Annotated in this window: 52 protein-coding genes, 1 tRNA gene and 1 pseudogene (1 of these 54 only partly in view); 32 read left to right on the forward strand and 22 right to left on the reverse strand. The window is 71.7% G+C overall.

Features of this window, described 5'->3' with window-relative positions; translation table 11 throughout:
* Positions 1–1,071, reverse strand: a 1,071-nt coding sequence (locus tag ACIRGB_RS16255) for an ATP-binding protein (protein ID WP_403864480.1), incomplete at its 3' end; no start/stop codon positions are given.
* Between the two features lie 339 nt (positions 1,072–1,410).
* On the opposite strand from ACIRGB_RS16255, the gene ACIRGB_RS16260 reads away from it, so the two are divergent.
* The 3 genes from ACIRGB_RS16260 to ACIRGB_RS16270 all read left to right on the forward strand — a co-directional run bounded on the left by ACIRGB_RS16260 (position 1,411) and on the right by ACIRGB_RS16270 (position 5,067).
* Positions 1,411–2,094 (forward strand): LuxR C-terminal-related transcriptional regulator, encoded by a 684-nt coding sequence (locus ACIRGB_RS16260; RefSeq protein ID WP_403864483.1) that lies wholly within the window; start codon positions 1,411–1,413, stop codon positions 2,092–2,094.
* Between the two features lie 196 nt (positions 2,095–2,290).
* Positions 2,291–2,968 (forward strand): DUF4255 domain-containing protein, encoded by a 678-nt coding sequence (locus ACIRGB_RS16265; protein ID WP_403864486.1) that lies wholly within the window; start codon positions 2,291–2,293, stop codon positions 2,966–2,968.
* A 5-nt stretch (positions 2,969–2,973) separates the two neighbouring features.
* On the forward strand, positions 2,974–5,067 hold the full coding sequence (locus ACIRGB_RS16270; protein ID WP_403864893.1) for an ATP-binding protein: 2,094 nt from the start codon (positions 2,974–2,976) through the stop codon (positions 5,065–5,067).
* A gap of 21 nt (positions 5,068–5,088) precedes the next feature.
* Here the strand turns inward: ACIRGB_RS16270 and ACIRGB_RS16275 are convergent, their stop codons facing one another.
* The 5 genes from ACIRGB_RS16275 to ACIRGB_RS16295 all read right to left on the reverse strand — a co-directional run bounded on the left by ACIRGB_RS16275 (position 5,089) and on the right by ACIRGB_RS16295 (position 13,359).
* Positions 5,089–6,549 carry an RICIN domain-containing protein gene (locus ACIRGB_RS16275; protein WP_403864489.1) on the reverse strand — a complete coding sequence of 487 codons (1,461 nt, stop codon included), beginning with the start codon at positions 6,547–6,549 and terminating at the stop codon, positions 5,089–5,091.
* 98 nt (positions 6,550–6,647) lie between these two features.
* Positions 6,648–8,087 carry an RICIN domain-containing protein gene (locus tag ACIRGB_RS16280; protein WP_403864492.1) on the reverse strand — a complete coding sequence of 480 codons (1,440 nt, stop codon included), beginning with the start codon at positions 8,085–8,087 and terminating at the stop codon, positions 6,648–6,650.
* A 75-nt stretch (positions 8,088–8,162) separates the two neighbouring features.
* Positions 8,163–9,602, reverse strand: a complete 1,440-nt coding sequence (locus tag ACIRGB_RS16285) for a hydrolase (RefSeq protein ID WP_403864495.1) — start codon at positions 9,600–9,602, stop codon at positions 8,163–8,165.
* A gap of 90 nt (positions 9,603–9,692) precedes the next feature.
* Positions 9,693–10,424, reverse strand: coding sequence for a DUF4157 domain-containing protein (locus ACIRGB_RS16290; protein ID WP_403864498.1), 732 nt, complete (start codon positions 10,422–10,424; stop codon positions 9,693–9,695).
* A gap of 127 nt (positions 10,425–10,551) precedes the next feature.
* A complete protein-coding gene (locus tag ACIRGB_RS16295) occupies positions 10,552–13,359 on the reverse strand; it encodes a hypothetical protein (RefSeq protein ID WP_403864501.1) in 2,808 nt (935 codons plus the stop codon).
* Between the two features lie 457 nt (positions 13,360–13,816).
* Here ACIRGB_RS16295 and ACIRGB_RS16300 point away from each other — a divergent pair, with 457 nt between their 5' ends.
* The 13 genes from ACIRGB_RS16300 to ACIRGB_RS16360 all read left to right on the forward strand — a co-directional run bounded on the left by ACIRGB_RS16300 (position 13,817) and on the right by ACIRGB_RS16360 (position 30,128).
* Entirely contained in the window at positions 13,817–15,421 is a 1,605-nt protein-coding gene (locus ACIRGB_RS16300) for a phage tail sheath subtilisin-like domain-containing protein (protein WP_403864504.1), read from the forward strand.
* Between the two features lie 52 nt (positions 15,422–15,473).
* Positions 15,474–15,923: a phage tail protein gene (locus tag ACIRGB_RS16305; protein ID WP_007450914.1), complete on the forward strand. Its 450-nt coding sequence runs from the start codon at positions 15,474–15,476 to the stop codon at positions 15,921–15,923.
* Entirely contained in the window at positions 15,923–16,456 is a 534-nt protein-coding gene (locus ACIRGB_RS16310; RefSeq protein ID WP_403864507.1) for a hypothetical protein, read from the forward strand. Before ACIRGB_RS16305 ends, ACIRGB_RS16310 begins: the two co-directional genes overlap by 1 nt.
* Positions 16,453–16,611, forward strand: a complete 159-nt coding sequence (locus tag ACIRGB_RS16315; RefSeq protein ID WP_007450918.1) for a DUF6760 family protein — start codon at positions 16,453–16,455, stop codon at positions 16,609–16,611. Before ACIRGB_RS16310 ends, ACIRGB_RS16315 begins: the two co-directional genes overlap by 4 nt.
* 183 nt (positions 16,612–16,794) lie before the next feature.
* Entirely contained in the window at positions 16,795–20,736 is a 3,942-nt protein-coding gene (locus tag ACIRGB_RS16320; RefSeq protein WP_403864510.1) for a hypothetical protein, read from the forward strand.
* Positions 20,737–20,826: 90 nt separating this feature from the next.
* Positions 20,827–21,249, forward strand: a complete 423-nt coding sequence (locus ACIRGB_RS16325; protein ID WP_003974727.1) for a phage tail protein — start codon at positions 20,827–20,829, stop codon at positions 21,247–21,249.
* A 28-nt stretch (positions 21,250–21,277) separates the two neighbouring features.
* On the forward strand, positions 21,278–22,000 hold the full coding sequence (locus tag ACIRGB_RS16330; RefSeq protein ID WP_403864514.1) for a LysM peptidoglycan-binding domain-containing protein: 723 nt from the start codon (positions 21,278–21,280) through the stop codon (positions 21,998–22,000).
* Positions 22,000–23,940 carry a VgrG-related protein gene (locus ACIRGB_RS16335; protein WP_403864517.1) on the forward strand — a complete coding sequence of 647 codons (1,941 nt, stop codon included), beginning with the start codon at positions 22,000–22,002 and terminating at the stop codon, positions 23,938–23,940. The genes ACIRGB_RS16330 and ACIRGB_RS16335 overlap by 1 nt, the downstream gene beginning before the upstream one ends.
* A gap of 31 nt (positions 23,941–23,971) precedes the next feature.
* A complete protein-coding gene (locus ACIRGB_RS16340) occupies positions 23,972–24,424 on the forward strand; it encodes a GPW/gp25 family protein (RefSeq protein WP_003974730.1) in 453 nt (150 codons plus the stop codon).
* The gene (locus tag ACIRGB_RS16345) at positions 24,424–26,382 is read left to right on the forward strand and encodes a putative baseplate assembly protein (protein ID WP_403864520.1); all 1,959 of its coding nucleotides are present in this window, start codon (positions 24,424–24,426) and stop codon (positions 26,380–26,382) included. The genes ACIRGB_RS16340 and ACIRGB_RS16345 overlap by 1 nt, the downstream gene beginning before the upstream one ends.
* A 59-nt stretch (positions 26,383–26,441) precedes the next feature.
* On the forward strand, positions 26,442–26,951 hold the full coding sequence (locus ACIRGB_RS16350) for a phage tail protein (protein ID WP_403864896.1): 510 nt from the start codon (positions 26,442–26,444) through the stop codon (positions 26,949–26,951).
* Positions 26,948–28,372: an NADase-type glycan-binding domain-containing protein gene (locus ACIRGB_RS16355; protein ID WP_403864523.1), complete on the forward strand. Its 1,425-nt coding sequence runs from the start codon at positions 26,948–26,950 to the stop codon at positions 28,370–28,372. The genes ACIRGB_RS16350 and ACIRGB_RS16355 overlap by 4 nt, the downstream gene beginning before the upstream one ends.
* A 106-nt stretch (positions 28,373–28,478) precedes the next feature.
* On the forward strand, positions 28,479–30,128 hold the full coding sequence (locus ACIRGB_RS16360) for an alpha/beta hydrolase (protein WP_403864526.1): 1,650 nt from the start codon (positions 28,479–28,481) through the stop codon (positions 30,126–30,128).
* 59 nt (positions 30,129–30,187) lie between these two features.
* On the opposite strand, the gene ACIRGB_RS16365 is transcribed toward ACIRGB_RS16360, so the two are convergent.
* A tRNA-Thr gene (locus ACIRGB_RS16365) sits at positions 30,188–30,261 on the reverse strand.
* A 218-nt stretch (positions 30,262–30,479) separates the two neighbouring features.
* Here ACIRGB_RS16365 and msiK point away from each other — a divergent pair.
* The 3 genes from msiK to ACIRGB_RS16380 all read left to right on the forward strand — a co-directional run bounded on the left by msiK (position 30,480) and on the right by ACIRGB_RS16380 (position 33,076).
* Positions 30,480–31,616: a diacetylchitobiose ABC transporter ATP-binding protein MsiK gene (gene msiK, locus ACIRGB_RS16370; protein WP_403864529.1), complete on the forward strand. Its 1,137-nt coding sequence runs from the start codon at positions 30,480–30,482 to the stop codon at positions 31,614–31,616.
* A 224-nt stretch (positions 31,617–31,840) separates the two neighbouring features.
* Complete coding sequence (locus tag ACIRGB_RS16375; protein WP_403864899.1) at positions 31,841–32,296, forward strand: hypothetical protein; 456 nt, start codon at positions 31,841–31,843, stop codon at positions 32,294–32,296.
* 42 nt (positions 32,297–32,338) lie between these two features.
* Complete coding sequence (locus tag ACIRGB_RS16380; protein WP_403864532.1) at positions 32,339–33,076, forward strand: NDP-sugar synthase; 738 nt, start codon at positions 32,339–32,341, stop codon at positions 33,074–33,076.
* Between the two features lie 89 nt (positions 33,077–33,165).
* On the opposite strand, the gene ACIRGB_RS16385 is transcribed toward ACIRGB_RS16380, so the two are convergent.
* The 6 genes from ACIRGB_RS16385 to ACIRGB_RS16410 form a co-directional block, all read right to left on the reverse strand.
* Complete coding sequence (locus ACIRGB_RS16385) at positions 33,166–34,893, reverse strand: DoxX family protein (RefSeq protein WP_403864535.1); 1,728 nt, start codon at positions 34,891–34,893, stop codon at positions 33,166–33,168.
* Positions 34,894–35,010: 117 nt separating this feature from the next.
* Positions 35,011–35,952, reverse strand: coding sequence for a 23S rRNA (guanosine(2251)-2'-O)-methyltransferase RlmB (gene rlmB, locus ACIRGB_RS16390; protein WP_403864538.1), 942 nt, complete (start codon positions 35,950–35,952; stop codon positions 35,011–35,013).
* A gap of 121 nt (positions 35,953–36,073) precedes the next feature.
* Positions 36,074–37,474, reverse strand: coding sequence for a cysteine--tRNA ligase (gene cysS / locus ACIRGB_RS16395; RefSeq protein ID WP_403864541.1), 1,401 nt, complete (start codon positions 37,472–37,474; stop codon positions 36,074–36,076).
* Positions 37,475–37,667: 193 nt separating this feature from the next.
* Positions 37,668–38,180: a 2-C-methyl-D-erythritol 2,4-cyclodiphosphate synthase gene (gene ispF, locus ACIRGB_RS16400; RefSeq protein WP_403864544.1), complete on the reverse strand. Its 513-nt coding sequence runs from the start codon at positions 38,178–38,180 to the stop codon at positions 37,668–37,670.
* Positions 38,170–38,970 (reverse strand): 2-C-methyl-D-erythritol 4-phosphate cytidylyltransferase, encoded by an 801-nt coding sequence (gene ispD / locus ACIRGB_RS16405; protein ID WP_403864547.1) that lies wholly within the window; start codon positions 38,968–38,970, stop codon positions 38,170–38,172. Before ispD ends, ispF begins: the two co-directional genes overlap by 11 nt.
* Before the next feature lie 305 nt (positions 38,971–39,275).
* Positions 39,276–39,758, reverse strand: coding sequence for a CarD family transcriptional regulator (locus tag ACIRGB_RS16410; RefSeq protein ID WP_003953493.1), 483 nt, complete (start codon positions 39,756–39,758; stop codon positions 39,276–39,278).
* 621 nt (positions 39,759–40,379) lie between these two features.
* Here ACIRGB_RS16410 and ACIRGB_RS16415 point away from each other — a divergent pair.
* Positions 40,380–41,111, forward strand: coding sequence for a DUF461 domain-containing protein (locus ACIRGB_RS16415; protein ID WP_403864550.1), 732 nt, complete (start codon positions 40,380–40,382; stop codon positions 41,109–41,111).
* Between the two features lie 109 nt (positions 41,112–41,220).
* Here ACIRGB_RS16415 and ACIRGB_RS16420 read toward each other — a convergent pair whose 3' ends face one another.
* Positions 41,221–41,901, reverse strand: a complete 681-nt coding sequence (locus tag ACIRGB_RS16420; protein ID WP_076975481.1) for a response regulator transcription factor — start codon at positions 41,899–41,901, stop codon at positions 41,221–41,223.
* A complete protein-coding gene (locus ACIRGB_RS16425) occupies positions 41,898–43,223 on the reverse strand; it encodes a sensor histidine kinase (RefSeq protein ID WP_403864553.1) in 1,326 nt (441 codons plus the stop codon). The genes ACIRGB_RS16420 and ACIRGB_RS16425 overlap by 4 nt, the downstream gene beginning before the upstream one ends.
* Before the next feature lie 214 nt (positions 43,224–43,437).
* Between ACIRGB_RS16425 and phoU the strand changes: the two genes are divergently transcribed.
* The 6 genes from phoU to ACIRGB_RS16455 all read left to right on the forward strand — a co-directional run bounded on the left by phoU (position 43,438) and on the right by ACIRGB_RS16455 (position 47,623).
* On the forward strand, positions 43,438–44,127 hold the full coding sequence (gene phoU / locus ACIRGB_RS16430; RefSeq protein WP_403864555.1) for a phosphate signaling complex protein PhoU: 690 nt from the start codon (positions 43,438–43,440) through the stop codon (positions 44,125–44,127).
* 169 nt (positions 44,128–44,296) lie between these two features.
* On the forward strand, positions 44,297–44,452 hold the full coding sequence (locus ACIRGB_RS16435) for a hypothetical protein (protein WP_164419559.1): 156 nt from the start codon (positions 44,297–44,299) through the stop codon (positions 44,450–44,452).
* A 104-nt stretch (positions 44,453–44,556) separates the two neighbouring features.
* A complete protein-coding gene (locus ACIRGB_RS16440; protein WP_403864558.1) occupies positions 44,557–44,805 on the forward strand; it encodes an SCO4226 family nickel-binding protein in 249 nt (82 codons plus the stop codon).
* A 197-nt stretch (positions 44,806–45,002) separates the two neighbouring features.
* Positions 45,003–45,368 carry an SCO4225 family membrane protein gene (locus ACIRGB_RS16445; RefSeq protein WP_403864561.1) on the forward strand — a complete coding sequence of 122 codons (366 nt, stop codon included), beginning with the start codon at positions 45,003–45,005 and terminating at the stop codon, positions 45,366–45,368.
* A 48-nt stretch (positions 45,369–45,416) separates the two neighbouring features.
* Entirely contained in the window at positions 45,417–46,682 is a 1,266-nt protein-coding gene (locus ACIRGB_RS16450) for a lanthionine synthetase LanC family protein (RefSeq protein ID WP_403864564.1), read from the forward strand.
* 71 nt (positions 46,683–46,753) lie between these two features.
* The gene (locus tag ACIRGB_RS16455; RefSeq protein WP_403864567.1) at positions 46,754–47,623 is read left to right on the forward strand and encodes a GyrI-like domain-containing protein; all 870 of its coding nucleotides are present in this window, start codon (positions 46,754–46,756) and stop codon (positions 47,621–47,623) included.
* A gap of 12 nt (positions 47,624–47,635) precedes the next feature.
* Here ACIRGB_RS16455 and ACIRGB_RS16460 read toward each other — a convergent pair whose 3' ends face one another.
* Complete coding sequence (locus ACIRGB_RS16460) at positions 47,636–48,016, reverse strand: VOC family protein (RefSeq protein ID WP_403864570.1); 381 nt, start codon at positions 48,014–48,016, stop codon at positions 47,636–47,638.
* 107 nt (positions 48,017–48,123) lie between these two features.
* On the opposite strand from ACIRGB_RS16460, the gene ACIRGB_RS16465 reads away from it, so the two are divergent.
* Positions 48,124–48,531: a signal peptidase I gene (locus ACIRGB_RS16465; protein WP_403864573.1), complete on the forward strand. Its 408-nt coding sequence runs from the start codon at positions 48,124–48,126 to the stop codon at positions 48,529–48,531.
* 266 nt (positions 48,532–48,797) lie between these two features.
* On the opposite strand, the pseudogene ACIRGB_RS16470 reads toward ACIRGB_RS16465, so the two are convergent.
* A pseudogene (locus ACIRGB_RS16470) lies at positions 48,798–49,204 on the reverse strand (GntR family transcriptional regulator); the annotation flags it as partial.
* Between the two features lie 18 nt (positions 49,205–49,222).
* Between ACIRGB_RS16470 and ACIRGB_RS16475 the strand changes: the two are divergent.
* Both ACIRGB_RS16475 and ACIRGB_RS16480 read left to right on the forward strand, forming a co-directional pair.
* Positions 49,223–49,315 (forward strand): hypothetical protein, encoded by a 93-nt coding sequence (locus tag ACIRGB_RS16475; protein WP_403864903.1) that lies wholly within the window; start codon positions 49,223–49,225, stop codon positions 49,313–49,315.
* Positions 49,316–49,474: 159 nt separating this feature from the next.
* Positions 49,475–49,894, forward strand: a complete 420-nt coding sequence (locus tag ACIRGB_RS16480; protein ID WP_403864576.1) for a DUF5959 family protein — start codon at positions 49,475–49,477, stop codon at positions 49,892–49,894.
* On the opposite strand, the gene ACIRGB_RS16485 is transcribed toward ACIRGB_RS16480, so the two are convergent.
* Entirely contained in the window at positions 49,851–50,291 is a 441-nt protein-coding gene (locus tag ACIRGB_RS16485) for a hypothetical protein (protein ID WP_403864906.1), read from the reverse strand. The two genes, ACIRGB_RS16480 and ACIRGB_RS16485, sit on opposite strands and share 44 nt — an antisense overlap.
* Positions 50,292–50,399: 108 nt before the next feature.
* Here ACIRGB_RS16485 and ACIRGB_RS16490 point away from each other — a divergent pair, with 108 nt between their 5' ends.
* Positions 50,400–50,696, forward strand: coding sequence for a ribosomal protein L7/L12 (locus tag ACIRGB_RS16490; RefSeq protein WP_403864578.1), 297 nt, complete (start codon positions 50,400–50,402; stop codon positions 50,694–50,696).
* 233 nt (positions 50,697–50,929) lie between these two features.
* On the opposite strand, the gene ACIRGB_RS16495 is transcribed toward ACIRGB_RS16490, so the two are convergent.
* Positions 50,930–51,163, reverse strand: a complete 234-nt coding sequence (locus ACIRGB_RS16495) for a YozE family protein (RefSeq protein ID WP_403864581.1) — start codon at positions 51,161–51,163, stop codon at positions 50,930–50,932.
* A 1,028-nt stretch (positions 51,164–52,191) separates the two neighbouring features.
* Here ACIRGB_RS16495 and ACIRGB_RS16500 point away from each other — a divergent pair.
* Positions 52,192–53,256, forward strand: coding sequence for a DUF262 domain-containing protein (locus ACIRGB_RS16500; RefSeq protein WP_403864584.1), 1,065 nt, complete (start codon positions 52,192–52,194; stop codon positions 53,254–53,256).
* A gap of 28 nt (positions 53,257–53,284) precedes the next feature.
* On the opposite strand, the gene ACIRGB_RS16505 is transcribed toward ACIRGB_RS16500, so the two are convergent.
* The 3 genes from ACIRGB_RS16505 to ACIRGB_RS16515 form a co-directional block, all read right to left on the reverse strand.
* The gene (locus ACIRGB_RS16505) at positions 53,285–53,632 is read right to left on the reverse strand and encodes a hypothetical protein (RefSeq protein ID WP_403864587.1); all 348 of its coding nucleotides are present in this window, start codon (positions 53,630–53,632) and stop codon (positions 53,285–53,287) included.
* Positions 53,633–54,618: 986 nt separating this feature from the next.
* Positions 54,619–55,344, reverse strand: coding sequence for a 5-formyltetrahydrofolate cyclo-ligase (locus tag ACIRGB_RS16510; protein ID WP_403864590.1), 726 nt, complete (start codon positions 55,342–55,344; stop codon positions 54,619–54,621).
* 19 nt (positions 55,345–55,363) lie between these two features.
* Positions 55,364–56,530 (reverse strand): helix-turn-helix transcriptional regulator, encoded by a 1,167-nt coding sequence (locus ACIRGB_RS16515; protein WP_403864593.1) that lies wholly within the window; start codon positions 56,528–56,530, stop codon positions 55,364–55,366.
* 220 nt (positions 56,531–56,750) lie between these two features.
* On the opposite strand from ACIRGB_RS16515, the gene ACIRGB_RS16520 reads away from it, so the two are divergent.
* On the forward strand, positions 56,751–56,829 hold the 5' end (the start) of the coding sequence (locus ACIRGB_RS16520) for an ATP-binding protein (protein WP_403864596.1). 425 nt of this gene lie beyond the right edge of the window; the window shows 79 of its 504 coding nt (coding positions 1–79); its start codon is at positions 56,751–56,753; its stop codon lies beyond the right edge, outside the window.

A 56,829-nucleotide genomic window follows, 5' to 3' on the forward strand; every position in this document is an offset into this window, starting at 1 on the left:
CGACGCCGCCCGCGAGGACCCGGCGCCGAACGACGACGCCGAACGGTACCCGCCTTCCAACGGCGACGCCTGCCGGTACACACCGTCCGACGGGGGCGCCTGCCCGAACACCGCGTCCGACGACGCCGCCTGCGAGGACCCGGCGCCGAACGGCGACACCTGGCGGTACGCGCCGTCCGATGCCGGTGTCCGTGGGTGCGGGAGGGCATGCCGAAGCGCGCCTCGGCCGTCCGGTGGGCCCGCGGGCCAGGCCTGTTCCAGGGCGGCGAGGCAGCGGGCCACGTCGGCCGTCGCAGGGCCCGCGCTGCGCAGCCACCAGGAGACGGCGGCCGGGTAGGACCCGGGGTACAGCGCGGCGCAACTGTCCGGCACGGGCGGGACGCCCTCGGGGTGCGGGGTGCCGCCGAGGTCGTCCAGCAGGGCGTGCAGGAGCAGCGGACTGCCCGCCCCGGCCCGCACGCACTCCTCGACCCACCGCGCCGGCGCGTCCGGGAAGGCGTCCCGGACCAGCCCGGCCGCCGCCGCGTCGCTGAGCGGGGCGAGGGTGTGGGTGCGCACCAGGGACGGCGACAGCGCCTGGGTGAGTCCGGCGGGGCGCGGTTCGACGTCGTACTGGCTGCGCTCGGTGGCGACCAGCAGTACCGGTAATCGGTCGACGTGCCGGGCCGCCTCCGTCAGCCAGCGGCGCGAGGACTCGTCGGCGAGGTGGACGTCGTCGACGGCCACCAGCACCGGGCCCTCGGCCGCGTACCCGCGCAGCAGCCGCCACAGCCGGGCCGCGCTGCTCCGGTCGTCGCCGCCCGGCGCCGTGTCCGTGAACTCCGGTACCGGGCCGAGCAGGTGGAGGACCATGGCGAAGGGCACCGACGTGTCCTCGGGCGAGCAGCGCACCCGCAGCACCCGCAGACCGCGGTCCTCGGCGTGCCGGGCGGCGGTCTCCAGCACGGCGGTGCGTCCGGTGCCGGTGGCGCCGCGCAGCAGGACGAGGCGGCCGGTGCCGGCCCGTGCGCGCTCGATCTCGACGGCCAGCAGCGCGTGGGCGTCGTCGCGTTCACGGAGCGATCCGGTCATCGGTGCCTCCTGTGGTGGATGGTGCTCCCCCGGTGTGAGACGAACGACTGCGGTGAACGGTGGTGCGAAGTGGCGCGCGTCACGGTGGCCCGCGGCCGTCTCCACGGGCCCCGCCTCCTTGCGGTACCCCGGTGACCTGCCGGGACGCCCGCTCCACGGCCGCTCGTGGCGGTCGGCGCCCTGGTCTCGTGGTGTGCCTCGTGGTGCTCCACGATTGCGAAGTCCCACCAGCCCCACAAGTGTGGAACACGCTCATCCGCTACCGGCCTGTACGGCACAGCGGGCACGTGAACAGGGGGGAAACGGTTGCTCAACTCACCCCGGAACACCACCACATCCATGACGTCCACCACGCCCACGGCCACCTCCACGGCCCACGGAACCGGCAAAGCGGTCGGCGGCATCGACCGGCGCGTCCCGGTGGCGGTGACCGCTCCGGACCCGATCAGCCGCGAGGGTGCCGTCAGCCAGCTGCGCCGGCACCCGGAGATCGACCTGCGCGAGGAGTCGGGGCCCGGCACGGTGGCCCTGCTCATCGAGGACGCGCTCGACGACGCGGCGCTCACCCGGCTGCGCCGGATCGTGCGCAGCGAGGGCGCGCGTGCGGTGCTGGTGATCGGCGCGATCCGCGAGAGCGAACTGCTCGACGTCGTCGAGTGCGGCGTCGGCGCCATCGTGTGGCGGCACGAGGCCACCGCCCACCGGCTGGTGCAGGCCGTCCTGGCCGCCTCGCGCGGCGACGGCGACCTGCCCGCGGACCTGCTGGGCCGGCTCATCAGCCAGGTGGGCACCCTGCACCGCGGCGCGGCGGGTCGCCCCGGCGCACCTTCGCTGGGCCTCGCACCCCGAGAGGTGGACGTCCTGCGGCTGGTCGCCGAGGGTCTCGACACCGGAGAGATCGCCGGCAAGTTGTCCTACTCCGAACGCACGGTCAAGAACGTCATGCACGGACTCACCACGCGGCTCCATCTGCGCAACCGCGCCCACGCCGTGGCCTATGCCCTGCGGGAAGGCTACATCTGACCGAACGGGCAATCGAAGGCGGACCCTTCGGTCCGTACGGGCAGGGCTTCCTGCCCGTACGTCGTCCCCGCCGCGCGTGCGGCCGGACGGGCCCGGAGGAACGATCGGTGACAGGCACATCGGTGGCGGCCATCGGTGACCGGCGGCAGCGGGCGGGCCGTGCGGACCCGAGTGCGGCCAGGGCAGGAGCGCGAGCGTGATCCACGAGGTGGACGAGGTCCTCAAGGCCCTCCTCAAGGGCGGGGCCTTGACGGACTCGGGCATCGACGTGGCCTTCGAGGCGCCCACCCGTGACTGGGCGGCCCGGCGCAACGCCCCCGTCGTCAACGCCTACTTGTACGACATCCGCGAAGACGTGAGCCGGCGGCACCGCGGCCATGTAGCGGTGCGCGACCAGGACGAAATCGTCGTCAAGCGCCGTCAGCCGCCCCGCTGGTTCCGGCTGTCATACCTGGTGACCGCCTGGACGAAGACCCCGCAGGACGAACACCGGCTGCTGTCCGCCGTACTGGCGACCCTGCTGCCCCGCGAGCAACTTCCCCCCTACGAACTACCCGGCGCACTCGGCGCGATGGGGCTCCCGATGCCGATGACGGTGGCCGGCGCCCAGACCGAGTCCCGTTCCCTCGCCGAGATCTGGTCCGCCCTGGGCGGCGAGCTGAAGCCGTCCCTCGACCTGGTGCTCACCGTGCCCTTCCCGGCCTTCCCCGAGTACGACGCCGGGCCCCCGGTCACCGAGGGCGCGACGGTCCGGGTCGGCGGCATCGAGGGCGACCCGCCGATGTCCGAGGGCCGCTCGCACCGGCCGCACCAGGTGGCGGCGGCCCGCGCCGCCCGCAAGGCCGTGACGGACGGCCGTAAGAAACGGCAGTGACGACAGTGACGACCGCGAACACCCAGGCCCCCGCCCACGGTCCCGCCACCGCCTCCCCCACCGGCCCACCGGCCGCCGCCCCGCCCGGCGACTCCGGCGACTGCGGCCGGGCGCTGCTCGCCCGGCTCGAAGCCCTGCGGGACCGGGTGGCCGCGCTGGTCGAGCACCGCACCGCCGACGACCCCACGGCCGACGACCCGCTGCGCGGCCTGTACCTGCCCGACGAGGCCGTCCACCACCTGCTGCGCACCTGGCCGTCCGCCGACGCCCAGCCCGTGGCCCCGGCCGCGCCGGTGCCCGTGGAGCCCGTCGCCGCGGGCACGCCGGCCGGCCCCGGGGACCGGCTGGCCCGGCTGGCCGGGACGGCGCGGCTGACCGAGCTGGACACGGCCGCCCTGCTCGTCGCCCTCGCCCCCGACGTCGACCGCACCTTCGAGCCGCTCTACGGCTACCTCAACAACGACGTGAGCCGCCGCCGCGCCACCGTGGGCCTCGCCCTCGACCTGTGCGGGGTGCCCGCGCACCTGGCGTCGGCCCGCGCCCGCTTCCACGCCTCGGCCCCGCTGCGCGCCCTCGGCCTGCTGGAGGTCGAGGAGCCCGAGCGCCCCTTCCTGACCCGTTCGCTGCGCGTCCCGGACCGGCTCATCGGCCACCTCCTGGGCGACGACGACCCGGACGCCGCGCTCCTCGGCCTGCTGCTCCCGATGCCGGACCCGCTGCCCGCCGCGGGCGACGACGCCGACGCCTTCGTCCGGCGGCTGGCCGCCCGGCTGACGGACGGCCCGCTCACCGCCTATCTGCGCGAACCGCGCGAGGGTGACGGCCTGGCCGCCCTCGCCACCGTCCTGGACGCCGCGGGCATCGACGCGCTGCGCTGCACCGACCCCGAGGACCACGTACCCGAGCTGCTGCGCGAGGCCCGCCTCGGCGGCCGGGCGATCGTGGTGTCGGGCCTGCCCGAGAAGCCGGGCCCGCTGGTGCGGGCGCTGACCGCCGCGACCGACGTGACCGTACTGATGACGGACCCGCGCCCCTACGACCCGCACTGGGCCCCGGCCGACCCGCTCGTCCTGGACGCGCCGGGCCGCCGGGCCGGTGGCGTGGCCGTCTGGCGGGCCGCGCTGGGCGCCGACGCCGACGGGTTCGACCTGGCCACGGCCGTCGCCCCGTACCGGCTCGGCGGCGACCGCATCCAGCGGGCCGCGCAGACCGCCCGGGCCCTGGCCGCCTTCGACGGCACCCCGGTCGACGCCGAGCACGTCCGGCTCGCCGCCCGGCGGCAGTCGGCCTCCGGGCTGGAGAGCCACGCCCGCCGGATCCGGCCGGACGTGGACTGGCAGGACCTGGTGCTGCCGCACAAGCCCCTGGTCCAGCTCCGCGAGCTGGCCCTGCGCGCCCGCCACCGCGACCGGGTCCTGGGCGACTGGCGGCTCAGCGCGGGCGGCGGCCGGGGCCGGGGCGTCCTCGGCCTGTTCGCGGGCGAGTCCGGCACCGGCAAGACCCTGTCGGCCGAGGTGGTCGCCGCCGACCTGGGCCTCGACCTGTACGTGGTCCAGTTGTCGTCGGTCGTCGACAAGTACGTCGGTGAGACCGAGAAGAACCTGGAGCGGATCTTCACGGAGGCCGACCGCACGGACGCCGTGCTCCTCTTCGACGAGGCCGACGCCGTCTTCGGCAAGCGCTCCGAGGTCAAGGACGCCCACGACAAGTACGCCAACATGGAGAGCGCCTACCTGCTCCAGCGGCTGGAGTCCTTCGACGGCATCGCCCTGCTCACCACCAACCTGCGCGCCAACATCGACGAGGCGTTCACCCGGCGCCTGGACCTGGTCGTCGACTTCCCGTTCCCGGACGTCGAGCAGCGCCTGGCGCTGTGGCGGCACAGTCTGTCGCGGGTCCCGTCCTCCGACGGCATCGACCCGGGGGCGCTGGCCCGGGACTTCGAGCTGGCCGGCGGTTCGATCCGCAGCGCGGTCGTCACGGCCGCGTACCTCGCCGCCGGACGCGACGACATGGTGACGGCGGACGACCTCCTGGAGGGCGCCCGCCGTGAGTACCGCAAGGCCGGGAGACTGGTCCCGGGCGAAGGCGGCTGGTGACCGCCGGGTCCGCCCGGGCCCTCAGCCCTTCTTCGGGTGGATGATCTCCCACTCCTGGTCGTCGACGTTGCTGCAGTTGTCCAGCACCAGCTTGGAGAAGAGGGCGCCGCCGTTCGCGCCCTCCACACCGAGGCACTTCTGGTTGCTGGCGAAGTTGCGGATCCAGTAGTCGCCGCTCTCCTGCTTGTCGACCCACCAGAGCTGGTTGTCGGTCGAGGTGGTGCTGTCGCAGTGGAACTCGGTGACGGGCGTCCCCACGGCGGCGGACCCGTGGTTGGGCAGGTCCATGCAGAACCGGTCCTTGATGTTCCGGACCTGGAAGAGCGGTGCCCCGCCGGGGCCGCCCTTCTCGTACTTCACCTCGAGGTCCCAGATCTGGTTGTCCCCGTCGGTGTCGTCGCAGACGGCCTGCTGGACGGGTCCGTCGGGTACGCCCTTCTCCCGCCCGGGGAGTTCGGCGCACATGTGGCTGGTGGTGTTCCGCAGCAGGATGTTCTTGGCGGGCACCACCGGCTTCGCGGCCGGCTTCGCCGCGGGCTTCTTGGACTCCCCGCCGCCCCCACCGCCTCCGCCCTTGTCGCCGCCGCCGTCCTTCTCCGGCTCCTGCGGGGCCGTCGGCTGCTGCACCTGGGGCTGCTCGGCGGGCGCGGACTCGGCGCTGCTGGGCAGCGTCTCCGGGCTCGCACTCGGACTGGGCGCGAGGGCCGCCCCGGCCTGCTCCGTCTGCTCCGTCGCACTGGTGCGGACCTGCGGCTTGTACGCGATCCAGATCATCACGAACGCGATCGCCAACGCGAGGAAGATCCCGAAGAACGTGGCGAGCCAGCGCGGCAGGAACCCACGCTGGACATACGTCCCCTCGATCTCGGTCGGATCGACCCCGGACCGGCGGACCGCCAGCGTGTAGGGCCGCTCTTCCTTCGCCCCGAACCAGATGATCCGCTTCGGCTTCAGCGTCGTCTCGACGAAGGCCGCACGGCCCGGGTCGATCTGGACATTGCCCGGACGCACCTCGTACGACAGATGATCCCCGTGATCACTGCCCGCGATCGACGCGGTCACCTTGGTGTTGCCGAGGTTGTCCACGGCGAGCCGCGGCCGGCCACGGAACCGGCCCTTGACTGTCGGCGGCACCAACTCGGCCCGCACCTCAGTGAAGGCGGTGATCGTCAGGTTCCCCTCCGGGACCGTCACCGCGTCCGGATGCTCCGTCGGCACAATCCGCACCGCGTACGGATTCGGACCCGCCACCGCATCCGGAGTCCGCGGCGGAGCGAACGTCAGCTCCACCGTGCCGGTCGTCCCCGGATACAACCGCAGGGTCTGCGGCTCCACCGTCGTCCAGGGAGCCACGTCCCCGACCGGTTCGAACCGGTACTCGTCGACGACATCACCGGTATTACGCACCCTCAGGCGCACACGCGTACTGCTGCCGGGGTCCACAGTCGCGGACGCGGGCTCCAGGGAAGTCCACAGGCTCACACGCCGACGCTACGGGTCAACTCCGCGTACGTCAGCGGCACTCGGGGCAGTACTCGCTGCCCCAAGGTGCCTGATCGTACGACTTTTCGGACCCGGCGTCAGTCCTTCGACGGGCGGATGATCTGCCACTCCTGGTCGTCGGTGTTGGTGCAGGTGGCGATGTTCAGCGGAGTCTCGGTGCCGCCGTTCTGGCCCTTGACGTTCAGGCACCTGTGGTTGCTGGCGAAGTTGCGGATCCAGTAGTCCCCGCTCGCCTGCTTGTCGATCCACCACAGCTGGTTGTCCGCCTTGGTGCCGTCGCAGTGGAACTCGGCCACCCCCGTTCCCTCCGGGCGAGCGCCGTATTCACCCAGGTCCATGCACAGCTGGTCCGTGACATTGCGGATCTGGAAGAGCTTGACCCCGTTGGGACCGCCGTGCTCGTACTTGACCTCGAGGTTCCAGTACTGGTTGTCGCCCTCTTCGTGGCAGTTGGCCTGCTGGACGACTCCGTTGATCTTGCCCTTTTCCCGTCCGGGGATGTCGGCGCACATGTGGGTGGTGGCGTTGCGCAGCATGACGTTCATGGCGGGGACCACGTCCGGCTTCGTCGCGGGCTTCGTGGCCTGCCCGCCCCCGCCGCCACCGCTGTCACCGCCGCCGCCACCGGCGCCGTCGTCCTCGGGCTTCTCGGAGGCCGACTGCTCGGGCTCCACCTCGGGCGCGGACTCGGGGCTGCTCGGCAGCGTCTCCGGACTCGCACTCGGACTGGGCGCGAGGGCCGCCCCGGCCTGCTCCGTCTGCTCCGTCGCACTCGTGCGGACCTGCGGCTTGTACGCGATCCAGATCATCACGAACGCGATCGCCACCGCCAGGAAGATCCCGAAGAACGTGGCGAGCCAGCGCGGCAGAAACCCACGCTGGACATACGTCCCCTCGATCTCGGTCGGATCGACCCCCGACCGGCGGACCGCCAGCGTGTACGGCCGCTCCTCCTTCGCACCGAACCAGATGACCCGCTTCGGCTTCAGCGTCGTCTCGACCAAGGCCGCACGACCCGGATCGATCTGCACATTGCCCGGACGCACCTCGTACGACAGATGATCACCATGATCACTGCCCGCGACCGAAGCCGTCACCTTCGTATTGCCCAGGTTGTCCACCGCCAGCCGCGGCCGGCCACGGAACCGGCCCTTCACCGTCGGCGGCACCAACTCGGCCCGCACCTCGGAGAAGGCGGTGATCGTCAGGTTCCCCTCCGGGACCGTCACCGCGTCCGGATGCTCCGTCGGCAGGATCCGCACCGCGTACGGATTCGGACCCGCCACCGCATCCGGAGTCCGCGGCGGAGCGAACGTCAGCTCCACCGTCCCCGTCGTCCCCGGATACAAACGAAGCGTCGGCGGCTCCACCGTCGTCCAGGGAGCCACATCCCCGACGGGCTCGAACCGGTACTCGTCGACGACATCACCGGTGTTGCGGACCCGCAGGCGCACACGCGTGCTGCTGCCGGGGTCGACGGTGGTGGACGCGGGCTCCAGCGAAGTCCAAAGGCTCACACGCCGACGCTACGCGGGGCTTTGCCGGGACGTCAGGAGTCGCAAGGGCAAAGCCGGTTGCCCTTGCATACGCCGTCAGACCGTGATGCGCACCGCTTCCAGCTGGAGTCGGTCGTTCTCCATGTTGCTGCCGAAGTACCGCCAGTTGCCGGGCTCGGTGCAGCCCTGCTTCTGCCAGCCCTTGTCCTTCACGTGGGTGTTGGGGCAGACGGTGCCTTCGACGGTCTTGAGGGTGAACCCCTCCATCGCCGAGACCGCCTCCTTGGTGCTGCCCAGGTACATGTCGGTCTTGTCGGGGGCACTCTTCCAGTCGTCGCCCGTCAGCCATCCCTCGACGACATGGGCTCCGTTGCCCGTCACCCCCTTGGTCCCGGACACGGCGATGTTCAGGGCCTTGATCGGGAGGTTCTTGCCGACCGTGCCGGCCTCGGCACCGTCGCAGACCGGGGCCTGCCAGCCGTGGTCGGCCACGTAGGCGCGGTAGCAGATGTGCCGGCCCTCGCTGCGCGCGGCGACCTCCTTCACGGCCGTGGCCGCGGTGCGTACGGGCGGCTTGGGCTTCTTGGACTCGCCGCCACCCCCACCGCCGCCTCCGCCCTTGTCGCCGCCGCCCCCGCCGTCGCTCTTCTCCGACTCCTGGGGGGCCGTCGGCTGCTGCACCTGCGGCTGCTCGGCCGGCGCGGGCGCGGGGCTGCTCGGCAGCGTCTCCGGGCTCGCACTCGGACTGGGCGCGAGGGCCGCACCGGCCTGCTCCGTCTGTTCAGTCGCACTGGTGCGGACCTGCGGCTTGTACGCGATCCAGATCATCACGAACGCGATCGCCAGCGCCAGGAAGATCCCGAAGAACGTCGCCAGCCAGCGCGGCAGGAACCCACGCTGGACGTAGGTGCCCTCGATCTCGGTCGGGTCGACCCCGGACCGGCGTACCGCCAGCGTGTAGGGCCGCTCTTCCTTCGCCCCGAACCAGATGATCCGCTTGGGCTTCAGCGTCGTCTCGACGAAGGCCGCACGACCCGGGTCGATCTGCACATTGCCCGGACGCACCTCGTAGGACAGATGGTCCCCGTGATCACTGCCCGCGATCGAAGCCGTCACCTTCGTATTGCCCAGGTTGTCCACCGCGAGCCGCGGCCGGCCACGGAACCGCCCCTTCACCGTCGGCGGCACCAACTCCGCCCGCACCTCGGAGAAGGCGGTGATCGTCAGGTTCCCCTCCGGAACCGTCACCGCGTCCGGATGCTCCGTCGGCACAATCCGCACCGCGTACGGATTCGGACCCGCCACCGCATCCGGAGTCCGCGGCGGAGCGAACGTCAGCTCCACCGTCCCCGTCGTCCCCGGATACAACCGCAGGGTCTGCGGCTCCACCGTCGTCCAGGGAGCCACATCCCCGACCGGTTCGAACCGGTACTCGTCGACGACATCACCGGTATTACGCACCCTCAGGCGCACACGCGTACTACTGCCGGGGTCCACAGTCGCGGACGCGGGCTCCAGCGAAGTCCACAGGCTCACACGCCGACGCTATGGGTGGCCCGACACGGCGTCAGGTCCCGTCAGGGCACGATGCGTTGCCCTAAAGGACCCTTCGCGGGACGCCCGGGACTACTGCGCGTCCTCCACGTCGTCCGAGACCGCGCGTTGGGCGACGAGGGACGGGGCGATGGAGTCCCCGGCCTTGAAGGCCGCCCCGTCGTTCACCGCCGCGACCTCGGAACTCTGGCTCGGGTCCGTGACGGCGGGGCTGCCACCGCTCGCGCTGCCTGTCTCCGTGATGCCCTTGCTGTTCTTGTCGAGGTGGCTGGCCTCGTGGGCGAGGATCTCCTCGTTGCCGAGGGCGGACGGGCCGAGGAACACGTCCATACCGATCGTCATGGCCTCGGCCCCCATGGCCGCCGTCGCGCGCTGGGCGATAGGACCCGTGTGCATGCGGGCGCCGGCGAGGGCGGGATTCTGGTAGAAGGACACCGCCTTGTTGAGGAAGGACCCGGGGAGCGACGAACTGGACGACTCCTTGGCCTCGGCCAGGAGCTGGTGCTGCCCCTCCGGGCTCCGGTCGTCGATCCCGTCGTGCCCGCAGCCCGCGCCGTGCTGGTGCGAGCCCGTGTCGATGCGACGCTGGACGGTGTGCCCGCAGCCGGGGCCGTGCTGGTGCGCGTCCCGGGCGACGACCCGCTGGACGGCGGCGTTGCCGGCGGAGCTCTGGAGCGCCGAGATCGTCGCCGGGGACATGGGCGCTCCGCTCACTGCGGTGGTGGGCGCGGGCGCGGCCCGGTGGGGCACACGGCCGCCCCGGGCGGCCGACTGGTCGGCGGCTTCCTCGTGCGCGCGCACCATGCGCTCCCTTCGACACCGGACGTGTGACCCTCAGCCTTACCGGAGCCGCCCCGCCGCCGACAGGTCTGCGCGGGCAACGCCGGGGGCAACGTCCCCCGGTGTCGCGTCCGGTCGCGGCGCAGGGCGCTCAGAGCGAGGCGAGCTGTTTGGCTATCGCCTCTTCCCAGTCCTTCTGCTGCTCGGGGTCGTTGAGCGACGCCTCCCACTCCTCCGGCTTCTGGTTGTGGTGCTCCGGGCCGCACTTGAGGGCCTTGAGGAAGTCACGCGCTTCCCTCCGGATGTCCTCGGGGACGTCCTTGCCCACGGGGACGGCCGGTCCGGCCGCGACCGCGTAGATCTCCTGCGCCCTGAGCTGCCGCTTTCCCTGCTTGATGGGGTGCGACACCATGAACGCCTCCTTCCACGCGTCACGCCTCCTGCCCCGCCTGCTCGTGCCGTCCTTGGACATCCTGGGCGCCTCGGACGTCTCGGCCGCCTCGGTCTCCTTGGGCTCCTCGGTTCCCTCCTGAGCCAGCGTGGTGCGGGCGTAACGGTCCGGCTGCCGTACCGAGATGTACCGCTTGTTGGCCTTCTTCACGCCCTTCTTGACGGCCAGGCCGCCCAGGAGCGCCGCGGTCGTGCCGCCTGCGACGCCGGGCGCGATCCCGCCGGTGACCGCGCCCGAAGCGGCCGCGATGGCCACGGCACCGGCTGCGATACGCGCGGCGTTGCCCGCCAGGTTGGCGAAGCGGTGCCCCAGCTTCCACTTCTTCTTGTGCACCACGTACTCCCGCGCGGCGGCCATATGCTCCTGCACCTCTGCCCTGAGGCTCTCGATGCGGGCCCGCCGCTCCTCGACGGCGTCCAGCGCGGCCTGCGCGTCCGGACCGTCCAGTGCGTCCCCCAGCCTGGACGACGCCTGCGCCAGGTCGGCGGTGGCCGTGCCCAGGTCGTCCAGTACGTCCTGGAGTTTCCGCTCGCGCTTCGCGGCCACGCCGCGGAAGTGCTCCTTCAGTTCCTTGCGCTGGGCGTGGGTGTTCTTGATGACCGCGGTGTCGCGGGCGGCGACCAGCGCGGAGAACGAGATGGTGAGGGCACCGCCGGCATCCCCGAGTGCGGCCACCCCCGCCACGTCCCCGGCGGTCTTCGCGCTGGTGTTGGAGATCTTCAGGACGTCGTTGGCGGCCATTTGGGAGTTCGTCGCCAGGCCGAGGGGCTTGCCCACCCAGTTCTTCCGGTGCGCGTGGGAAGCCGGGCCCGAGTCATGGCGCTTGCCGGCCGCGTCCTTGATCGTCGCGATGTCGTTCACGGTCCCGGTCGCGTCACTGAGGAGGTTGATCGGGTTCTCGACATGCTGCTGGACCAGGTTGTCGCGCACCGTCCCGGTGTCCCCGTGCTTCGACGCCTCCGCCGCGTACACCCCGCCGGGCGGCGCGGTGGCGCGGAGCGCCGCGGTGTCGGGGATGTCGACCCACGGCTTGGACTTGGCGGAGGCCTTCTTGACCGCGTGCCCGGCGCCCTCGGCCGCGCGCGCGGCACCGTTGCGCGAGGCGCCGCCCGTCTTCCCGGCCGCCTCCCCCGCCGTCTTGCCGGCCGCTTCCGCCGCCTTCTCCTCGGCCGCCTTCTCCTCCGCGGCCTTCTTCTCGGTCGCCTTCGCCGCGGTCAGCGCCGTCCTCGCCGCGGTTTCGGTCGCCGCCTGGTCCTGATGCCCCTGCGCCGCGGCCGCCGCCTGCTGCCGGGCTTCGGTGGCGTCCCGCCCATGCCGTGCCGCCTCGGCGAGGGCGGCGTCCCTCGCCGTCTGCTTGTCCCCCGCGGTCCTCGCGTGCCCGGCCGCTTCGGTCCGGGCCTCCTCGGCCTTGTCGTAGGCGTCCTTCGCGTCCCTCTGGTGCCTGGCCGCCGCCTGCTCGGCGGCTTCGCGTGCCTCGGTCGCGGCCTTGGCCTTGCGGTCCAGCTTCTCCGCCAGCTCCGCGGAGTCCTTCGCGTTCTTGTCCGCCTCGTCCCGGAGTTCGGTGGCCTCCTCGTGGTCTTCGTCCGCCTTCGCCCGCGACGCACCGGCCGCCCCGGCCTCTTCGCTCTTCTCCCGCGCCTCTTCCCTGGCGGTCTTCACCCCCTTCAGCGCCTTGGCCAGTTCGACGGTCCGCTTCCTCATGCTCTGCGCGAACCGCTCCTCGGACTCCGCCTCGACCTCGGCCTCGGCGGCCTGCTCCTGCGCCTTGTCCTCGGCCTCCCCCGCCCGGCGCGCCGCTTCGTCGGCGGCCTTCAACTGCGCCGCGGCCTCCTCGGCCTCCCGCGTGAACCGGCGCACCCTCTCTTCGGCTTCCGCCTGGCTCTTCCGGGCGTCCGCGATGGTTGCCGAGAGGGCGTTCACCAAGTCCTCGGCGGCCTTCCGCCGCTGCTCGGCGGCCTCGGCCTCCTTCGTGAACCCTTCCGCCTGTTCGCGGGCTTCCCTGGCGGCCGCGCCCTTGCGCTCCTCGGTCTCGCCGTGCCTCCCGGCCGCCTTGGTGGCGCTCTGCTGCCGCTTCGTCGCCGCCTTCGCCCGGTCCGTGGCGCCCTGCGCCCTTCCGAGCGAGTCCTTCTCCCCCTGCTGCTCGGTCCGGACCTCCCCGTCGAGCGCGTCCGCCCTGTCCCGGGCGGCCGTCTCCTTCTTGCGTGCCTCGCTCGCCTTCCCGGACCAGGTCCACACGTCGGCCGCGGCGTCGGCCCGTGCCCGTGAGGCCGCCGAGACCGTCGCCTTCTGCTCCGCCACGTCGTTCTCGGCCGCCTGCCGCCCGGTCGCCGCGTCCTGCACCCGGCGCGTCTCACCACCCGACCGCTCGGGCTCCGTCACCGGCGTGATCTCCAGGTCGTCCGCCGTCGACGTGGTCGCACGTGCCTGCGCAGCGGCCTGGGGCAGCTCCGCGGTATCGGCCGCCCGCTGGACCGCCGTGCCGGCCGCGCGCTGGATCGCCGTGGTCACGGCCCGGTTTCCCGCCGCGGCCTGAAGCGAGGCTAGGGGCGGTGACTGACGCGCCTGCGGTCGAGGCCGCGCCGGAGCGGCTCCCGCCGGGTGGTGTCTGTGCGTGTGGTTCAAGCGGTCCGACACGGACGATCCCCTCCTGACACCCCGTCACCGTCCCCGCCCGACGCGGGGCAGCGCCCCGGTGCGGCGGGACGGCGCGCCCCGAAACGGGGCTTGATCGCAAGATGACATCCTGGCGAACTGACAGTCGACACAAGACGTTGAATCAGAAACGCCAGAGGTACGCCAGGGGTCTTCGGGGGAAAGGACCGGGAAGATCCGGGAGTCTGCCCCAATGGGCACGATCAGGGGCAAGGAACATGCCCCTGTCCCGGCACCCGGGGACGTTTCGGCGACGGCAACGCGCGCGTGAGGCTGAGGGGCGTCCTGTCTCGTACCCCGAGGAGAGCAGAGCATGCCGTCCTACCTGTCGCCCGGCGTCTACGTCGAGGAGGTGGCCAGCGGCTCGCGCCCGATCGAGGGAGTGGGCACGTCGGTGGCGGCCTTCGTCGGTCTCGCCCCGACCGGCCCGCTGAACGAGCCCACGCTGGTGACCAACTGGACGCAGTACGTCGCGGCCTTCGGTGACTTCACCGGCGGGTACTACCTCGCGCACTCCGTCTACGGGTTCTTCAACAACGGCGGCTCCGCCGTCTACGTCGTCCGCGTCGGCGGTTCGGCCGACGACGCCGCCGCCGACGGCACGGTGAACGGCACGGCCGCTCCCGCCGCCGTCACCGGCAGCACCGCCAAGGCACTGCCCGCCGCGGAGCCCAAGCAGCTCGGCACGTTCGCCGTGACGGCCAACGCCGCCGGCCAGAGCGGCCCGCTGACCGTCGAGGTCGCCGACCCCGAGGGCGAAGGCCCCGCCGAGCGCTTCAAGCTGATCGTCAAGGACGGCGACAAGCCGGTCGAGACCTTCGACGTCAGCGCCAAGAAGGGCAACCGCTCCTACGTCGTCACGCAGGTCAAGGAGCGCTCCAAGCTCATCACCGTGACCGAGGCCGCGCCGTCCGCGCAGCTGGTCCGGCCGGAGAACCAGACCCTGACGCTGCCCGCGCCGCCGTCCGCCGCCCCCGCCGTTCCGGTCGAGCAGGCCGAGAGCGCGCACCCCGGGCCGGCCCAGTACCTCGGTGACTCCGCGGACCGCACCGGCTTCGGCGGCCTGGAGGCGATCGACGAGATCTCCATGGTCGCGGTGCCCGACCTGATGGCCGCCTACCAGCGCGGCGCGATCGACCTGGAGGCCGTCAAGGCCGTCCAGCTCGGTCTCATAGCCCACTGCGAACTGATGGGCGACCGCGTCGCGATCATCGACCCGCCGCCCAGCCAGAACGCCCGCCAGATCCGCGTCTGGCGCCAGGAGACGGCCGGTTACGACTCCAAGTACGCGGCCCTGTACTACCCCTGGATCAAGTCCTTCGACCCGGCCACCGGCCAGTCCCGCCTGGTCCCGCCGAGCGGCCACGTCGCCGGCATCTGGGCCCGCAACGACTCCGAGCGCGGCGTGCACAAGGCCCCCGCCAACGAGGTCGTCCGCGGCGCCGTCGACCTGGAGCTCCAGATCACCCGCGGCGAGCAGGACCTGCTCAACCCGATCGGCGTCAACTGCATCCGCTCCTTCCCCGGCCGCGGCATCCGCGTCTGGGGTGCGCGCACCCTCTCCTCCGACCCGGCGTGGCGCTACCTGAACATCCGCCGGTACTTCAACTACCTGGAGGAGTCGATCCTGATCGGCACCCAGTGGGTGGTGTTCGAGCCGAACGACCACAACCTCTGGGCCCGCATCCGCCGCAACGTCTCCGCGTTCCTGGTCAACGAGTGGCGCAACGGCGCCCTCTTCGGCCAGAGCCCCGACCAGGCCTACTACGTCAAGTGCGACGAGGAGACCAACCCGCCGGAGTCCGTCGACCTCGGCCGGGTCGTCTGCGAGATCGGCATCGCGCCGGTCAAGCCCGCCGAGTTCGTCATCTTCCGGCTCGCCCAGTTCTCCAGCGGCGGCGGCGAACTGGACGAGTAGGCGGATCGCGCCCCCGCCCTTGTCCCACCTCCTCTAGAAGGACAGCGAACTCATGTCTCTCCCCAAACCTGAAGACGTACTCGTCGCACCGAATTTCGGCATCCAGATCGACGGTGTGATGGTCGAGTACCTCAACTCGGTCTCCAACCTTCAGATCGAGCAGGACGTCATCAAGTACCAGCAGAACCAGGGCACGACGGGACGCAACAACGTCACCCTGATGCCGGGCGTGGCCAAGGACGGCTCGGTCCAGGTCGAACGCGGTATGAGCCAGTCGTCGGTGTTCACCCAGTGGATCAACGACTCCATGGCGGGCCGGATGGCCACCGCCCGCAAGAACGCCACGATCATCGTGATGGACTACGAGGACAACCCGGTCAAGCGCTGGAACCTGCGCAACGCCTGGTGCAGCAAGGTCGTGGCGGGCACCCTGAAGGCGGGTGACACCAACGCGCTCACCGAGACCATCACCATCGTGTTCGAAGAACTGGTCGTCGAGTAATGCGCCGTAGCACCGCCAAGGCACCCGCCGCGGCACCCCAGACCGCGGCGGCGGGAGCGGACTTCCCCCGTTCGGCTCCCGCCGCCGCGCCCACGGAGGCGCCGGCCGGTTCTCCGGCCGGCCCTCCCGCCGGGCCCCCCGTCGACACCACCCCGAGGCAGCAGTTGCAGACCGAGTTCCCCTTCGAGCTGCCGCGCGGGTACGTCGACGAGTCGGGCACGGTGCACCGGGACGGTGTGATGCGCCTGTCGACGGCACGGGACGAGCTGATCCCGCTGCGCGACGTGCGGGTGCAGGAGAACCCGGCGTACCTGTCGGTGGTGCTGCTCGGCCGGGTCATCACCCGGCTGGGCACGCTGGCGATGGTGCACGACGGCATCGTGGAGAACATGTTCGCCTCCGACCTGGCGTTCCTCCAGGACTTCTACCGCCAGATCAACGCGGAGGGGCACACCCGCGCGGCCGTCGAGTGCCCGCACTGCTCGGAGCCCTTCGAGGTGGAACTCGGCGGGAGCCGCCTGGGGGAATCGTGACGTACGCGACCGACCGGCTGCACGAGGAGATCGCGTACGTCGCCTACCACTTCCACTGGAGCCTGGAGGCGATCCTGGACCTGGAACACCAGGACCGCCGCCGGTACACGGACCAGATCGCGTCCCTCGTGACGCGAGGCACGGCGGAGGGCTGATCGGTGGGACTCCTGGACCGGCTGCGGGGCCGTAGTAACGACGGCGGAGAGAACGGGAACGGGGGCGGGTCCGCTGCATCGGCGGCGGGCTCGCCCGCGGAGACGGGTCCGCCCGCGGACACCGGCTCGCGTCCGGACCCGGGCGCGGGCGCAAGCACGGCACCCGCGTCCGCGCCCGGCCCCGTGGCCGTCGCCGCCTGGACGGGCCTGCCGCCGATCCAGCGCGCCACGGGCGCGCACCGTACGGGGGTGGCGGACGCCGCGTTCGGCGGCCGCCTCCCGACGTGGCAGGACCCGTCGTTCACCCGGGCGCCGTCCCCGGCGGTACTCGACCCGGCGGCCGGCGACAGCCTGCTGTCCGGCGCCTTCGACACCCCGGCCCGTCCGTCCTCCTCCACGCCCCTGGGCCGCCCGGCCTCCACACCGCCGGTGCAGCGGATGCCGGTCGCGCCGCTGCGCGCGATACCGGCCGACGCCCCGGCCGCTCCCACGGGGTCCGCCCCTCGGGCGCGCGGTGCCGCGTCGGGGGGTACGCCGGGTCCCACGCCGACGGCGGCCACGTCGTCGGCCACGCCCGCGGCCACGCCGGTCCAGCGGGCGCGTTCCGCCGGGACGGCGTCGTCCGCCGTGCCCGCGAACCCCCCGGCCCAGGCCCCCCGCGGGGTCCGGGTGACCCCGGCGCCGCCCGCCGCCCCGCGCCCGCGGCAGTCGCTGACCAAGGCCCCGTCCGGATCGCCGGCCGTGCAGCGCCGCGCGTTGCCGGCCAGCCCGGCCAGCCCCCGGACCACCGGAGCCGCCCCGGCGCCCTCCGGCACGGCCTCCTCCGGCACGGCGCCCTCCGGCACGGCGCCCTCGTCGCCGGACGCCGACCGAGCGGACCCCGGCTCGGCACCGGCCGGGGACGCCTCCCCGGCCCTCGGTTCCGTCGCCCCGGCGCCCGCGCCGACCGGTGCACCCGTGCAGCGGGCGGTACCCGCGCCCGGGACCACACCGACGCCCGGCGACGCGACGGCACCGGCCGCCCCGGTACGGCGGCCCGGCGGCGGCAGCCCGGCGACCCCCGCCGCACCGGCCAACAGCGGCTCCCCGTCCGGCACACCGCCGGTCCAGCGCACCGCCGCCCGGCCCTCCAGCCCCGCGACGGACACCCCGGCAGGACGCGGCACCCCGCGGCCCGGGAGCACCAACCCGCCAGCCACCGCACCGGGCAACAGCACCACGCCCACCACACCGCCGGTCCAGCGGACCACCGCACGACCGGCCAGCGCCAGCAGCAACCAGGCTTCGGCATCGGCCAACACCGGCACCTCGCCCGGCACACCGCCCGTCCAACGGGCCACCGCACAACCAACCGGCGGCACCAACCAGGCTGCGGCACCGGCCAACACCGGCTCCACGCCCGGCACACCGGCCGTCCAGCGGGCCACTGCACGACCGACCGGCGCCAGCAGCAACCAGGCTGCGACACCGGCCAACAGCGGCACCACACCCGGCACCGCGCCCGCCCAACGGGCCACCGCACAACCAACCGGCGGCACCACCCAGGCTTCGGCACCGGCCAACAGCGGCACCTCGCCCGGCACACCGCCCGTCCAGCGCGCCGCCGTCCGACCGTCCAGCCCGGCGACGGACACCCCGGCAGGACGCGGCACCCCGCGCACCGGCAGCAACAACCCGGCGACCCCCGCACCGGCCAACAGCGGCACGCCCACCACTCCCCCCGTCCAGCGTGCCGCCGCACAGCCCGAGAGCGGCGCCGCAGCGGACACCCCGGTACGGCGAACCCCGGCACCGTCCGGCAGCGGCAACCCGGAGGCCACCGCACCGGCCGGCAACGGCAACGTGTCCAGCGCACCGCCGGTCCAGCGCGCCGCCGCACAACCGTCCGGCGCCGGCAACCCGCCGCCCCCCGCACCGGCCGACAGCAGCTCCGCGCCCGGCACACCGCAGGTCCAGCGCGCCACCGCACAGCCCTCCAGCCCCGCGTCGGCCGACGCTCCGGGCACCGGCCCCGCGCCCGCCACCCCGGCCCGGCGGCCCGCCGTACGTCCCGGCAGCGGCCCGGCGTCGGCACCGACGGGCAGCGGCGCCCCAGCCTCGACACCGCCGGTGCAGCGTGCCGTGCGCCGCACGGACGGCGGCACGACTCCCCCGGCGGGCAACGACGCACCCGCCACCCGGCGCGCCACCGCGCAGCCCGACCGTCCCGCCTCCGCCGGTGACCGCCGGGCCGGTGCACCGGAGACCACGACGACCGGCGCCCCGGTGCAACGGGCCGTCCCGCAGCCCGAGTCGGGGTCCCACACCCCCGTGCGGCCGGTCACGCCCGCGTCCGGCGCCACGGCAGACGCGGCGCGGGGCGAGGCCGCCCCGGTGCGCCGGGCGGACTCCCGGCCCGCCGCCAATCCGGCGTCCGGTACCGGCACTGCGCCCACCGGCGGCACAGCGGCCCCCGCACCCTCGCCCTCGGCGGGTGCCGTCCCCACCGGTCCCCCGGTCCAGCGCGCCGTGTCACCGGCCGACGGTCCCGCCGCAGGGACCCCCGCCCGGCGGGCCACGGCCCCGATCACCCCGCCCCCGGGGCCGGGCGGCGACACCGCGGCCCCGTCCCCCGCACGACCCACCGGCACCGGCACCGGCGACGCCGCCGGAAGCCAACGGCCCTCCGCGACCGCCTCCGGCGTCCCCGCGTCCCCGGCCGGGCAGCCCCCCGTCCAGCGCCGGGCGTCGGCCGCCCAGCCGTCGCGCCCCGCGCAGCCGTCCACGGCTCAACCCGGCGACGCACCACGACCCCCGGTCCAGCGGGCACCGGAACGGCGGACCGACGCCCCAAGCGCGCCCCCCGCCACACCGGCGGCCCCGACGGCCCCGACGGAGCCATCGGCACCGGCCGCACCGAACCCCGCGACCACGCCCACCGCACCCGCCACGCCCACCGCGCCCGGCACCCGTACCGCGCCTACCCCCGCCGTACCGCCGTCCCGGCCGGAGACCGGCACGACGGCCACCCCGGCGACCCCCGTGCAGCGCAGCGCGGCCGCGCGGCGTCCGGGGCTCGGCGCGCCCATGTCCTCCGGCCCGGTCAGCGCCGTACGCCCGGCCGTGACGCCGACACCGACGCAGTCACCGGCACCGGCGTCCACCACCACCCCGGCGGGACCGGCCGGGGCGCCCGCGCGTCGTTCTCCGCTCGGCGCGCCCCTCTCCGCGCCCCCGCCCGACACCAGGTCGCTCACCACCCGTTCCCCGGCGCCGGTGCCCTCCGCGCCCGAGGGCCGCACGGCCCCGCCCGTCCAGCGGGCCACCACCCAGCCCCTCCCGCCCGCGGCACCCCCGTTCACGACCACGACCACGGCCATGCCCGCGGCACCCCCCTTCACGACCGCAACCAGCGCCATGCCCTCCGCACCGCCCTTCACGACCACGACCAGCGGCATGCCCTCCGCACCGCCCTTCACGACCACGACCACGCCAACGCCCCCCGCGGCGCCGCGCCTCACGCCTCCGCCGCTGCCCGGCGGCGGCGGGTCCGCGCCCCCCGTCATCCAGCGCGCGCCCGCCAGGGCCGTACCCCTGCGCAAGCCCGTGTCCCCCGGCGGCGCCGCCACCGGGGCCCCGCTCCCGGTGGCCCCGCTCACCCCGCCCCGGCCGTCGGCGGCCCGGCCCGAGCTGCCCGTCGCCGCACAGGCGGCGCCCGCGCCGACGCCCGCGAACACCGCACCGGAGGCCCCCGCGAGCGCCGCGTCCGCCGACATGCCGCCGGTCCAGCGGTTCTCCTTCCGCCGCTCCGCACGCACCACCGCCACCCTGGCCTCGCACACGGCCGCCACCGTGCTGGACAACCTGACCCGGCTGCACACCCCGTCCCGGCCGCAGCCGAACGACCCGCCGCCCCCGTACAGCGACCCGCCGCCGCCGTACGAGGCGGGCTCGGGCGGCCGGCCCCCCGAGGACCCCCCGCCCGGGTACACGGCGGTCCCCGAAGGCGGGTTCGACCCGCGGGAACTCACCGACTTCCAGCTCGACGAACTGGTGCACCGGATCATCGGCCGCGTCACCCGGCTCGTCCGCACCGAACTGCGTATGGACCGCGAACGGATCGGCAGACTGCGCGACCCGCGCTGACCGGACCGCGCCGGCCCCCGCCGGACGGCCGGACCGCCCCGAGGGCACGCCCGCCCGCCACCGTTCCCCGACAAGAAAGGTCGACCCCCGATGACCCGTAAGGACCCGGGCTCTTCCATCTGGTTCAGCCTCGCCATCGACGGCGAGAGCCTCGGCTACTTCAACGGGTGCGAGGGCCTGTCGACCCAGGTGGAGGTGGAACAGCGCCAGGAGGGCGGCAACAACGGCTTCGTCTGGCAGCTGCCCACCCGCGTCACCTACTCCAACATCCGGCTGACCCGCCCCCTCACCCCGGACACGGCGAAGGTCGCCAAGTGGATCTCGTCCGTGCAGACCGGCATCCAGCGGCCCACCGCGCAGATCTCCGCCCTGCGCGCGGACGGGTCGCTGGTCGCCCGCTGGGGGCTGATCGACGTCCTGCCCGTCAGCTGGCAGGGCCCCAGCCTCGACCCCGGCAGCGCGTCCGTGGCCAACGAGGTCCTGGAGATCGCCCACCACGGGTTCACGGACTGACGGCGCCGCGGAGCAGAGAGGAAGAACCATGGCCAAGAGCAGCAAGGGCGCCGGCAAGAGCCTCGTACGCGCCAACCTCGCCATCCACGAGCCGCCCACCGGCAAGTCCACCTCGCCGGGTGCGCTGATCAAGCGGTTCCCGTTCGAGTTCAACCCGGCGCAGCTCTCGATCAGTCAGCGCTCGCAGTGGAAGTCGACCCCGACGGCGGCCGTGCGGAAGGCCGCGAAGCCGCAGTTCATGGGGGCCGAGCCGCGGGAGATGACCCTGGAGATCTTCCTGGACTCCTCGATGAAGCCCGGCGGCAACACCGTCATGAAGAAGGTCGAGTCGCTGCTGATCTGCTGCGAGGTCACCGCCAAGAGCCTGGCCGCCAAGCAGCCGTCACCGCCCTGGGTGATCTTCGAGTGGGGCTCGTTCTCCACGGCCCGGTTCAACGCCTACGTCGCCTCCATCGAGACCCAGTACACGCTCTTCGGCACCGCCGGTGTCCCCATCCGCGCCACCTGCCAGATGGCGCTGGTGGAGATTCCCGGCCCGACCCCGAGGCAGAACCCGACCTCCGGCGCCCTCACCGCCCAGCGCGTGCACCGGGTCGTCGCGGGGGACTCGCTCCAGTCGCTGGCCTGGAGCGAGTACGGCAGCGCCAACGCGTGGCGGGTGATCGCCGAGGCCAACGGCATCGACGACCCGGCCCGCCTGCCGACCGGTACCGAACTCATCCTGCCGGCCACCGAGGAGGTGCCTCGCTGATGGTGCGTCCCGCCTTCTCCAGCATCGTCGAGGTGAAGATCGGTGGCGCCCCGCTGTCCGACACCGTCGCCCCGATGCTCACCGACGGATGGGTCGACCAGGGCGTCAACGTGCCCGCGGCGTTCCGGCTCACCTTCCGCGACCCCCACCACAAGCTCCTCGGCGACCTGAACGTGCAGTTCGGCACCAAGGTCGTCATCACGCCGATCGCCGACGGCGAGGGCAAGGGCAATCCCCTGCTGACCGGTGAGGTCACCGGCCTGGAGGCCGACTACGACGGCACCGGCAGCTTCACCGTCATCCGCGGCTACGACTACGGGCACCGGCTGATGCGCCAGCGCCGGGTGGCCGCGTACCGCAATCAGAAAGCGTCCGACATCGCCCGCAAGCTCGTGGCGATGGACGGCGTCTCCATCGGCCGCATCCAGGCGACCAAGGGCACCTACGCGTTCATCTCCCAGTCCAACGTCACCGACTGGGACTTCCTCGCCCGGCTCGCCGACGAGAACAAGATGATCATGTACCTGGACTCCAAGGGGAAGTTCCGGTTCGTCACGCCGAAGCCGTCGGCCGGCGCGCCCTCGCCGAACACGGACGGCGACCAGAGCACCTTCGTCCTCCAGGCCGAACACGACATCCTGCGGCTGCGGGCCGCCGTCACCGCCGCCGACCAGATCGGCAAGGTCGAGTCGCGCGGCTGGAACGTCACCACCAAGAAGAAGATCACCGAGACCGCGCCGGCCACCACCGACCCCGGCATCAACATCAAGTGGACGCCCGGCACGGCCGCCGGCAAGTTCAAGCCCGGCAAACTCGTCGAGACCGCCCACCCCTACGACAAGCAGGACGAGGTCCAGAACGCCGCGAAGGCCCTCGCCGCCGACGTCACCGCCTCCTTCGCCGAGCTGGAGGTCGCCGCCAAGGGCCACCCCGACCTGCGGCCCGGCGTCCCCGTCGCCCTCGCCGACGTCGGCACCCCCTTCGAGGGCAAGTACACCGTCACCTCGGTACGCCACCACTTCGGCGACGGCGTCCCCTACGAGTCCTGGATCACGGTCAGCGGACGCCAGTGGCGTTCCCTGTACGGGCTCGCCTCGGGCGGCGGCGGGGGCGGCGGCGCCGACCCGGCGAGCGCCGCCCGGCTGCCCAGCGTCGCCAACGCCATCGTCACCGACGTACAGGACCCCCTCAAGCAGGGCAGGGTCAAGTTGCAGTTCCCGTGGCTGGACGACACCTACGTCAGCGACTGGACGCGCAGCGTCCAGATGGGCGGCGTGGCGGGCGGCGGCATCTTCCCCATGGACGTCGGCGACGAGGTGCTGGTCGCCTTCGACCGGGGGGCGCTGGACCACCCGTTCGTGATCGGCGGCCTCTACAACGGCCGGGACGTGCCGACCAAGAGCGACGTGCCCCTGCACGACGGCCTGAAGAAGAAGGCCGTACGGCACACCCTGTCCGACCGCCAGGGCAACCGCGTCGACCTGCTCAGCCAGCGCACCGGCGGGCGCAAGCAGGGCGTGCGGATCGCCAGCGGCAACGACCGGCTGACCATCAACCTCGACCGCACCAAGACCGAGATCACCGTCGACAGCAAGGGCTCCGTCAGCATCACCGGCAGCCGCTCGGTGTCGGTGGAGGCGGGCGGGCGCCTGTCGCTCACCGCCGGAAGCGCCCTGAACATCAAGAGCGGCGGCCCGCTCAGCATCCAGGGCGGCAGCTCGGTCAACATCGGGAGCGCGGGCGCGGTCGGGGTGAACGCGGGAGCGGCCCTGAACCTGTCGGGGACCGCCGCCGTGAACCTGACCAGCGCCATCACCAACATCACCGGTGGGGTCAGCCTCACGTTGAACTCGCCCATGACGAAGGTCACGGGAGCGAGCTTCGCGGTCCTGGCCCCCTCGTTCAAGGTCAACACGATCCCCACGCCCGGCGCGGTATGAGCCGCTCCCGAGGAAGCCAGGAGGTCCTCTGATGGCCGAACAGTTCGTCGGCTCCGGCTGGTCGTTCCCCCTGCGGATCGGGCCCACCGGCGGGATCGCCCTCGTCAGCGGCGAGCAGGAGGTGGAGGAGGCCATGCGGCTGATCCTCGCCACCGCACCCGGAGAGCGGCCGATGCGCCCGGAGTTCGGCTGCGCCATCCACGACCTCGTCTTCGCCCCCGTCAACGAGCAGACGGCGGGCCGCATCCAGCACGAGGTCTATGTCACCCTGGACCGCTGGGAACCACGCATCGAGGTCCACGACGTCGACGTCACCACCGGCGAGGAGCAGAACGTCCTCTTCATCGACGTCCGTTACTCGATCCGCGGCACCAACAACCCGCGCAGCCTCGTGTTCCCGTTCTACGTCATCCCCTCCCACGACGAGCCCGACCTTCCCGACGCTCCGGCCGGTCTCCCGGGCTCTCCCGAAAGCGACCGCTGATGCCCCTGCCCTCTCCCAACCTCGACGACCGCCGCTTCCAGCAGTTCGTCGACGATGCCAAGCGCTACATCCAGCAGCGCGCCCCGGAGTGGACCGACCACAACGTCTCGGACCCCGGCGTCACGCTCGTCGAGACGGTGGCCCACATGGCCGACCAGATCGTCTACCGGCTCAACCGGGTCCCGGACAAGAACCACCTCGCCTTCCTGGACCTGGTCGGCATCACGCTGTTCCCGCCGTCGGCCGCGCGCACGGACGTCACCTTCTGGCTCTCCGCGCCGCAGGAGGACGCGATCCTCGTCCCGGTCGGCACCGAGGTCGCCACCCTGCGCACCGAGCGCGACGAGGCCGTCGTGTTCGCCACCGAGCACGACCTGCGCATCGTCCCGTGCACGATGAGCCGGCTGGTGACGCAGGTCAGCGGAGAGGCCGTCAGCGACCGCACCACGGACCTCGCCGAGAGCAAGGACGTGCTGTGCTTCGCCGAGGCGCCCAACCCCGGCGACTGCATGCTCATCGGCCTCAGCGCCGCCGTCCCGGACTGCGCGCTCGCCCTCGAACTCGACAGCCGCGTCGACGGCGTCGGTGTCGACCCGCGCCAGCCGCCGCTGGTGTGGGAGGCCTGGACCGAGGACGGCTGGCAGTCCTGCGAGGTCGACCGCGACGGCACCGGTGGTCTCAACCGGCCCGGCGACGTCGTGCTGCACATACCCGGCGGGCACGTCCTGTCCCGCAACGGCGGCCACGAGGCCGGCTGGATCCGCTGCCGGGTCACCGAACCGCTGACCGGCCAGCCCTTCTACACCACCTCGCCGACCATCCGTTCCGCCGAGGCCTACACCATCGGCGGCACCACCGGCTCCATCCACGCCGAGACCATCCTCGACGAGCCGCTCGGCGAGTCCACCGGCCTGCCCGGCCAGCGGCTGCGGCTCGAACACGCCCCCGTCGTCGCCGGGGAGCCGTCCGTCCTCCTCCAGACCGCCGCCGACGACGGCTGGCAGGACTGGCGGGTCGTCCCGCACTTCGCCGGCTCCCACCCCGACGACCACCACATCACGGTCGACGCCACCACCGGCGAGATCGCCTTCGGCCCCGCCGTCCGCGAGGCCGACGGCAGCCTGCGCCAGTACGGTGCCGTCCCGCCCAAGGGCGCCGTCATCCGCGCCCGCCGCTACCGCACCGGCGGGGGCAGGGCGGGCAACGTGGCCCGCGGTGCCGTACAGGTGCTGCGCACCTCCATCCCGTACGTCTCCGAGGTCGTCAACCGCGAGGCCGCCCGCGGCGGCGTCGACGGCGAGACCATCGAGGAGGCCAAGCTCCGGGCCCCCATCACGCTGCGCGCCCAGGAACGCGCCGTCACCCTGCGCGACTACGAGGAACTCGCCCGCCGCGCCGCCCCCGAGACCGCCCGCATCACCTGCCTGGAGGGCGCGGAGAACGAGTACGGCGCCCACGCCGTCCGCGTCCTCGTCGTGCCCCAGGCCGTCCCGGACCCCGGCGGACGCCTGCGCTTCGAGCAACTCGTCCCCGGTGACGCCCTGTTGAACCGCATCACCCGCCACCTCGACGAACGCCGTCTGATCGGCACCCGGCTCGCCGTCGGCCCGCCCTACTACCAGGGCGTCACCGTCGTCGCCACCGTCCACGCCTTCCGCGACGTGGACGCCGACCGCGTGCGCCGGCAGACCCACGACGCCCTCTACCGCCACCTCGACCCGCTCACCGGCGGCGCCGACGGCAAGGGCTGGCCCTTCGGCCGCCCCGTGCAGACCGGCGAGCTGTTCGCCGTCCTCCAGCGCGTCCCCGGCGTGGAACTCGTCGACGAGGTCGTCCTGCACCCGGCCGACCCGCTGACCGGCAAGCGCGGCGACCCCACCAACCGCATCGACCTCGACGCACCCGCCCTGGTCTTCTCCTACGACCACCGGGTCCGCGTGATCGGGGACGGCGCGTGACGTCCGCCTCGCGGCGGGGCTCCGTCGACGGACTCGGCTCGTCGCTGCCCATCGCGTCGATGCTGCCGGCCGTCTTCGCCGACGACGACCTCGCCCTGCGTTTCGTCGGCGGCCTCGACGACGTCCTCGCCCCCATCCTGAACGTCCTGGACTGCCTGGACACCTACTTCGACCCCGCTCTCACCCCGGTGGACTTCGCGCGGTGGCTCGGCACCTGGGTCGGCGCGGAGACCGACGGCACCGAGGCCGAACCGATGCTGCGTGCCGCCGTCGCCGCCGCCGCCCGGCTGCACCGGGTGCGCGGCACCCTCCAGGGCCTGTCCGAGACCGTCGAACTCGCCTTCGGTGTCGCGCCGGAGATCACCGAGAGCGGCGGCGCCGTGTGGAACGCCCGGCCGCTCGGCCCGTTCCCCGGCCGGCCCCGCCCGCAGTTGCACGTCGCCCTCCGGCTGCCCGACCCCAGGCCCGTCGACGTCCACCGGCTGGACGCCCTCGTCGCCGCCGCCCGCCCCGCCCACATGCCCTACACGGTCGAAGTGACCGCCTCCGAAAGGACCCCGGAGAGATGACCACGCAGAACTGCGCCGAGTGCGGAACCCGCGCGGAACCGGGCCAGTCCTTCTGCGACGCGTGCGGCGCCGTACTCAGCTGGGACCAGGCCGGCGCCGCCGCCCGCACCCCGCAGCCCGCGGCCGCCACGTCCGACCAGCGCCCCGGCTTCGACGCCTTCGCCGGCGCCGGCGTCCCGCCGGCCCGCACCGGCCGCCCGGCCGCGGCACCCGCCCGGGGCGCCGCCGACGAACCGGCCGGCGCCCTCGGGGACAACCCGACGCGGCCCCAGCCGCGCCACCCGGCAGGCACCGCGGACACCCCGGCCGCCGCCGGGGACACCGGGGACACGGGGGACGCACCGCAGGCCGCGGGCCGCACGGGAGACGCCGCGGCCCCGGACGACGCCCCGGACGGCGCCCCGGACGAGGCCCGGGGCGCCGCCGCCCGCCCGGCGCCGGGTACCGACGAGACCGCACCCACCACCCCGGTGCCCTCCGCCGCGGCCCCCGCCCCGAACCCGCTCACCGACACCATGTCCGACCGGGCCCGCTCCCTCCTCGTCCCCGTCGCCGACCCCGAGGGCCCCGCCCCCGCGGCGCCCCCCGCCATCGCCCCCGTCCTGCCCGGCCGCCCCGACGCGGACCGCCCGCAGGTCCGCGGCCCCGGCCACCAGCCGGACATCGCCAACGGGCCGCCCTGCCCGTGGTGCTCCACGCCCAACCGGCCCGACCGCCACTACTGCGCCCGCTGCGCCATGCCCCTGGTCGCGAGCGGCGACCAGGCCGCCGTACGCGCCCCCTGGTGGCGCCGGCTCTTCGGCGGACGGCGCCAGGAGACCCCGTGGGCCGGCGACCGTCCCCGCCTGCGCCGCGTCTTCGACCGGATCGGCACCTGGATCACCGTCGTCGTCGTGGCCACCCTGGTCGTCCTCGGCTTCATGTACATCCCCGACGGCGTCCAGAACACCCGCGACCACTTCGCCAAGCGCGCCCCCGTCTCCCCGGACGCCATCAAGGCCTCGCACTCCTTCCCCGGCCACAAGCCGGAGCTCCTCATCGACAAGCTCAGCAACACCTGGTGGGGTCCCGGCATCTCGCAGTCCGGCCAGGGCGAGTGGGTCGAGGTCAGCTTCACCGAGCCGACCCGGCTGCTCGACGTGATCATCACCCCCGGTGTCTCCACCCGCGCCGACAAGCTGCGGGAGTCGGCCCTGCCGCACCGCGTCAAGGCGACGATCACCATGAAGGACGGGTCGGTCAAGACCCGCGACCTCACCCTGGACCAGGGCGCCGGCGGCCAGCGACGCCCGTTCCGCGTCGGCGAGGTCACCAAGGTCCGCTTCACCATCGAATCGGCCCACGCGGCGTCCGCCAAGAAGCAGGTCGCCATCTCCGAGATCGAGTTCTTCGGCCCCTCCAGCGCCAACCGCTCCTCCTGACCCGGCCCGGGGCCCCGCCGCCGCACACCGTCACCCACCGGCGGGGCCCCCACCCGAACGGACGCCACACCATGCGCCGCCCTCCGGGCCACCGGAGGCTGAGGCCATGCCCCCAGCACGAGCGATATCCACCGCCGTCCTGCTGTCCACGGCCACCCTGCTCGCCTCCTCCCTGGCGGCCTGCGCGCCCGCGGCCCGGGACGGCGAACGGCACCGCGACACCGGCGGCGCCACGACCGACGCCCAGGCCCTGACCGACCTCCGCGAGCAGACCCCGGCCTGGCGGGACTGCCCCGCCCCCGCCCCCGTCCAGGGCGGCGGCGAGGCCCCCGGCGCCCTCCCCGACGGCACCCGGTGGCAATGCGCCACCCTGCGCACGCCGTTGGACTGGAAGAACCCCTCCGGCGAGACCATGGACCTCGCGCTGATCCGCGCCCGCACCAGCGGCGCCCCGGACGACCGGATCGGCTCCCTGCTCTTCAACTTCGGCGGCCCCGGCGGCTCCGGAGTCGCCACCCTCCCCGGTCTCGCCCCCGACTACGAGAGGCTCCGCACCCGCTACGACCTCGTCAGCTTCGACCCCCGCGGCGTCGGCGCCAGCGAGGGCGTGCGCTGCCTGGACGCCGGCCTCCCCGACGAGGACGAGATCGACAACATCCCGGACGACGGCGCCGACGAGACCGACGCGCTCCTCCGGTTCAACCGGGCGACGGCAGCCGCCTGCGAGAAGAACTCCGGCGACGTCCTCCCCTACGTCGGCACCACCCAGGCCGCCCAGGACATGGACCTCCTGCGCCAGGTCCTCGGCGACGACGAACTCCACTACTTCGGCATCTCCTACGGCACCGAACTCGGCGGCGTCTACGCCCACTTGTTCCCCGAGCGCGTCGGCCGCGCCGTACTCGACGGGGTCGTCGACCCCACCCACGACCAGCTCGAGGAGGCCCTCGCCCAGGCCGGCGGATTCCAGCTCGCCTTCGAGCACTTCGCCGCCTGGTGCGCCCGGCAGGGCTGCGCACTCGGCGACGACGCCGAGGACATCGTGGACCTCACCGTCGGCCTCGAAGCGGCCCTCGACGACACCCCCCTGACCACCTCCGACGGCGGCGCACTCGACGGCGACGCCCTCGTCGACGCCATCACCGGCGCGCTCTACCGGCAGGAGTACTGGCCCGCGCTGCGCGTCGGCCTGGAAGCCGCGGCCGACGACAACGGCGAGGTCCTCCAGGACCTGGCCGAAGCCCTCGGCCAGCACGGCGCGGGCGGTGACAGCGACGACGACGGCACCGACGACCCGCGTGACGAGGAGAGCAACGAGGACGACGCCTTCCGGGCCATCACCTGCGACGACTCCAGCAGCCGCTACACCGTCGCGGACGTCCGCTCCCGCCTGCCGGACTTCGTCGCCGCCTCCCCCCTCTTCGGCCCCGGCCTCGCCTGGAGCGCCCTGTCCTGCACCGGCTGGCCGGTCCCCGGAGCCGCCCGGCACCCCGAGGTCGGCGCCCCGGGCGCACCCCCCGTCCTGCTCGTCGGCAACACCGGCGACCCCGCCACCCCGTACGAGGGCGCCGCCCGCATGGCGGAGCGCCTGGGCGAGAAGGTGGGCGTCGAGCTGACGTACCAGGGCGAGGGCCACGGCGCCTACGACAGCGGCAACCCCTGCGTCCAGGACACCGTCGACGCCTACCTGCTGAACGGCACCCTCCCGAAGCCCGGCACGGTCTGCAAGGCGGAACCCCTGTCCGAGGGCAAGTAACCGGAACCGAACGCCGACGCCCCCGCGATCACGGATCGCGGGGGCGTCGGCGGGTGCGGAGCCCCCTGTCGGATTCGAACCGACGACCTTCGCTTTACAAGAGCGGCGCTCTGACCAGCTGAGCTAAGGAGGCACGCGCGCGGCGGGCGCGCGCAGGCTGCTCCACTGTACACAGAGCCGGTGAACGATGGGATGCGAAAGTTTCGGCGGAATTCACCGACCCCCAGCTACTGACAGATCAGGTGAACGCCGGGTACCGTCCTGCTCAGCTTCACCCGTGTGGACTACACCACCACCTTCCTACAACGGATCGTCCGGCACGTTCCTGCCGGTAGAAGGGGGCCCTTCACCATGGCCACTGTTACGTTCGACAAGGCGACCCGCGTGTACCCGGGTTCCACGAAGCCCGCCGTCGACGGTCTCGACATCGACATCGCGGACGGCGAGTTCCTCGTCCTGGTCGGCCCGTCCGGTTGTGGCAAGTCCACCTCGCTCCGGATGCTCGCGGGGCTCGAGGACGTGAACGGCGGCGCCATCCGCATCGGCGACCGCGACGTGACGCACCTGCCGCCCAAGGACCGGGACATCGCCATGGTGTTCCAGAACTACGCGCTGTACCCGCACATGTCGGTCGCCGACAACATGGGCTTCGCCCTGAAGATCGCCGGCGTCAACAAGGCGGAGATCCGGCAGAAGGTCGAGGAGGCCGCGAAGATCCTCGACCTCACCGAGTACCTGGACCGCAAGCCGAAGGCGCTCTCCGGCGGTCAGCGCCAGCGGGTGGCGATGGGCCGCGCGATCGTGCGTGAGCCGCAGGTGTTCCTCATGGACGAGCCGCTGTCCAACCTGGACGCCAAGCTCCGTGTCTCCACCCGTACGCAGATCGCCTCGCTCCAGCGCCGCCTGGGCATCACCACCGTCTACGTCACCCACGACCAGGTCGAGGCCATGACGATGGGCGACCGCGTGGCGGTCCTCAAGGACGGTCTGCTCCAGCAGGTCGACACCCCGCGGAACATGTACGACAGGCCCGCCAACCTCTTCGTCGCCGGCTTCATCGGCTCCCCGGCCATGAACCTGGTCGAGGTCCCGATCACCGACGGCGGCGTGAAGTTCGGCAACAGCGTCGTCCCGGTCAACCGCGACGCCCTGAAGGCCGCCTCCGACAAGGGCGACCGCACGGTCACCGTCGGCGTCCGCCCGGAGCACTTCGACGTGGTGGAGCTGAACGGCGGCACCGCCAAGACCCTGTCGAAGGACTCGGCCGACGCCCCGGCCGGTCTCGCGGTCACGGTGAACGTCGTGGAGGAGACCGGCGCCGACGGCTACGTCTACGGCACGGTCGAGGTCGGCGGCGAGACGAAGGACCTCGTGGTCCGCGTCAGCAGCCGCGCGGTGCCGGAGAAGGGCGCGACCGTCCACGTCGTGCCGCGTCCGGGCGAGACGCACGTCTTCTCGTCCTCCACCGGCGAGCGCCTCACCGACTGAGAGAAACCACGCGACCGGGTGATTTTCACCCGGTCGCCGAAAAGAGCCCCGCGGCCTGCTGCGGGGCTCTTTTCGTTGTCGACAAATACCCCGGCACACCGGACGTTTCGACCCGTGTTCGTCAACCCACTACCCCGCCGAAGCGCTCTCCTCATCCCCCGAAGGGGTGACTAAATGTCGCCAAATCATTACCGGGCGCTACCCTCACTCGCGTGAAGCACTCCGTGAAGCACTCCACCACCCGACAGACGCGACGCGGCCGGGGCCCCGCCCGCCGGATCGGCCGCTCTCTCGCCTTCGTCCTGCCCGTCGTCCTGGTGCTCTCCGGGACTCTCGCGGTCACCCGCGTCAACTGGTCCGGGGACCCCTCGGACTCGGTGCTCGCCGCGTCCGAGGCGTCCGCCGCCAAGGCCTCCTCCGCCCGCACCGCCCGCGCCCCGCACGAGGTGCTGCGCGACCGGCTGCTGACCGAGTTGCAGGAGGAGGACCCGGGCGTCGCCCTCACCCACCTCCAGCAGGCGGTGAACGAGCGCCCGTCGCTGGCCGACCACTGCGCGACCATCGCCCGCGCCCTCGGCCGCGCCGCGGTGAAGGTCTACGGCCCGACGCGCGCCCAGTCGTACGCCCGCCCGGTCTGCGACACCGCCTTCGCCTCGGGCGTGCTGGCCGCGCACGGCTGAGCGCCCTGCAAAGGCCGGCGGGGCGCCGCGTACAGTTCGGGCATGACCGATCCGAGCGCCGCGTCCCGCCGCCCCGTTCAAGCCGTCGTCCTGGCCGGCGGACAGGGTTCCCGGCTGCGCCCCTACACCGACGACCGGCCCAAGCCGATGGTCGAGATCCCGGGCACCGGGACTCCGATCATCGGCCATCAGCTCGCCTGGCTCGCCGAGGAGGGCGTCACCGACGTCGTGGTCTCCTGCGGTCATCTGGCCGAGGTGTTGCAGGACTGGCTGAAGAGCGCCGACCTGCCGCTCTCCGTCACCACCGTCGTGGAGACCGAGCCGCTGGGCCGCGGTGGCGGCCTCCGGTACGCCGCCGCCCACCTCCCGCACCCGGACCGGCCCTGGTACGCCACCAACGGCGACATCTGGACCCGTTTCTCGCTGCGCGACATGGCGGACTTCCACGCCGAGCGGGACGCCGTCGCGACCCTCGCCCTGGCCCGCCCGCGGCTGCCGTGGGGCGCCGTCCAGACGGACGGCTTCGGCCACATCACCGACTTCATCGAGGCGCCGCCGTCGACCTTCGAGATCAACGCGGGCGTGTACGTCTTCTCGCCGGAGTTCGCCGCGATGCTCCCGGAGCGCGGTGACCACGAGCGCACCACCTTCCCCCGCCTGGCGCGCGAACGCCGCCTGGCCGGCTTCCCGATCCCCCAGGGCTCCTACTGGCGCGCGATCGACACCGCGAAGGACCTGACCGAGGCGGCCCGGGAACTGGCGGCCCTGGCGGGCCGCTGAGGCCCCGCAGGCACGCGATACGGCAGCAGGGCCCCGCACCTCGTGTGCGGGGCCCTGCTGCCGTACTACTGCGTCGGGGGCGGGGGCCGCTAGCCCAGGAGGCCGCCCACCAGACGGCCGCCGGGCTCTCCGGTGGACGACGAGCCGCCGCCGTCACCGCTGCCGGTGCCGCCGCCGGTGGAACCGCCGTTGCCGCCGGTCGTGGTGCCGCCCGCGGTCGGTCCGGCCGTGGTGCTCGGCGCCTGGCCGGCCGGGGCGGACTGCCGCGGCGGGGCCTGGCCGCCCGTGGTGCCCTGGGTCTGGCTCGGCATACCGCCGCCGCCGGTGGAGGTGCCGCTGCTGTCGCGGGTCGCGCCCGGGGTGGTCGCGGAGTCCTCGGCGGGGGCGGACGCGCCCTCGGTGGCGCCCTGGGTGGGGGACGCGGAGGCTTCCGGGGAGGAGGTCTTCGGCTCGCGGGTGCCGGGGTCCCGCGGGAGCGGGGAGCCGGGCAGCTCGTTGCGCGGGGCCTCGCCGGGCCCGGGGACCACCACGCGGTCGGCGTCCCGGACGGCACCGCCGAGGACGGAGCCGACGAGGAGGGTGACACCGGCGACCAGGAAGGTGATGACGGCGCCGCGGCGCAGCACGTAGCGGCGCAGGTCCCAGATGTCGGAGCGGGGGCCGAGCCGGCGCCAGGCGCTGCCCGCGAGCCGGCCGTCCACGGAGTAGACGGGCGCCCCGGCGATGATCAGCGGGGACCAGGCGGCGAGGTAGATGATGTCGGGCGCGTCGTAGACCGGGACGCTCTTCCAGCTGACGGTGACCAGGAGCGCGGCGGACAGGCCGGCGCCGATGACGGCTGCCACGCGCTGCCAGCAGCCGAGGACGGTCAGGACGCCCACCAGCACCTGGAGGAAGGCGATGACCAGCCCGGCGCCCACGGGGTGGGCGAGGGCGAACTGGCGCAGCGGCTCGGCGACGTCCCAGGGGTGCAGGGTGTTGAGCCACTTGACCATGGAGCCGCGTTCGCCGCCGTCGAAGTAGACGGGGTCGCAGAGCTTGCCCATGCCGGCGTAGATGGAGATGAAACCGAGGAAGACGCGCAGGGGCAGCAGGACGACGCCGAGGTTCATCCGGCGGCCGGGGAAGTAGGCGTGCCGCGCCGGATCGTCGCGGCGCCTGCGGCGCCGCTCGCCCTGGTCCGGGTCGTCGTCGGGGTCGTAGCCGTCGTCGTAGCCGTCGCTCCCGGTGCCGAAGTCCTCCGGGCCGTAGCCGGACCCGTCGTAGGCCGGCTCGTCGTAGGCGCTGCCCACGGTGCGCATCGCGGGCAGCAGCCGGGTGCCGTCGGGGACGGGGCCGCGCTGGGCGCCGACGAGGGGAGTCTCCAGCGTCTCGGTGGCCGGGCCGTCGTCGTAGTCCAGGGGGCCGCCGTCGAGGTCGACCCGGGGGATGACCTGCGTGGCCCCGGCTTCGCCCGAGCGGTCGGCGGCCGGGTCGTCGGCGTGGTGACCGGCTCCCGCCCGCACCGCCTGGAGCAGCCGGTGCGCGCCGGTGTCGTCCGGGTCGGACCGCCCGCTCCACACCACGGCACGGCGACGGCCCGCGGCCGGGGCGGCGGGCACGCGGGCGGTGTCCTGGGTGGCGCTCAGGTGCCGCGCGATCCGCGGGGACTGGGTCCGCCGCGCGGAGGCACCGAACTGCACGCGGAAGCTCGCGTGGTTGACGATGACCTGCGCCGGATCGCTCGGCACCTTCACCATGCTCAGCGCGGGAGCGTCGTCGTATCCCGACGAGCGGTCCCCCGTAGGAGTGCGGGGTGTTCTGGTGTCCACACTCATCTAACCGAGTGATGTGTCGTTAGGACACTGTCTTGACCGGCCCGATCTGTCCGGACCGCGTCAAGCATGTCCGGACAGCCTCGAACGCCCCGTTCGAGCTATTCGCCGAACACCCGTTCAGGGACGCCGGCGCGCCGCCTCGTACAGCACGATCCCGGCCGCCACACCGGCGTTCAGCGACTCGGCGCCACCCGGCATCGGGATGCGGACCCGGACGTCGCAGGTTTCGCCGACGAGGCGCGACAGGCCCTTGCCCTCGCTGCCGACCACGATGACCACGGGACCGTCGAGGGCCGCCAGGTCGCCGAGTTCGGCCTCGCCGTCGGCGGCGAGACCGACGACCGTGAGGCCGGCCTTCTGGTACGACTCCAGCGCCCGCGTGAGGTTGGTGGCGCGGGCCACCGGCGTGCGGGCGGCCGTACCGGCGGACGTCTTCCAGGCGCCCGCCGTCATGCCGGCCGCGCGCCGCTCGGGCACGACGACGCCGTGGCCGCCGAAGGCGGAGACCGAGCGGACGACCGCGCCGAGGTTGCGCGGGTCGGTCACCCCGTCGAGGGCGACGATCAGCGGGTCCACGCCCTCGTCGTGGGCGGCGGCGACCAGGTCCTCGGGGTGCGCGTACTCGTACGGCGGCACCTGGAGCACCAGCCCCTGGTGGTTGAGCCCGTTGGTCATCCGGTCCAGCTCGGGACGCGGCGCCTCCATGAGGTTGATGCCACCGCGTTCGGCGGCGAGCTGGAGGGCCTCGCGCACCCGCTCGTCGTTGTCGATGAACTGCTGGACGTAGAGCGTGGAGGCGGGTACGCCCTCGCGCAGCGCCTCGTAGACCGGGTTGCGGCCGACGACCAGCTCGGACGTCGACCGGCCGCCACCGCGCCGCGGCTGCGGGCGTCCCGTGGTGCGGCGCGCCTTGGCGTTGGCGGCGCGCTGCTTGGCGTGCCCCTTGCGCATCTCGGCGGGGGGCGTCGGCCCCTTGCCTTCCAGGCCCCGGCGTCGCTTGCCGCCGCTGCCGACCTGCGCGCCCTTCTTGCCGGACATGCGGCGGTTGTTCGCGGCCATGAGTTACCTGTCTCCGCTCTCTACGGGAGTGTGCGTCGTACGTGCGTCTTATGCAGTGTGCCGCCCGGAGGGCCGGGCGGCACAATCGATCTACGGGTCCGCGTCCCGCCGCCCCGCCGGGTCAGCGGGAACCGAGGCTCCAGCGGGGTCCCTGCGGGCCGTCCTCGATGACCAGTCCGGACTGTCCGAGCTGGTCGCGGATGGCGTCGGCGGTGGCCCAGTCCTTGCGCGCCCGCGCGGCCTCGCGCTGGTCCAGCACGAGCCGTACGAGGCTGTCGACGACGTGCCGCAGGTCCTCGCCCTGCTCCTGCTCGCCCGCCCACCGCGCGTCCAGCGGGTCCAGGCCGAGGACGCCGAGCATGGCCCGCACCTCGGCGAGCCGGGCGACGGCCGCGTCCTTGTCGTCGGCGGCCAGCGCGCTGTTGCCCTGCCGGACGGTGGTGTGCACGATCGCCAGCGCCTGCGGGACGCCCAGGTCGTCGTCCATCGCCTCGGCGAAGGCGGGCGGCACCTCGGCGGCGGGCTCGACGACATGGCCGGCCAGCTCGGTGACGCGCTGCACGAAGCCCTCGATCCGCGCGTACGCCGACTCGGCCTCGCGCAGGGACTCCTCGCTGTACTCGATGGTGGAGCGGTAGTGCGGGGTGCCGAGGTAGTAGCGCAGCACGACCGGCCGCCACTGCTTGACCATCTCGCTCACCAGCACGCTGTTGCCGAGCGACTTGGACATCTTCTCGCCGCTCATGGTGACCCAGGCGTTGTGCACCCAGTACCGGGCGAAGGCGTCGCCGAAGCCGCGGGCCTGGGCGATCTCGTTCTCGTGGTGCGGGAAGATCAGGTCGATCCCGCCGCCGTGGATGTCGAACTCCTCGCCCAGGTACTTGTGGGCCATCGCGGAGCACTCCAGGTGCCAGCCCGGCCGCCCCCGCCCCCACGGCGTCTCCCAGCTCGGCTCCCCGGGCTTGGCCGCCTTCCACATGGCGAAGTCCCGCGGGTCCCGCTTGCCGGTCTCGCCCTCCCCGGAGGGCTGGCGCAGCTCGTCGATGTCCTGGTTGGACAGCGACAGGTAGCCCGGCAGGGACCGTACGTCGAAGTAGACGCTGCCGTCGGCCTCGTAGGCGTGGCCGCGCTCGATGAGGCCGCGCATCATCTCGACCATCTCGGTGATGTGGCCCGTGGCGCGCGGCTCGTAGGTGGGCGGCAGGCAGCCGAGGGCGGCGTAGGCGTCGTTGAACGCCCGCTCGTTCTCGTACCCGATGGACCACCAGGGGCGGTTCTGCTGCTCCGCCTTCCAGATGATCTTGTCGTCGATGTCGGTGACGTTGCGGATGAACGTGACGTCGTAGCCGCAGTAGGCGAACCAGCGGCGCATGATGTCGAAGTTCAGCCCCGACCGGATGTGCCCGATGTGCGGGGCGGCCTGCACGGTGGCGCCGCACAGGTAGATCGAGACGCAGCCCGGTGTGAGGGGGGCGAAGTCACGGATCTGCCGGGCGCTGGTGTCGTACAGGCGAATAGTCACGGGTCCAGGGTAGTAGGCGCCGAGCAGTGCCAAGGGCACGCGTACCCGGTTGTTGCGGCGACTTCCCGTCCCCGCGAGTCGGGCGGCGGGTGGGCACAGGCGGGGTCCAGGGGCGAAGCCCCTGGCGGGGCCCGGGGCGGAGCCCCGCACGGCACGCCACCCGGCGGCACCCGTCACACCCGCCCCCGCCCGGCTAGGGCACCCGCACGACCAACGCCGTGGCCACCGCCATCAGCCCCTCCCCCCGCCCGGGGAACCCCAGCCCGTCCGTCGTCGCCCCCGACACGGACACCGGCGCCCCCACCGCCCCGGAGAGCACCGCCTCCGCCTCGTCCCGCCGCTTGCCGATCTTCGGCCGCGCCCCGACCACCTGCACCGCGACGTTCCCGATCCGGAACCCCGCCGCCCGCACGATCCGCGCCGCCTCCGTCAGCAGCGTCACCCCGGACGCGCCGGACCACTCCGGCCGCCCGGTGCCGAAGTGCTGCCCCAGGTCCCCGACCCCCGCCGCGGAGAACAGCGCGTTGCACGCCGCGTGGGCGACGACGTCCGCGTCGGAGTGCCCGGCCAGCCCGGTCCCCTCGCCCTCCCACTTCAGCCCGGCGCACCACAGCTCACGCCCGTCCTCGAAGGCGTGGATGTCCGTACCGATCCCGACTCGCGGCAGCGGGGGGAGCCCCTCCGTACCGAGATCCTCAGAACCCATCGTTCAGCCTCCTGCGCGCCAGCACCGCCTCGGCGAGCACCAGGTCGAGCGGGCGCGTCACCTTGAACGCCTCCTCGTGCCCCGGCACCACCACCACCGCGAGCCCGAGCTGCTCGACCATGCTCGCGTCGTCGGTGACGTCGTCGGTCACCGTCCCGTGGGCCCGCACCAGCGTCGCCCGGTCGAAACCCTGCGGGGTCTGCACCGCGCGCAGCCGCGCCCGCTCGGGCGTCGCCACCACCGGCTCCGGCTCGCCCGGCACCGCGGCGGGCTCGACCTGCTTGACGGTGTCCGCGAGCGGCACCGCCGGCACCACGGCGGGCGCGCCCTCCCGTACGGCTTCGATCACCGCGTCCACGGTGTCCACCGGCACCAGCGGCCGGGCGGCGTCGTGCACCAGGACGATGTCGTACGCGGGCGGCAGCGCGTCCAGGCCGAGCCGTACGGACTCCTGCCGCGTCTCGCCGCCGGGCACCACGAGGAAGTCCGTGCGCTCGGGCAGCGCGTGCGCGTCGAGGAGGCTCTTGACCTCGCCCGCGCCGTCGGGCGGGGCGACGACCACCACGAGGGAGACCCCGCGGGAGGCGGCCATCGCCCGGACCGCGTGGATGAGCATGGGCGTGCCGCCCAGCGCGCGCAGGGCCTTGGGGGCGCCCGGGCCGAGCCGTACGCCCCGGCCCGCGGCCGGGATCACGGCGGCGGTCCTGGGACGCGGACGGTCCGCGGCGGACGGGTCCGCGGGCGTCTCGGCAGCCGCTTCGACGGGTGAGGGACGCGATTCGTCAGACATCGGTTCCTGTCAGGTTTGTGTGCTCGACCTAGTTGGGTATGGCCTCACCGTGCCGGGCGCGATGCCTTGACCGGACCCTTCCGTGACCCTGGTCGAGCCAGCAGCCCGGGCCCGGCACGCCAGGACCCGGGGAAACCTCCCGGGATGAGCGTACGAGGATCGACGGCATCCGGACGTCCGGATGCCGGAAACCGTGTGCGGGTACGAACATGCCGCAGCGCCCGGCGACAGCAAGGATGTCATCGGGCACCGCGGCATTTCAGTGCGCTGAACCGAGTGGCTGACGGTCTGCGCCTCGCCTCAGGTCAGGAGGCGAGCACCTCGTCGAGCAGGGCCTCCGCCTTGTCCTCGTTGGTGTTCTCCGCGAGAGCGAGCTCGCTCACCAGGATCTGGCGGGCCTTGGCGAGCATGCGCTTCTCACCTGCGGAGAGTCCGCGCTCGCGCTCCCGGCGCCACAGATCGCGCACGACTTCCGCGACCTTGATGACGTCGCCGGAGGCGAGCTTCTCCAGGTTTGCCTTGTAACGACGCGACCAGTTCGTGGGCTCCTCGGCGTACGGCGCGCGCAGTACTTCGAAGACCCGGTCCAGCCCGTCCTGACCGACCACATCACGCACGCCGACGAACTCCGCATTGTCCGCTGGCACACGTACCGTCAGGTCGCCCTGGGCGACCTTCAGCACCAAGTAGGTCTTGTCCACGCCTTTGATCTGGCGAGTTTCGATAGCCTCGATCAGCGCGGCCCCGTGATGGGGATAGACCACGGTGTCGCCAACCTTGAACGTCATGTGACAGGTACCCCTTCCGTGGCTATCCAGGGTAACACGGAAACGGCGTCTTCTGAATGGCGTTTTCGCAGGTCAGGGCATATCTCGGGGCTTGACAACAACGACTGGAACGTGCTGCGCCGGGTCGGCGGACGAAGGAATTCGCAGGTCGGAGCGGCTCTTCAGGCCGGACGAAACACGCACGTCACACACATCCGGAGCCCTCGCCGCCTGCCCGAAGATCCCGATATGTCCGGTTCCACGCGTGCGACTTCCGCTACTCCGTTCGGTGGGCCGTGGCGGGGTTCCGGCCGAATCCGGAATTGATCACGAGGCGTCCCGGTCGGCCGCCGGTGATCCATTTCCGGCCGCCCCGCGCATTCCTTCACGGAAATTTCGGCCCCCGATCCGCGACCTGTATGGCGGAGGGCTTCATAGCTGAATGTCGGACGAGTACGCGCCGCTAAACGGCCCGCCGGAGCGCCCGGGGTCTACCGCCTGGCGAGCGAAGCCGGATGTCTTCGGGGAGGGTCGGGTGCGGCGGCCCGAGAACGGCTCGGTAGCCTAAGGCCGCTGACAGCCACTTAGGGCGGCTTTATCCGTTGCCGCCACCCCGCTCGAGTCCAAGGAGTTGCCGCCGCCGTGAGCAGCAGCCTTCGACGCGGTGCCCTCGCCGCCGCCGCCATCGCGTTCTCGATCGCCTCGCTCGCCGCGTGCGGCGCCGGTCACAACGCCCAGACGCTGGAGATCAAGCCGGACAACGCCGCGACGTCCGTGGGTGACATCAAGATCCAGAACGCGGTCGTCATCACCCAGCCCGACCTGGAGTCGACCGGCCCGGCCGTGGTCTCCGCCACCCTGTTCAACGGCGGCGGCAAGGACCAGACCCTCGAGTCGGTCACCGTGGCCGGTACCGGCAAGTCCGCCGAGCTGAAGCCCGCCAAGGGCGAGAAGGGCGGTCTGACCGTCCCGGCCGGCGGCTCCCTGGTCCTCGGCGGCAAGGACAACGCCGCCGCCGTCCTGCCCAGCAGCCGCGAGGCGATCAAGGACGGCAACGCGCAGAAGATCACCTTCAACTTCAGCGAGACCGGCGCCGTGAGCCTGCGCGCGTTCGTCGTCCCCGCCGAGAGCTACTTCTCCGAGTGGGGCCCGAGCGAGACCCCGGCGGCCCCGGGCGCCTCCGCGCAGCCCTCCGGGGAAGCCTCCGCGCAGACCTCGGGCGAACCGGCCGACGGGGAGTCCTCCGGCGCCCCGGCGGACGGCGGGACGGCCGGCACCGGCGAGCCCTCCGGCGAGGCGCACGGGTCCGGGACGGAGACCGACGGCGCCTCCCACGAGTCCGGCACGGGCACCGGCACCGAAGCCGGCCACTGAGCACCGTACGGACGCACCGGCGTACGGCCGAAGGGCGGGACCTCTCCGTGAGGTCCCGCCCTTCGGCGTGTCCGGCGGACCGGCCCGGCCACCCGGCCGGTGGGCCGGCCTACGGCTCGAACTTGTAACCCAGCCCGCGCACCGTCACCAGGTACCGCGGCGCGCCCGGGTCGGGCTCGATCTTGGCGCGCAGCCGCTTGACGTGGACGTCGAGGGTCTTGGTGTCACCGACGTAGTCGGCGCCCCACACCCGGTCGATCAGCTGCATGCGGGTCAGCACGCGGCCGGCGTTGCGCAGCAGCATCTCCAGCAGGTCGAACTCCTTCAGCGGCAGGTCGACCTTGGTGCCGCCGACGGTCACCACGTGCCGGTCCACGTCCATGCGGACGGGCCCGGCCTCCAGGGCGGCGGGGGCGACCTCCTCCGGCTCGCCGCGCCGGCGCAGTACGGCACGGATGCGGGCGACCAGCTCGCGGGAGGAGAAGGGCTTGGTGACGTAGTCGTCGGCCCCTATCTCCAGGCCGACGACCTTGTCGATCTCGCTGTCCTTGGCGGTCACCATGATCACGGGAACGTTCGAGCGGCCGCGCAGCTGGCGGCAGACCTCGGTGCCCGGCAGGCCGGGCAGCATCAGGTCGAGGAGCACGAGGTCGGCGCCGTTGCGCTCGAACTCGTCGAGTCCGTCGGGGCCGGTGGCCGCGATGGCGACCTCGAAGCCCTCCTTGCGGAGCATGTACGACAGGGCGTCGGAGAAGGACTCCTCGTCCTCGACGACGAGCACACGGGTCACGGAAGGACCTCCGGGGCGGGAAACGTTTCGTACGGGGATGTATGGGGGGAGTGCGAGGAACGCGGAGCATGCGAGGTGTGGGGGGAATGCGGGGGCTGGGGGGAGGAGGACGACCGCTCGGTCTCGGCGCTGAGCCCGGTGCGGTCGGACCGCCGCTGCGCGCGGTCGCGGGCGAGGCCCGCCTCCGGCAGTCGCAGGGTGAAGGTGGAGCCCTGGCCTTCGGCGCTCCACACCGTGACCTCCCCGCCGTGCGAGGCGACCACGTGCTTGACGATGGCGAGACCCAGACCGGTGCCCCCGGTGGCCCGTGAGCGGGCCGGGTCGACGCGGTAGAAGCGCTCGAAGACGCGCTCCTTGTCCTTCTCCGAGATGCCGATGCCCTGGTCGGTCACGGCGATCTCGATCAGGTCGCCGCCGGGGGCGGCGACACGGCGGGCGGCGATGCCGACGCGGGTGCGGGCCGGCGAGTAGTTGACGGCGTTCTCCACGAGGTTGCCGAGGGCGGCGGCGAGCTGGCCGCGGTTGCCGCGTACGTGCAGATCCGCCGTTCCTCCGGCGGCCATGGTGATCTGCTTGGTGCCGGCCGCCTGCCGGCAGCGGTCGATGGCCTCGGCGACCAGCTCGTCCACCCGGACGGGCTCGGCGTCGTCGAGGGGGTCGTCGTTCTGGACCCGGGAGAGGTCGATGAGCTCCTGCACGAGGTTGGTGAGCCGGGTCGCCTCGATCTGCATCCGCCCGGCGAACCGCTCCACGGCCTCCGGGTCGTCGGAGGCGTCCATCACGGCCTCGGACAGCAGCGAGAGCGCCCCCACCGGCGTCTTCAGCTCGTGGCTCACATTGGCGACGAAGTCGCGCCGTACGGCCTCGATGCGACGGGCCTCGGTGAGGTCCTCGACCAGCAGCAGCACCAGCCGCGACCCGAGGGGCGCGACGCGTGCGGAGACGGCGAGGGCCTCCCCCCGCCCGTTCCCCCGCCGGGGCAGGTCCAGCTCGACCTGCCGTATCTCCCCGTCCCGCCGGGTGTCCCTGGCCATCTGCAACATCGGCTCGACGGCGAGCTTGCCGCCCCGGACCAGACCGAGGGCGTACGCCGCCGAGCTGGCCTTCACCACCGCGTCGGCCTCGTCGAGGACGACCGCGGAGGAGCGCAGTACGGACAGGACGGTGTCGACACCGGGCGGCAGTACGGCGTCCGTGTGGAGCGAGGTGCGGGTGGGGCGCTTCTGCTCCCGCTCGCTCCAGCGGAACGCCAGCACGGCGATGACGCCGGTGAGTACTCCGGCGATCGCTGCCACTGCGGCGACCGCCGCGTTCACGTCCATGGCTCCAGGTTAGGCACGGCGAACCGTCCCGCCCCAGCCATCCGGGTGCGACCTCGAACACTCGTCGCCCAGAGTTCACCTTGGAGCCAGGGACGGTTCATTTGGGGTGCCGGAAACGGACGCGTACAGGCCGGAACGTGTAAGCGTGGGGGCACGGCGAGGGGCGCGAGCCGGTCTGCGAGCCCCCGGACACCACGTACGAGAGGGAATCCTGATGCGGGACGCGTACCACGAGGAACTTGATTCGATCGGCGACGGTCTGGTGGAGATGGCCCGGCTGGTCGGGTCGGCCATCGGACGCGCCACGACCGCGATCCTCGACTCCGACCTGAAGCTGGCGGAGGCCGTCATCGAGGCGGACCGGAAGGTCGACGCCCTCCAGCACGAGCTGGAGGCCCGGGCGATAACCCTGCTGGCCCGCCAGCAGCCGGTGGCGACGGACCTGCGCATCGTCGTCACGTCGCTGCGGATGTCGGCCGACCTGGAGCGGTCGGGCGACCTGGCCCAGCACGTGGCCAAGCTGGCCCGGCTGCGCTACCCGGAGCGCGCGGTGCCGCACGACCTGCACGCCACCATCCTGGAGATGGGCCAGCTCGCGCAGCGCCTGATGGCGAAGGCCGCCGAGGTGATCATCACCAAGGACGTCGACCTGGCCCTCCAGCTGGAGCAGGACGACGACGCGATGGACCTCCTGCACCGCACCCTCTTCCAGCACCTGATGGACGACCGCTGGAAGCACGGCATCGAGACGGCGGTCGACGTCACCCTCCTGGGCCGCTACTACGAGCGCTTCGCCGACCACGCGGTCTCGGTCGCCAAGCGGGTGGTCTACCTGGTCACCGGCGAGCACGCGGACGACCTCCAGGCGGACATCCAGCCGGCGACACAGGTCGAGGGCGCCTGAGGGGGCCTCGGGGCGGGCTTAAGGGCCTGAGGGGCCCGGGTCCCGCGCGCGTCAACGTCGCGTTGGAGCGCGCGTTCGCTTCCGTGCGCCGTTGATGCGACGGCCGTTCGGGCGTGCAATGGAGCCACCCACCCGGGTCCCAGGCAGGCACCCGCTTCCAGGAGGAACCATGGCCGATTCCCCCAGCACGAAGCCCGACCCCGCACAGGAACGTCCCACCGAGCAGCCCCCCGAGATCCGCAGCCTCCCGCTGATCGCCGCCTGCGGCTGCGGCTCGGGCTGCGGCTGCGGCTGCCAGTCGGGCAGCCCCTGCCAGTGCGGCTGACGCGGTAGCGGCAGGCGGTGAACAGTGGGGTGACGGCCGGGTTCGCCCCGGCCGTCACCCGGGCGCACCCTGGAAGAAAGACCCTGAAGGGGGTGCGAGGCACCATGGCTCATTTCATGGACGTACACCGCGGGATGCACGGCATCACCTCGGACCAGCTGCACCAGGCCCACCAGGCCGACCTCGCCCTGGAGAAGGACGAGAACGTCCACTTCGAACAGGCGTGGGCGGACCCGGCCTCCGGCACGATCTACTGCCTCTCCGAGGGGCCGTCGGCCGAGGCGGTCCAGCGCGTGCACGAACGGGCGGGCCACAAGGCGGACGAGATCCACGAAGTCCCCCTGTCGGTATAAGCCGGGCAGGGCTCCCTCGGGCTCAGGGGCGTCCCGGCAGGTATCGCGTGCCGCGACTTGAGTACGGGTACTCAGGTCGCGGCCCCGCTCCCGCCCGACCCTGGAGACAGGAAACCGGACGCCTGGAAGCCGGACGCCTGGAAACCAGACGCCTGGAAACCGGACGAAGACGACGAGCACGGGGAGCCCGAGACCCGATGACGAAGACCACCCGCAGCACCCGGATACGCACCCTGACCCGCCTGACCGTCGCCAACCGCGTGTCGGCGGCCTACCTCGCCCTGGTCGGCGGCGCGATGGCCGTCGCCGCGGCGCAGCCCCTCTTCGCGACCGGCCCCGACGCGTCCCTCGTCTGGGTCTGGCCGGCCCTGTTCACCTTCCCGGCCTTCGGCTTCGTGGCCTGGCTCGGCGAGGCGACCTGGGGCGGCGACGCCCCGACGTGGTTCTTCCTCGCCGGCATCGCCCTCTCGGCCCTGGTCCAGTCCCTCGCCCTGGGCGCGGTGTGGCGGACGCTGCGCGGACGCCGGGACGACCGCACGCCCCACCTGACGACGGCGAACTGACCCCGACGCGCCCGGAAGCCGGGGACGCCCGGGTGCGAGAGTGACCCCATGACGGCACCAGGAATCACGGTCGTGGCGGTCGACGAGGTCGAGGACATCGCGGTGGACGGCCTGCGGTGGCTGACGGGGACGGCGCGGGAGACCCCCGACGGCGGCCTCGCCTGGCCGGCCAAGCCGTCGGAGGACGCCGTCGAACCGATGCTCTACAGCGGCACGGCGGGCATCATCCCCGTACTCCTGGAGGCGTGGCGGCACTTCGGCGACGACGCGTACGCCGACACCGCCCTGCGCGCGGCCCGTGACCTGGCCGCCCGCGTCGACGACCTGGACGACGACTCCCTGTACTTCGGCCGGACCGGGCTGGCCCTGGTCCTGCGGTCCGTCCACGACGCACTGGGCGACCCGGCCGCGAGCGAGGCCGCTGACCGGGCCCTGCGCCTGGTCCGCTCCCGCTTCGACGGCATCCGCTGGGGCAAGCTGTTCGAGCTGATGGGCGGCAACGCGGGCATCGGCCTGGGCGCCCTCCTGTGCGGCGACCCCGACCTGGCCGTCCTGGCCGTGGAGCCGTACCTGCGGACGGCGGAGCGGACCGCGAACGGCGTCCACTGGCCCCACCGCCCGGACACCGACTCCCGCCTGCACCACGTCTCGCACGGCACCCTCGGCATCGCCCTGGCCCTCGCCCGGGTCGGTGCGGCCACCGGCCGCGGGGACCTGCTCGACCTGGCGCTGTCCGCCGCGGCCGACGTCGTGGCCAGGGACTCCGCGGGGCCCGAGGGCTTCCTGGCCCCGCACTCCACCCCGCAGTTCCTCCCGGACCTGATCGACCCGGTCAGCTACGGCTGGTGCCACGGCCCGTCCGGCGACGCCCAGCTCTTCCGCACCCTGCGGGACATCACCGCCGACCCCGCCTGGACCGCCCTGGCGGACCGCTGCTGGCACACGGTCACCCACTCCGGCCTCCCCCGGCGGCTGCGCCCCGGCTTCTGGGACAACAACGGCCGCTGCTGCGGCACCGCGGGCGTCCTGGCCCTGGCCTGCGACCGGATCGCCGAGCAGCGCGACGCCTTCGACTTCGCCGACGTCCTGGTCGCGGACCTGACCGCCCGCGCGATCCGGGACGGCGAGGGCGCCCGCTGGTCCAACGTCGACTTCCGGTCCACCCCGTCCGAGCTGGAACCCCGGCCCGGCTGGGCGATGGGCAACGCGGGCATCGTCCGCGAGCTGCTCCGCTACGTACGCCTGGCCCGCGGCGGCGACCCTGGGTACGCCTTCACGTGGCCGGACCAGCCCCCGGTGTCGCCGCCCGCCTGACCGAACCGGACCGCAGCGATCGGGTGCGGCAGGGGCGCCCCCTGCGACGGTGGATGCCGAAGGGAGGCCTCATGATCTCGGCACTGAACCGGCTCGTCGACCTGGTCGAGGAGCACCTCGGCGAGGAACCGGACGTCCCCGCGCTGGCCGCGACGCTCGGCACGACCGAGTACCACCTGCGCCGGATGTTCTCGTCGCTGGCGGGCATGCCGCTGTCGGAGTACGTCCGCCGGCGCCGCATGACCGTCGCCGCCGCCGACGTCGTACGGGGCGGGGACGACCTGCTGGACATCGCCGTGCGGTACGGCTACGGCTCCACGGAGGCGTTCGGACGCGCGTTCCGGTCGGTGCACGGCTCCGCCCCGCGCGATGTCCGCCGCGCGGGAGGCCCCCTTCGGTCACAACCGCAGCTCAGGTTCCGCCTGACCGTCGAAGGGAGCACCTCCATGGACACCCGTTTCGCCGACCGCCCCGCCTTCCGCCTGATCGGACACGCGACCCGCGTCCCGCTCATCCACGAGGGCGTCAACCCGCACATCCAGCAGCACATCGCCGCACTCCCCCAGGAGGCCCACGCCCGCCTGAAGTCCCTCGGCGACACGGAACCGGCCGGCCTGCTCCAGGTCAGCGACGACGTGGCCCAGGACAGTGCGGAGGACACCGAACTGACCTACCTCCACGGCGTGGCCGTCACCGCCGACACCCCGGCCCCCGAGGACCTCGACGCCATCGAGGTACCGGCCGGCACGTGGGCGGTCTTCCGCAGCTCGGGCCCCTACCCGGACGCCCTCCAGACCACCTGGGCGGCCACCGCGGCCGAGTGGTTCCCCTCCAACCCGTGGCGCCTGCGCCCCGGCCCGTCGATCGTCTCGGTCCTGGACCGGGCGGACGACTTCACGACGGCGACGACGGAACTGTGGCTCCCGGTGGAACCGGCCTGAGTTTCCGGATGCTCAGAGAGGATTGAGCCGTGCCCTGAGCAGGCAGAACTCATTACCCTCGGGATCGGCGAGGACATGCCACGACTCCTCGCCGGTCTGCCCGATGTCGGCCCGCCGCGCCCCGAGCTTCAGGAGTCGCTCCAGCTCGGCGTCCTGATCCCGGTCGGTGGCGTTGACGTCGATGTGCAGCCGGGTCTTGCCGGGCTCCGGCTCGTCCCGGCGACTGAGGATGATCGTCGGCTGCGGCCCGCCGAACCCTTCCCGCGGCCCGATCTCGAAGAACTCGTTCCCCTCACGGTCCAGCACGACGAAGTCCAGCACCTCGCACCAGAACCGCGCCAGCACCTCGGGGTCCCGACAACCGAGCACGAGCTCACTGATCCGACACGCCATGAACGAAACCTGCTCTCAGCCTGGGAAGCACGGGTACGAACGCGGTGGTGACCGTATCTGGAGAGGCGGACCTGGGCTACGGATTTTCCCTGCTAGCTTCCGGGACCATGACGGACAGCGTGTACGTGGGCAACGCGGGCAAGGACGCGGCACTGGACCGGGGCTGGCTGCTGGGGCACTTCAAGGACGCCTCCGACCCCCGGCACAGCGAGGACGTGGAGATCAAGTGGGGCGTCCACCCCAAGGGGGACGAGCGCGCCCACTGGGTCACCGGCGAAGACCGCACCGCCTTGCAGGTCCTGATCAGCGGCCGCTTCCGGGTGGACTTCCCCGGCCGCAGCGTCGTCCTGTCCGAGCAGGGCGACTACGTCGTGTGGGGCAGGGGCGTCGACCATTCCTGGTACGCGGAGGAGGAGTCCGTCGTCCTGACGGTGCGGTGGCCGTCGGTGCCCGGGTACGCGGTTGCCAACGAGGCCGATCCCGGTGCCCAGGACGCCGGGACCTGCAACGGGTAGCAGCCACACGCACGTTGGCAGTGGCGGCCCTTAATCTCTCAAGCGCGCGGTCGGCTTCCGAGGGTTCCAGCTCTGTGAGGAATGGTTGCATCCCCGGCCTGTCTGGGGGCGGCCCGGAGATTCGTCCGGGACCTAACCGACGGTCGGGCTTCGTCGATGGCCAGCGGATGACCTGCCAGAGCCGACCGCGCACCGGGGGCCACGGACACCGTGACCGTGGCTACGGTCGGCTGAGGCGCTCTCTTCCAGTCGCGGGCACCCAGGGCTCAGGCGTCGAAGTCGTACTCCAGGATGTACGAGGCGGCGTCCAGCGTCATTTCGTTGATCTCGACCGGGCGGTCTTCGTCCGTGAACGCGGTGCGGCAGATGAGCATGACCGGGGTGCCCGCGGACATGGCCAGCTGGGCCGCCTCGTCCTGCGACGGCATGCGGGAGCGGACCTCTTCACGGAAGTGCACCGGCTTGTAGCCGAGTTCGGCGAGCCTGGCGTACGTCCCACCAGCCCCGGTGTCCTCCTGCGTGATCGCGGACCCAGTGACCAATGACGTGGGCAGGTAGCTCGTCGCGAGCAGCACGGCTTACCGTCCAGGACGAAGCGTCGGCGCCGCACGCACACCGTCTCCCCGTCGGCCAGGCCCAGAACCGCACCGACGCCGTCGGGCGCGGCCGCCTGCTCGTCGCCCTTTTCAGCATCACCGACACCCGCAGGCGGGCGCTGCGCTGCGCCGGCGGATGTGGTCACGCCTGGCACAACCTGCCGGATCCGCCCCGCGACGCAACCTGAGGTGTCCTCTTGCCCTTGGTTTTTCGGTGATCTTGATGAGCCGGGTTGTTGCCGCAATGCCCCACTACAGGTCGAGTGCGGATGTGCAGGCATCATGAGCCCGTCGATGTGAGTGTGAGGAGCGGGATGGACGCGGGTAGTGCTGGGGACCTCATCCGCTTGGCCGACGAGGAGAGCAGCTTTGTGGTTCGGGTATTGGGCCGCACGATGCCTGGGGTGCTGACGCTGCCCGACTTCCTCGACGCGGAGATCATCGTCACGAGCGGTTTTGCCCAGGGACGCCTGGAGGTGTGTCTGGCCCCGGACGACCTGGACGGCTGGTCCGAGGCGCTTGGCGAGGTCGCCGCCGGGCGGGATGCCGCCTGGATGGATGACGGACGTAACCCCGAGATCCGGCTCGAGTCGACCGATCAGGACGGGGTCGTCGTTGTTGCGGTGGAGGACGTAGCCGCGTCTGGGGCATCGGTGTGTGTCCCGCTACGTTTGGCCGACGGCTGGGTCGATGACCACTACGAACGACTGTGGCGTGTCCGTGCTAAGTGGCCTCAGGAGGTTGCGCAGACCTCCCCTGGTGCCTAGGAGTGGCGGCGCTGAACTGTCTGAGTCGGCGCCGCCAGATCAGCGCACAAGCCAAGGTCGAGAACGCCTCGTGAATGTCATCGCGAATCTCCCTACGATCCGCCGCCGACGGAGCAGTGCAGGTGGACAACGCCGGTTCCACCACCCGGCGTTCGGTCCCGAACCCCGAACCATGCTCGGTGCCGCGTCCGGCGACGACTGGCTTCACGCCTAGGTCGAGGGCGAGACGGCGGTACTTGTCGTGTTGATAGCCGCGACCGCGGTCGGCGAGCACGGCGTCCGAGCGGCATCGCGGTCGGCGGCGCTTGCCACGTACGGGCTGAACTGCTTCCAGCGTTGGGACGGACTGCGTGACGTCATTACAGTTGCCGCCAGTCCGTGTCGCGGCAAGCGGGATGCCAGTGGCGTCATGATCAGGTGACTACCTGTTCTGCCCCGGTCGACGGTACTTCGCCCCGTCTTGCCCCCCCCCCTTTAACACTCATAGGTAAGGCAGGAGGGTGAGATGTCCGGCAGAGAGCCCGCCGAGTACTACACGCTGCTCTGCGACGATCCGTCCCACGAGGTGGTTCTTGTCGACTGTGGGCACCGGGAGATGGAGGTGATTCTGGCCGTGCGCAAGGTGACCGGGCAGAGCTTGTGGCACAGCCGCGCGCAGGCGCGCCACGCGCCCGTCACCCTCCTCGGGGGTCTGTCTGCGCACAGGGCCCAGTCCGCTGTCGCTTTGCTCCAGAGCGCCGGAGCCAGAGCGGAGTGGCGACAGGAGCCGGAGCCCGGAGAGCGCACGGCCCCCTCGCCCTGACGACCCAGGTCCAGAGGTAGCGGAAAGCCCCTCTCGGTGGGAAACCGGCGGGCAGGGGGCCTACTCGTGGGCGCTTAATTCTTCCTGCCCTGGTTCCGGCCACCCGTTTTTTGCCTCCTGGTCAACGGGGGACTCACCGTACCTGACCAGGGCGCGGGCGGTCGCTGGCTGTCGTTCTCTGTGGTTGCTTGTTGACCTCGGAGGTTCCAGACAAGTTCCGGCTCGCCGACTGCTCAGGTATCCGTTTGAGCGGCCTGATACGCCTCGTATTGAGACCAGGCACGTTCGAGCGTCTCGATAGCCGCGTCAATGGCGCCACGCTCTTCCAGGTAGTCAAGCTGACCCTGTCGTCCCTTGTCTGAGGGCCAGTCGGGGTCATGGGAGACGTCCCGCGCGAGATCTCCAATGGCAGTGCGGTGATCGGCGTGGGTCTTCAACCATGCGGTGAAGCTCTTGGGCTTGGGCATATCGGCATCCTTCCGCCGGCGCGTCCGGGCTAACCCACGGGCCTGGTTCGCGTGTCGCTTGTCGGCCGCAGGTCAGAGCCTGTTCCGGGTCACATGCAGCGCGGCCCTGTCTCATCACGACAGCGACAAGGATGTCAGCAGTGCCGGTGCGGCCGGCGGTAGAGGGGCAAGAACGAACGGCTCACGCACGCGCGTCCCTTGGCCGCTCACGGTGCTAGCGCTCATGCCGAGCAGTCGGGACCGGGCTCGTGGTGCTCTCGGCAGAGCACCACACCCAACCCGCAAGATCAAGAAAGTTGAGGTTCCAGAGCACGAAAATGCCCCCCCACCCACGCCGTATATGCAGGTGATCACAAAAGTTACTTCTTCTTGCCCTGGGTCTTGCCGGGGATCTTGTTGAGCTGGTTTTTCGCTGTTCAGGGGCAGTCTGCCCGTGCGTCTGGTGGTCGTCGTTGGTCGTCCTTGGGCACCGTTACGGGGCCTCGGACGGCCCAGAGACGGCCCAGCTTCGCCGCACTTGACTGACCGCCGGCACTCGATGCGGCCCGTCAGAACCTCAGCCGACGACAGTCAGCCACGACGGCGGGCGCGCCGACCGACCACGCACGCGTATGTCTCGCTACACCCCCACCGGCCTCCGCCACCCTGCAATCTCCCGTCGACCAGAATGAGTTGCGACGGCCGGTCCGGGACGACGACGCCTGAGCCCTCAGCTTGGGAAGCTATCTACGCCCGGTTGTTGGGCTGACTTGTGGTGATGCGGTCCCGGTGCCGGCTTGACCACTGGCCTGGTCCCCGGTGTTTCCCGTGGTTCCCCCGCACGATCTGGCACCCCTATGGCGCTCCTCAGCCCTAACCCTGAGTTGTCGTTCGAGTCGTGCGCGAACCGGGCCTAGGCCCGCCTATTACGCTGCCCCCGCATGTACCCATGTCGCTGGAAGCAGTGAACCTGTTCCCGTGTCGCGCCGCCTGAGGCATACTCATCGTGGAGTTAATGAAGTCTTCTGGGGTTGAGAATCGGGGCGGGAATGTCGGAATCTGGCATTGTCAAGAAGTTCAAGCAGTCTCAAGACGCTCTAGTAATCCAAGCGTCTGACCTTTCTTTGGAAACTATCTTTCAGATGGCACAAACTGGCGCGATCGACGTTGCGCCACTATTTCAACGCCGAGAGAGGTGGGATCAGCGTCGCCAGTCTGCTCTCATCGAGTCCTTCCTAATGAACGTCCCAGTTCCGCCGGTATATCTGTCTGAGGATGATTACGGAAAGTATTCCGTGATCGACGGCAAGCAGCGCATCACCGCAATTCGCGACTTCATGGCAGACAAGTTTCAGCTAGCGCAGCTAACTCGCTTCGAAGAGATCAATGGCTTGCGATTCTCGGACTTGCCAGGCGAGCTTCAAAATGCTCTCAAAGTAAGGCCCTACATTAGAGCAATTACCATCCTGCGACAGTCGGACCGGTCAACGAAATATGAGGTGTTCCATCGCCTGAACTCCGGCGGTGAGCCACTCAATGCACAGGAGATCCGCAACGTAATCTACCGCGGCCCACTGAATGATCTCCTTATGGAGCTTTCTGAGGCGTCATTCTTGCGGCGGCAACTTAAAATTAGAGACAATAGGTCTTCTGCCTACAACCTAATGCAAGATGCAGAGTCAGTACTGCGTTACCTGGTCCTTCTGGAGCAGTGGCGGGATTTCTCTGGTGACTATCGAGCCTCTATGGATAGCTACATGGAGGCGAACATGAACATGGCCGCCCGGGAAATCGATAGGCTTCGCCAAACGTTTATGCGGGCGCTTAGTGCATGCGAGCAAATTTGGGGACCTCATGCCTTCAAGCGTCCCGAGGGAAACGGCTGGCGTGACCAGATGTTGGCTGGCATGTACGACGCTCAAATGGTGGCCGTGAGTTCAGTAGACGACAAGCGGCTAGCTTCGTTGATGTCAAGAAGCAGCGACGTTGTGGAAAAGACGCGCTCCCTGTTTGATGACCGAGCCTTCAATGAAGCCGTCCGCCTGTCTACTAACACGCCTTCGCGTGTAGTTTATCGCATCAGTAGGGTTTTGGAATTGGTGACGGAGTTCTAGCGACTTGCGGGGGGTATATATGTCTCTGTCATCGCGTGAAGCGTTTATTCAGCGGATCCGCACAATCGAGCAAGCCGCTAGCGAATCGTTCCTTATCGATCGCGTGCTGACCGATGTAGCTCATAATAGCCGCGCCCGCCTGTTGCGGAATGGACTCATGGTTGTGGCTTTCACGTCCCTGGAGGATTTCATCCGCGCCAGGACGGGGGACTTGCTGCATGCGGTGAGCAGAACGGTCGTTCATTTCACGGATTTGCCGGAACTTCTGCGAAATGCCGCCACACTGGGAGCTATGAAGGCAGCCAGAGCCCGAGCGGATATAGTCAAGAACGCCGGTCAGGATCCAATAGCGCTGCTCCAGGAGGCTGCCACGCATGTTGCGAGCACGGCCGCCGGCTCTCTGCAATTGAGCCGGTTCAGTCTCGGGTATTCTGGTTCGAATGTAAGCAGTGGCGAGATAGCGCAGATTGTCACCTCCTTTAATGCTGCTGACGCCTGGAACGAAATATCTCTTATCGCAAGCAGATGCGGTGCAGGCAGCTTGCCGCTGAAATCTGCCTACGACCAAGCAATGCGGTGGCGTCACGAGGCGGCCCACAATGCTGATGCCGACACTCAGCCGCGAGACCTGGAGACTTTCTGCACGCAAGCCGTGTCAATCGCTCTCGGGTTTGACATCATCCTGAGCAGGGCTGCTCGGCTACTAAAACAGGGTGACGCTAAAATTCTTGCCGGAAAAATCAAAGTCTCGACGGGGCTGAGTCTGCGATTCTTGGAGCCGGGCCCCAGAGGCTATCGCGAAATAGGAGAGCATGCAACTCGCGCCACCAACGTGACTAGGAATCTAGATGACGCACTGAAGGTCGCAATACAGAGTGCATCGAAAAAATGCGAGCCGGTCGTTTTGCGAGATTCTCAAGGTTTGCCGGCCTCGTGGGTGGTAACGGACGTCATGTAGTGGTCACGCCACTCTTTAGGTCGGCGGAGCGATTTTGGGCTGTAGCTGCTTTGGTGCGAGTGATCATGGCCCCGTAAGCTTCCGGCGCGTCGGGCAGTCTGTGGACCTGCCCGGTAAAGCACGACGTTGAGGCCATGATCTTCGAGGCTCCCGCCAAAGTGGCTGCCTAAAATCGCGGAGCCGACCGCCCCAGCCACGACGTACCTCTTTTCTGACCTCAGACGGCTGATTGCGCTGTGTGCGGCACGGACGCCGGCCGGGCGCGCGCAGGGAGCGGAGCGAGCCGCCTTGAACCCGTAGAGAAGGTTGTAACTCAGTTGGATTCAAAGCAGTAGAGAGGGTTGTAACTCAGGTGGCGGCTGGGAGGGGTCGCCCGCTCCCCGGGTGGCTTGGTGGTTTGGGGCTCAGGAGATGTGGCGGGCCATGAGTGCTGGGATCGCGGCGATCTTCTCTCTCGTGAGGGCCGACCAGTCAACTCCTGACGGGCGATGGGGGTTCGGGCAGGTGATGGTCTCGTCCGGGGTCACGATCAGGTCGACGCCGACGTCGTGGTCAGTGGTGGGGATCGGGGTTTCGGTCACCTGGAGTGGGTGGACCGTGGTGATGACGACGGTCTCCGGCGTTACCAGCCCGGCTTCGGTGAGCAGCGCGAACTCGATGTCGGAGTACCCGGCGCCCTTGCCGATGCGGGCGCCGTTGCGGTTGACCGCGACGCTGCCGAGGACGATCAGGTCCAACGGGCGGAGGGCGTCGACCTCGACGGTGGGGGCGATGGCCGCGGCGGTGCGGCTGGTTGCGGCTTCGACCGGCGCGACGGTGAGGGCGGCCGGATCTAGGAGGTAGAAGGGCTTGGGGGTGGCCAGTTTCGGGACCGCCATGTAGACGGTTTTGCCCTCCTCCAGTGCTCTTGCGCGGACCGGGAGTTGGGCTTTGTCCGGTACGGCTTTGACGACGCTCGCGCGCTGCCAGACTGGGAGTGCCGCGAGTCGGGCCGCCGCTTGCTCGGCGCCCTTGAAGTGCGGGATGCGGCCATGGACGAAGGTGTCATAGACGGCTTCCGCAGTGGTCAGCGCATCCCAGACTTGTGTACGTACCGCCTGCTTGGCGTGGTCCAGGGAGTTGGCTGCCACCGGTGTCTCCTTCTCTCTTCTACGCTGCCGTCATCAGGCCGAGCAGCCTGTCGTGGACCTCTGCGACGAAGGGTTCCTGTCGCCAGGGGCGCAGTTCTCGGGCGGCTCCGAAGACGATGTTCATGCCTCCGCCCCCACGTGTGGTCTCCAGCTCGATGATGGCTTCGGTGAGGCTGGCCACCCCTGCCTCGACATCGCGTTGACGGATACGGGCGAGCGTAAGGTTCCCCAGCACGATCGCGCGTGACTTTCGTCTGTCCCGTAACGCCTCCGCCGTGCCGGCCAGCAGGGCCTCGGCCCGTCGGTGGTCCCCGAGGGTGAGATAGCAGGAGCCGGCGAGACGGCCGAACTGGGTGGGGGACACGAGGCCGGCGGCGGCGTCGCTGCCTTTCGCGTAGGCGAGTCGGCGTTCCGCGCCGACAAGAGCGCGTTCGCAGTCCGAGGCCGACCGCAGCATGGCGTGTGCCTCGGCGACGTGCAGGAGCGCCAGTCCGGCCAGGGCGGGACTCGTGTGCTCGGCGGTTGCGGCCGCTTGCTCCGCGAGCGCGAGCCCGGCCGATGCGTCGTGCGCGCCGTACAGCGCGACGTAGCAGGTGCGCAGTAAGGCGTGGGCTTCGAGAGTGGTGTCCCGGAGGTGGCGGGCGAGGTCGGCGCTCCGCTCGTAGTACGCCTTGGCCGTGGTGTGGTCGCGGCGCTGAGAGGCGTCCCAGACCAACTGCCCCATGAGGGCGCACGCGTCGGCGTGCAGGGCCAGGAGTTCTCTTTGCGCACGCCCGTGGGCACAGCCAGCGGCGAGCCGGTCGATGTGGTTGAGCTGTGCTGCCGCCTCTGCGATGAGGCCGGCCGAAGGGACGCGGTCGTAGCGGGCAGCGCAGTCGTCGAAGCGCGTGCGAAGAGCGGCGACGGCGGGCAGCCCGATGCGGTCGGGGTGGAGCAGCGCGTAATCCAGGGCGTCCTGTCCCTGCCCGTCACCTGGCGACCGCACGGTCAGCAGGTCATTGAGGCCCTCGGCATCGACGCGCAGAAGGCGGGCCAGCTGTGGGCGTAACCAGGGCTGCGGGGCGGTGCGGCCTAATTCCCAGCGAGTGACGGTGGAGCGGTCCACCTGCATGAGCTCGGCGAGGGCCTCTTGGGTGAGGCCCACGGTCCGGCGGCGCGCTGCGAGGCCGTTGCGGCGGTGTGCCATGACGCTGTCTCCCCAATTCTTCTGCCCTGTCACGGATGTGCGGCTGGGCGACTTCGCAGGTGAGGTGTGGTGATGACGCACGGATGCCGCATGGGTGCATCCATTGTGCTCTGGGCGTTGTCCGCTGTGGGCGGTTGTGTGGAACTCCGACGCACATCGCCAGGAAGGTCCGCCCTCAATGACGTACCGGCCACCCGTCTCGGAGTCGTTCTCGTTCCGTGTGCCGTCCGACGTCGGCGCCGTGTCTTCCGCCCGCCGCAGGGTGATCGCGATCGTCCGTGACTGGGACGTGCCGCTCG

The sequence above is a fragment of the Streptomyces sp. NPDC102490 genome (assembly GCF_044765285.1).
In the GTDB taxonomy this organism is placed as follows: domain Bacteria; phylum Actinomycetota; class Actinomycetes; order Streptomycetales; family Streptomycetaceae; genus Streptomyces.

Coding starts and splice junctions, on each gene's coding strand:
- ACIRGB_RS16260 (WP_403864483.1), top strand. CDS start 1,411: ATGACGTCCACCACGCCCACGGCCACCTCCACGGCCCACGGAACCGGC.
- ACIRGB_RS16290 (WP_403864498.1), bottom strand. CDS start 10,424: ATGGTGCGCGCGCACGAGGAAGCCGCCGACCAGTCGGCCGCCCGGGGC.
- ACIRGB_RS16300 (WP_403864504.1), top strand. CDS start 13,817: ATGCCGTCCTACCTGTCGCCCGGCGTCTACGTCGAGGAGGTGGCCAGC.
- ACIRGB_RS16305 (WP_007450914.1), top strand. CDS start 15,474: ATGTCTCTCCCCAAACCTGAAGACGTACTCGTCGCACCGAATTTCGGC.
- ACIRGB_RS16310 (WP_403864507.1), top strand. CDS start 15,923: ATGCGCCGTAGCACCGCCAAGGCACCCGCCGCGGCACCCCAGACCGCG.
- ACIRGB_RS16325 (WP_003974727.1), top strand. CDS start 20,827: ATGACCCGTAAGGACCCGGGCTCTTCCATCTGGTTCAGCCTCGCCATC.
- ACIRGB_RS16330 (WP_403864514.1), top strand. CDS start 21,278: ATGGCCAAGAGCAGCAAGGGCGCCGGCAAGAGCCTCGTACGCGCCAAC.
- ACIRGB_RS16335 (WP_403864517.1), top strand. CDS start 22,000: ATGGTGCGTCCCGCCTTCTCCAGCATCGTCGAGGTGAAGATCGGTGGC.
- ACIRGB_RS16340 (WP_003974730.1), top strand. CDS start 23,972: ATGGCCGAACAGTTCGTCGGCTCCGGCTGGTCGTTCCCCCTGCGGATC.
- ACIRGB_RS16345 (WP_403864520.1), top strand. CDS start 24,424: ATGCCCCTGCCCTCTCCCAACCTCGACGACCGCCGCTTCCAGCAGTTC.
- ACIRGB_RS16350 (WP_403864896.1), top strand. CDS start 26,442: ATGCTGCCGGCCGTCTTCGCCGACGACGACCTCGCCCTGCGTTTCGTC.
- ACIRGB_RS16355 (WP_403864523.1), top strand. CDS start 26,948: ATGACCACGCAGAACTGCGCCGAGTGCGGAACCCGCGCGGAACCGGGC.
- ACIRGB_RS16360 (WP_403864526.1), top strand. CDS start 28,479: ATGCCCCCAGCACGAGCGATATCCACCGCCGTCCTGCTGTCCACGGCC.
- msiK (WP_403864529.1), top strand. CDS start 30,480: ATGGCCACTGTTACGTTCGACAAGGCGACCCGCGTGTACCCGGGTTCC.
- ACIRGB_RS16380 (WP_403864532.1), top strand. CDS start 32,339: ATGACCGATCCGAGCGCCGCGTCCCGCCGCCCCGTTCAAGCCGTCGTC.
- ACIRGB_RS16385 (WP_403864535.1), bottom strand. CDS start 34,893: ATGAGTGTGGACACCAGAACACCCCGCACTCCTACGGGGGACCGCTCG.
- rlmB (WP_403864538.1), bottom strand. CDS start 35,952: ATGGCCGCGAACAACCGCCGCATGTCCGGCAAGAAGGGCGCGCAGGTC.
- ispF (WP_403864544.1), bottom strand. CDS start 38,180: ATGGGTTCTGAGGATCTCGGTACGGAGGGGCTCCCCCCGCTGCCGCGA.
- ispD (WP_403864547.1), bottom strand. CDS start 38,970: ATGTCTGACGAATCGCGTCCCTCACCCGTCGAAGCGGCTGCCGAGACG.
- ACIRGB_RS16410 (WP_003953493.1), bottom strand. CDS start 39,758: ATGACGTTCAAGGTTGGCGACACCGTGGTCTATCCCCATCACGGGGCC.
- ACIRGB_RS16425 (WP_403864553.1), bottom strand. CDS start 43,223: ATGGACGTGAACGCGGCGGTCGCCGCAGTGGCAGCGATCGCCGGAGTA.
- phoU (WP_403864555.1), top strand. CDS start 43,438: ATGCGGGACGCGTACCACGAGGAACTTGATTCGATCGGCGACGGTCTG.
- ACIRGB_RS16435 (WP_164419559.1), top strand. CDS start 44,297: ATGGCCGATTCCCCCAGCACGAAGCCCGACCCCGCACAGGAACGTCCC.
- ACIRGB_RS16440 (WP_403864558.1), top strand. CDS start 44,557: ATGGCTCATTTCATGGACGTACACCGCGGGATGCACGGCATCACCTCG.
- ACIRGB_RS16445 (WP_403864561.1), top strand. CDS start 45,003: ATGACGAAGACCACCCGCAGCACCCGGATACGCACCCTGACCCGCCTG.
- ACIRGB_RS16450 (WP_403864564.1), top strand. CDS start 45,417: ATGACGGCACCAGGAATCACGGTCGTGGCGGTCGACGAGGTCGAGGAC.
- ACIRGB_RS16455 (WP_403864567.1), top strand. CDS start 46,754: ATGATCTCGGCACTGAACCGGCTCGTCGACCTGGTCGAGGAGCACCTC.
- ACIRGB_RS16460 (WP_403864570.1), bottom strand. CDS start 48,016: ATGGCGTGTCGGATCAGTGAGCTCGTGCTCGGTTGTCGGGACCCCGAG.
- ACIRGB_RS16465 (WP_403864573.1), top strand. CDS start 48,124: ATGACGGACAGCGTGTACGTGGGCAACGCGGGCAAGGACGCGGCACTG.
- ACIRGB_RS16490 (WP_403864578.1), top strand. CDS start 50,400: ATGTCCGGCAGAGAGCCCGCCGAGTACTACACGCTGCTCTGCGACGAT.
- ACIRGB_RS16495 (WP_403864581.1), bottom strand. CDS start 51,163: ATGCCCAAGCCCAAGAGCTTCACCGCATGGTTGAAGACCCACGCCGAT.
- ACIRGB_RS16500 (WP_403864584.1), top strand. CDS start 52,192: ATGTCGGAATCTGGCATTGTCAAGAAGTTCAAGCAGTCTCAAGACGCT.
- ACIRGB_RS16505 (WP_403864587.1), bottom strand. CDS start 53,632: ATGCGTGGCAGCCTCCTGGAGCAGCGCTATTGGATCCTGACCGGCGTT.
- ACIRGB_RS16515 (WP_403864593.1), bottom strand. CDS start 56,530: ATGGCACACCGCCGCAACGGCCTCGCAGCGCGCCGCCGGACCGTGGGC.